Genomic DNA, 56,805 nt, shown 5'->3' on the forward strand with positions numbered 1-56,805 from the left:
GCTTCGTTATGTCTTAACTGTACCAGCTTGTCCGATTTGCTGTCAAACCGGCGAACCTGGCTACAATCTCGACCACCCCGCTTCCGGGGCAACCCCTCTAACTTACCAGCCCTCCGACCGATCCACAAACCGATCTTCAGAACCGCTGCGTTGTAGGGGTTTCCGGCTTCCTGCGGCTTAACCACCAGGTGGTTGCGCCGCGTCGCGCCGGTTCCACAAGATTAGCAGCGCCCCAGACCACTCGGGACGTGAAACGTAGACTCGGCCAGGTGAGCAGCCACATCCCGCCTCTGGCGAAGAAGGTATCGAGCGAGCGTACCCATCACGGCGACACCGTGATCGATGAATACGCGTGGCTCACCGACAAGGAAGACCCCGACACGATCGCCTATCTCCAGCAGGAGAACGAATACCTCAAGCAGGAGACCGCACACCTGGGAGAGCTCCAGGAGCAGGTCTTCCAGGAGATCAAGGGGCGCACCCAGGAGACCGACCTTTCGGTCCCCAGCCGCAAGGGCGCCTGGTGGTACTTCTCCAGGACCCACGAGGGCAAGCAGTACGGCATCTCCTGCCGGGTGCCGGCGGACGGCGACACCCCGCCGGTGATCACCACGGACGGCACGCTGCCCGGCGAGCAGGTCCTGCTCGACGGCAACGAGCTGGCCGGTGACAGCGAGTTCTTCTCGATCGGCACCAGCGCCGTCACGCCCGACGGCAAGCTCCTGGCCTACTCCACCGACTACAAGGGCGACGAGCGGTTCACCCTGACGTTCAAGGACCTGGAGACCGGTGAGAAGCTCGCCGACGAGATCACCGGCGTCTTCTACGGCGGCGCGTGGTCGGCCGACGGCACCACGTTCTTCTACACCAGGGTCGACGACGCCTGGCGCCCCTTCCAGGTCTACCGCCACACCCTCGGCACCGAGGCCGAGGAGGACGTGCTCGTCTACGAGGAGTCCGACGAGCGCTTCTGGGTCGGCATCGGACTGACCCGCAGCGAGAAGTACTTGGTCATGGGCGCGGGCAGCAAGATCACCAGTGAGGTCCGGATCCTCGACGCCGAGGACCCGACCGGCGAGTTCAGGGTCGTGCGTCCTCGCGTCACGGGCGTCGAGTACGGCATCGAGCACGCGGGCGACCGCTTCTTCGTCCTCCACAACGAGAACGCGGAGAACTTCGAGCTCGCCACCGCCCCGCTGGACGAGCCCGGCTCGTGGACGCCGCTCATCGCCCACCGCGAGGACACCCGCCTGCTGGAGATCGACGCGTTCGCCACCCACGCGGTCGTCCACTTCCGGCGTGACGGCCTGACCGGCATCAGGATCCTGCCCTATCCGCTGAACGACGCCGGGCGCGAGCCGTTCGAGATCGCGTTCCCCGAGCCGCTGTACGACGTGGCGCCCGCGGGCAACCCCGAGTTCAGCACCGAACGGCTGCGCCTGGGCTATACGAGCATGGTCACCCCGCCCAGCGTCTATGACTACGACCTGGAAAAGCGCGAGCTCATCCTCCTCAAGCAGCGCCCGGTGCTCGGCGGCTACGACCCGTCCGACTACGAGCAGTTCAGGGAGTGGGCCACCGCCGAGGACGGCACGAAGGTGCCGATCTCGATCGTGAAGCGGAAGGATGCCGCCAAGCCCGCCCCCACCGTCCTGTACGGCTACGGCAGCTACGAGACCTCGATCGACCCGAGCTTCTCCGTCGCCAGGCTCAGCCTGCTCGACCGCGGTTTCGCCTTCGCGGTCGCGCACGTGAGGGGCGGCGGCGAGATGGGGCGCAGGTGGTACGAGGAGGGCAAGCTCACCAGGAAGAAGAACACCTTCACCGACTTCGTCGCCGCGGCCAGGGACCTCAGGGCGTCAGGCTGGAGCGAGCGGATCATCGCGAGGGGCGGTTCGGCGGGCGGCCTGCTGATGGGCGCGGTGGCCAACCTCGCTCCTGAGGAGTTCGCGGGCATTGTGGCCGAGGTGCCGTTCGTCGACGCGCTCAACACCATCCTCGATCCGTCGCTGCCGCTGACCGTGATCGAGTGGGACGAGTGGGGCGACCCGCTGCACAACGCCGACGTCTACGCCTACATGAAGGGCTACTCCCCCTACGAGAATGTCGAGGCGAAGGCCTACCCGCCGATCCTCGCGATCACCAGCCTGAACGACACCAGGGTGCTCTACCACGAGCCCGCCAAGTGGGTCGCGCGGCTGCGGGCGAGCGCGCAGGGCGGGCCGTTCCTGCTGAAGACGGAGATGGGCGCGGGCCACGGCGGGCGCAGCGGGCGCTACGACGCCTGGCGGGAAGAGGCGTTCGCGCTGTCGTGGATCATCGAGAGGGGAACGAAGTGAGCTACGCGGCGGCGGGCGACCGCTACGAGAAGCTGCCCTACGTCCGCAGCGGCAGGAGCGGGCTCAAGCTGCCCCAGGTCTCGCTCGGTCTGTGGCACAACTTCGGTGACGACCGGCCGATCGAGAACTCGCGGGCCATCCTGCGGACGGCCTTCGACCGCGGGGTCACGCACTTCGACCTGGCCAACAACTACGGCGTGCCGTACGGCTCGGCGGAGCGCAACTTCGGCACCATCTTCGCCCAGGACTTCAGGCCCTACCGCGACGAGCTGATCATCTCGACGAAGGCGGGCTTCGACATGTGGCCGGGGCCGTACGGGGAGTGGGGGTCGAGGAAGTACGTCCTGGCCAGCCTCGACCAGTCGCTCCAGCGGATGGGCCTGGAGTACGTCGACATCTTCTACAGCCACCGTCCCGACCCCGAGACGCCGCTGGAGGAGACGATGGGCGCGCTGGACCGGGCGGTGCGCTCGGGCAAGGCGCTGTACGCGGGCATCTCCAACTACTCTGCCGAGCAGACGACGCAGGCGGCGCGCATCATGCGCGAGCTCGGCACGCCGCTGCTGATCCACCAGCCGTCGTATTCGATGATCAACAGGTGGATCGAGGACGGGCTGCTGGACACGCTGGAGGAGGAGGGCATCGGCTGCATCGTCTACTCCCCGCTGGCGCAGGGCCTGCTGACCGACCGCTACCTGGACGGCGTGCCGACCGACTCGCGGGCGGCGACGAGCAAGTACCTGTCAGCCGAAAGGATCGACCTCGACCTGGCCCGCGACCTCAACGAGATCGCCAGGGGGCGCGGGCAGTCGCTGGCGCAGATGGCGCTGTCGTGGGTGCTGAGGGATCCGAGGGTGACCAGCGTGCTGATCGGCGCGAGCAGCGTGGCGCAGCTGGAGGCCAACCTGGCCTGTGTGGACGGGCCCGTCTTCACCGAGGACGAGCTCGACCAGATCGAGAAAATCACAGTGCCTGGTGCCGCTGGAGGTAGGTGAAGGAGGCCCAGCCGGGCAGCACCGGTAGCCAGAAGGTGAGCAGCCGGTAGAGGATCACCGAGGAGGTGGCGAACTCCGCGGGCACTCCGGCCACCGTCAGGCCGACGGCCAGTGATGCTTCGACCGCGCCCAGACCGCCAGGGGTGGGCGCGGCCGAGCCGATCGCGTTGGCGGTCAGGAAGACCACGGCGATCGTGGTGAAGCTGGTCTCGCCGCCGAAGGCGCGCACGCAGCCGTAGAGGCAGACGACGAACGCCAGCGACAGGCAAAGGATGCCGCCGAACCCTTCGAGGATCTTGCGGGGCGACTGCATGACGTCGAGCAGGCGCGGCACGACGTTGGCGAACAGGGAGCGCAGCCGCTTGGTGATGAGCCTGCGCAGCGGCGGGACGCCCAGCGCGATGACGATGAGGACGGCGACCGCCAGCAGGACGGCCAGCAGCCCGCGCGAGGGCGCGAAGGACGTGGTCGCGCTCGACCCGGTGATGTAGGCGAACAGCAGCAGCAGCCCGATGTGGCTGGCCAGCCCGATCACCTGGGAGGCGCCGATGCTGGCCACGGCCAGGGCGGGCGGCACCCCGCGCTTTTGCAGGTAGCGGGTGTTGATCGCGACGCCGCCCACCGCCGGTGGGGTGACCAGCTTGACGAAGGACGAGGCGAACTGCACGAGCACGGTACGGCCGAGCGGCAGCGGCTCGGGCACGAATCCCCTGATCATGAGCGCCGCGGCGACGAAGCTGAGCCCTGAGGCGAACAGCGCGAGGATGGCCCACTCCCACCGGGCCGTGGTGACGACCTGGAGCAGGTTGACCTGACTGAGCTGCGAGAGCAGGAAGTAGGCGGCGAGGGTGCTGGCGATGATGGTGACGAGGGTGCGGGGCTTGAACCGCTCCAGCCGTACCTCGGCGACCTCGGCCTGCGGGGTCAGCGCCTCGATCTGCTCGCGGATGGCCGGCAGCAGGTCTTTCTGCTTGTTCAGCGCGGCCCTGGTCTGCCTGGTCAGCGCGATGCGCTGGAGCAAGGGCAGCGCGGCGCCGAGGGCGTCGGCGCCGAGCACCGCCGCGGCCGCCCTGACCGAGCGTTCGGCGCCGACGCGCAGCGCCAGGTAGGTCAGCAGTTGCGCGATGTCGATGCGCAGCAGCAGGTCACCGGCCGCGACCTCGCCGCTGCGCGGGTCGGTGAGGACGACGCGGCCCTCGCGGTCGAGGTGGATGCTGTCGCCAGTCAGCCGCCGGTGGGCCAGGCGCTGCATCCGCAGCAGCAGCACCTGCTCCCAGATCTGGGCCAGCAGGTGGTCGTCGAGCTCGCTGTCCTTGAGGTCGTCGAGGGCGCGGGTCGCGAGGTGCTCGTAGGCCAGGAGTGCGGCCTCGGTGCCGATCTCGCTGGTGCCGAGCAGGCGCGGGGTGTTGGCGCCGGCCGCCTGGGTCGCGTAGGCCATGAGCGCCTCGCGTTCGAGCTCGGCGCGCAGCGAGCGGATGGCCCGCCGCCTGGTCTCGGAGTGGAGCCTGATCCGCCGCCACAGCCGGTACGGCAGGCCCGCCACCTGGCGGTCGCGGTCGAGGACGGTGACGTCGAGGCTGGTGCCGTCGGACAGGCCGACGGCGTAGCGGCGGCTGCCCTGGTGGTCGTCGTCGATGCGTCTGGCGGAGACGGGCGTGAACGACAGCTTGCGCAGGGCGGCGATGACGGCGTTGCCCGGCGGGCGGGTGTTGGGGCTGCCGACGCCGTACAGCGTGCCGTAGCCGACGGCCATGCCGAACAGGACGGTCACGATCGCGCTCGGCAGCGTGATCTGCTTGCCGGTGAACAGCGCGAAGATCGACAGTGCGATCACCGTCCACATGAGCGCGCGCCAGGTGGGCCGCCTGGAGATGCGGACCGCCGTGGCGTAGGCGATCACGGAGCTGAGCAGCGCGTTGAGTGGTTCGAGGTCGCGGCCGCCGGTCAGCAGCGTGGCCAGGTCGTCGGGGCCGCCCGTGACCAGCCATTGGCCGATCAGGTAGGAGCCTGCCATGCCGATGATGGCGGCGACGAGGCCCTCGGCGACGCGCAGGCCGTCGCGGTGGAAGACCCGTTCGACGGCGAACGCGGCGGGGACGACCAGGACGGCGGCGCCGCTCAGGAAGGTGGCGATGCCGGCCAGGAGGGCGGGCGCGCGGCCGGTGCCCTCCGTGACGTCCTGTTCGAGGCCGATGAGCGTCTGCTGGGCGACGAGCATGAGCAGGATGACCGCGGCGAGCGCCAGCAGTGTGGCCAGGAAGCGCAGCGCGTCGGATGGGCGGCGCAGTCGCTGGGGCAGCAGTGGTTCGACGACGAACACGGTCGGTTCGTCGCGTGCTTCAGACACGACTGGATGCTCCTCCACGGAGTCCGCCGATTTCTCGCTTTCCCTGATGTTTGCCACCGACAGCGATTCTGCACCTTTCCCGTGCGAGCGTGCGATCTCTAGCTACCAGTGTCCACAATCGCCACCGTGGTCACTGCCCCGGGTAACGTCTCTACCAGCAACGACGCGCCCCGTTATACCTGATGGACAAAGCTTGCCACGCTGTGCGACATGATCACCCATTTCCTCGTCGCCGTCGCTGTCGCCGCCCAGGGAACGCCTCTCGCTGACGATGTGAAGATCGACAACGTTCTGGGCCATCTGCAGGCTTTCCAGGCGATCGCCGACGCCCACGGCGGAACCAGGGCGGCCGGAACTCCCGGCTACGACGCCTCGGCCGATTATGTCGCCGCGCGGCTGCGTGAGGCGGGATACCAGGTCGAGCGTCAGGAGTTCCATTTCGATCAGTACAGGGAGCTGTCCCCCGGCCGGATCGTGGTGGACGGCAAGGACGTCGGCAAGATCGGAACAATGATCTACTCCGGCAGCGGCGACGTGCTCGGCCACCCGCGAAAGGCGGGCGCGGGCTGCATGAACACCGACTTCGCCGGTTTCGGGGCAGGTGAGATCGCGGTGGTCGACAGGGGCGGCTGCACGTTCGCCGCCAAGGCCGCCAACGCCACGGCGGCCGGCGCCGCCGCGCTGGTCGTGGTGAACCAGGGCGACGCGTTCGCCGGTTCGGCGAGCGTCCCCCAGCGCATCCCCGTGGTCGGCGTCGACGCCAAGACGGGGGCGGCGGTGGCGGGCGGCCGGCAGATGCGGGTCACGACCAGCACGCAGAGCGCCCGCCACACCACGAGCAACGTGATCGCGCAGACCGCGTGGGGCGCGCCCGACGAGGTGGTGATGGTCGGTGCCCACCTCGACTCGGTGGCGGAGGGTCCGGGCATCAACGACAACGGCTCGGGCAGCGCGGCCCTGCTGGAGATCGCGCTGCGGCTGTCGGCCTACCAGCCCACCAAGGCGGTGCGTTTCGTCTGGTGGGGCGGCGAGGAGCTCGGGCTGCTCGGGTCGAGGTACTACGTGGGCTCGCTCACGCCTGAGGAGCGGGCGAAGATCAGGATGTACCTGAACTTCGACATGATCGCCTCGCCCAACTACACGTACGGGATCTACGACGGCGACGACTCCGACAAGGTGGGCGCGGGTCCAGGGCCGCAGGGGTCGGCCGAGATCGAGCGGGAGTTCGTGCGGTTCTTCGCCGAGCGCGGCCTGCCGTACACGGGGACGGACTTCACCGGGCGGTCGGACTACGGGCCGTTCATCGAGGCGGGGATCCCGTCGGGCGGGCTGTTCACGGGCGCGGAGGTCAACAAGTCGAAGCGCGAGGCCGAGATCTTCGGAGGTACGGCGGGCGCCCCGCTGGACCCCTGCTACCACCAGGCCTGCGACACGCTGGAAAACGTCGACGCGACGGCGCTGGACGTTTCCGCCGACGCGATCGCGACGGTGATAACCACATTCGCCGGGGGTAGATAACGAAATGCCTTCGGACCTTTCCGACAAAGGGCTGCCAATATACCTTTCCGAGCATGCGCTTAGCCGTATCGGACAGTCATTTTCGTTCTACGAGGAGAGCACGCGTGCGTTCCCGCCTGGGCAAGGGCCTGCTGGCCGCCGTTCTCATCGCGCCCCTGACGTTCACCGGCACCGCTCACGCGGACTCACCCAGCCATGAGGTGCGCAAGCTGGTGCGAGCGGTCAAGGGCGAGAATGTCAAGCGTCATCTGAAAGTGCTCGACCTCATCGGAAAGGCCAACGGCAATACCCGTGTGGGCGGCACGCGCGGATACAACCTGTCGCGTGACTACGTGGCCTCGGTGCTGCGGCTCGCCGGCTACAAGGTGACGGTGCAGCCGTTCGAGTTCGAGTTCGAGGGCTACAAGACGCCGCCCGTGCTGCAGCGGACCTCGCCCGCGCCCAAGACCTATGCCCACGTGACGGAGTTCAACGAGGTGGGCGCCAGCGCCACGGGCGCGGTGACGGCACAGGTGCAGCCGGTCGACGTGATGCTGCCGCCGCCCGCAACGCCCGGCTCCACCTCGGGCTGCGAGGCGGCCGACTTCGCCGGCTTCACCAAGGGCAACATCGCGCTCATCCAGCGCGGCACCTGCGCGTTCGCCGACAAGGTGGCCAACGCCGTCGCGGCGGGCGCCTCCGCGGTGATCCTCTTCAACGAGGGGCAGCCGGGCCGTACGACGGCGCGGGTCAACCCGGGCATCGGGGAGAACGTCCCCGTGCCGGTCCTCTTCGCCGGCTTCGGCGTCGGCAACGAGCTGGCCTCCACGCCGGGCACGACGGTGAAGCTGTCGTTCGACAAGCTGGTCGAGAAGCGGACCACCTACAACGTGCTGGCCGAGTCGCGCTGGGGCGACGACAACACCGTCGTGATGGCGGGCGCGCACCTCGACTCGGTCCAGCCGGGTCCCGGCATCAACGACAACGGCTCGGGCGCCGGCGGCGTGCTGGAGGTGGCGCTGCGGATGGCCAGGCACAAGCCGGCCAACAAGGTGCGCTTCGGCTTCTGGGGCGGCGAGGAGTTCGGGCTGCTCGGCTCCAACCACTACGTGGCGAACCTGACCGAGGCGGAGAAGGCGAAGATCGCCCTCTACCTCAACTTCGACATGATCGCCTCGCCGAACTTCACCTACGAGGTCTACGACGGCGACGGCGACGTCTTCGGCGTCCCTGGCCCCGAGGGCTCGGCGCAGATCGAGAAGGACTTCCAGACCTTCTACACCTCGCGCGGCCTGCAGTACAAGGCGAGCGAGTTCGACGGCAGGTCGGACTACAAGGCCTTCATCGACGCGGGCATCCCCGGCGGTGGCCTGTTCACCGGCGCGGAGAAGATCAAGACCGAGGAAGAGGCCAAGATCTGGGGCGGCACCGCGGGGATCGAGTACGACCCCTGCTACCACGCCCCCTGCGACGACATCGACAACATCGACGACACCGCGCTCGACGTCAACTCCGACGCGATCGCCACGCTGATGGGCACCTACGCCTTCAGCAAGGACGCCGTCAACGGCATCCGCACGCCCGGCCAGCGCAAGGGCGTCGGCACCGCGCGTGTCAGCAGCGCCGGCCACAGCCACGACAAGGTCGAGCTGAGCTAGATCCCATCGGCGGCCCGCGGACAGTTCCGCGGGCCGCCGATCGCGTGCTCTCGGGGGACCATCCGCTATCGAGGAGTCTCATGAGTCATCGCCGAAAGAAGGGCCTGCTCAGCGCCGCGCTGGCCACGGCCGTCCTCATCGCGCCTCTGGCAGTCTCGGGTACGGCGCACGCCGACCCGAACGACCACGCGGTCCGCAAGCTCGTCAGGGCCGTCAACGGCAAGAACGTCAAGAACCACCTCAGGGTCCTCGACCTGATCGCCAAGGCCAACGGCAACACCCGCGTGGACGGCACGCGCGGCTTCGAGTTGTCGCGCGACTACGTGGCCACGCTGCTGCGCCTGGCCGGGTACCAGGTCTCGACGCAGAAGTTCACCTTCGAGAACCTCGAGTTCAAGACCAAGCCGGTCTTCGAGCGCAAGACGCCCAACCCCAAGGTCTACGCGCTCGGCCTGGACTGGATCCCGTCCGGTCACACCGCGGAGGGCAGCTTCTCCGCCAAGCTCCAGCCGGTCGACGTGATGATCCCGCCGGGGCCGACGCCGAACTCCTCCTCCTCGGGCTGTGAGGCGGCCGACTTCGCCGGGTTCACCGCGGGCAACTTCGCGCTGATCCAGCGCGGCACCTGCAGCTTCGCGGTGAAGGTGGCCAACGCCAAGGCCGCGGGCGCCACCGGCGTCGTGCTGTTCAACGAGGGGCAGGAAGGCCGTACGGAGGCCGACGTCAACCCCGACCTGGGCGGCCCGCAGGACATCCCGGTGCTGTTCACCAGCTTCTGGGAGGGCAGGGACCTGGCGGCCACGCCGGGCGCGGAGGTCGGGTTCACCTTCTCGTGGGAGACGGAGACCAAGACCTACGAGTCGTACAACGTGCTGGCCGAGTCGAGGCACGGCCGCGCGGACAACGTCGTGATGGTCGGCGGTCACCTCGACTCGGTCGAGGATGGCCCCGGCATCAACGACAACGGCTCGGGGGTCGGCGCGATCCTCGAGGTGGCGCTGCGGATGGCCAGGTCGAAGCCGGAGAACAAGGTCCGCTTCGCCTTCTGGGGCGGTGAGGAGTTCGGCCTGCTCGGGGCCGAGCACTACGTGGCGAACCTGACCGAGCAGGAGAAGGCGAACATCGGCCTCTACCTGAACTTCGACATGATCGCCTCGCCGAACTTCGTCTACCACGTCTACGACGGCGACAACTCCGACGGCGTGGGCTCCGGCCCCGGCCCCGAGGGCTCGGCGCAGATCGAGAAGTACTTCGAGCAGTTCTACGCCGCGCGCGGGCTGGCCTACAAGGGCACCGACTTCGACGGCCGCTCCGACTACGGGCCGTTCATCGCGGTCGGGATCCCGGCGGGCGGCCTGTTCACCGGGGCGGAGAAGCGCAAGACGCCCGACGAGGTGACCAAGTGGGGCGGTACGGCGGGCGAGCGCTACGACCGCTGCTACCACCAGGCCTGCGACAACATCAAGAACATCAACGACACGGCGCTCGACGTCAACGCCGACGCCATCGCCACGCTCGTGGGCACCTACGCCTTCGACCCCTCGGCGGTCAACGGGCCGCACTCCCCCGGCGTCGCCGCCAGGGCCGAGTCCGCCCGCGACAAGGCCATTCACGGCCTCGACGCGCCCAAGGCGCTGAGCTGACCCTCGTGGGCGCAGCTTCCCGTCTGGGAGGCTGCGCCTACACTCGACCCCATGTCGGGTGAACTGCGAGTTGTGGGGGCATGTCCGCTTGACTGCCCCGACACGTGCTCATGGGTAGTGACCGTCAGGGACGGCGAGGCCGTGAAGATGCGCGGCAACCCCGACCAGCCGTACACGCGGGGCGCCCTGTGCGTGAAGGTCAACCGCTACCTGGAGCACACCAGGGCCGACGACAGGATCCTGTATCCGCTGCGCCGTACGGGACCGAAGGGTTCGGGGCAGTTCGAGCGGATCACCTGGGACGAGGCGCTCGACGAGATCGCCACCCGGTTGCGCGCGATCGTGGACGAGCACGGCGGCGAGGCGATCTGGCCCTATCTCGGCACGGGCTCGCTGGGCTACGTGCAGGGCTCGGAAGGGGTGGCGGGCCGCAGGTTCTGGAACGTGCTCGGCGCTTCCAAGCACGTCCTCAACATCTGCTCGGTGGCCGGCAGCCTGGGCCTGTCGCGCACCCAGGGCACCGCGGGCGGCATGGACCCTGAGAACTTCGCCCAGTCCAAGCTGATCATCCTGTGGGGCACGAACACGCTGACCAGCGGCCATCACCTGTGGAAGTTCATCCAGGACGGCCGCGCCGCCGGGGCGTACGTCGTCGCGATCGACCCGATCCGCACCAGGACGGCCGACCAGGCCGACGAGCACCTGGCGATCAGGCCGGGCACGGACGCGGCGCTCGCGCTCGGCCTGCTGAACGTGGTGCTGTCGGAGAACGCCCAGGACGAGGAGTACCTCGCGCAGCACACCGAGGGTTGGAAAGACTTCAGGGCCGAGATCATGGAGTGGCCGGTCGAGCGGGCCGCCGAGGTCACGGGGATTCCGGCCGAGGCCGTCCACAGCCTGGGGATGAGGCTGGCGCACACCCGCCCGACCGCGATCCGTGCCACGATGGGCATCCAGCGGCACGAGGGCGGCGGCACCGCGATGCGGACGATCGCCGCCATTCCCGGCGTCACCGGCGACTGGCGGCATCCCGGCGGCGGCGTGGCCTACTCCACCAGCGGCCACGTCCACCTGAACATCGACCGCCGCAACGACCTGCTGGCCAAGCCGGTCAAGACCCGATTCATGACCCGCCTGGCCTCCGAGCTCGACGACGTCAAGTGCCTGTGGGTCTACATGGCCAACCCGGTGGGCTCGACCTCCGACAGCAACAGGATCAGGCGCCAGCTGCTGAGGGAAGACCTGTTCACGGTCGTCATGGAGCAGTTCCCGACCGACACCGTCGACTACGCCGACATCGTGCTGCCGGCCACCATGCAGACCGAGCACATGGACCTGCACGCCGGCTACGGCCACCTGTACCTGATGTGGAACGAGCCCGCCGTCGCGCCGGCCGGTGAGGCGCTGTCGACCACGGAGACCTTCCGCCGCCTGGCCGCCCACATGGGCCTGACCGAGCCCTCGCTGTACGACTCCGACCTGGACCTGGCCGCCGAGCTGCTGTCCAGCGGCCATCCGTCGCTCGACGGCGTCACCCTCGACCGGCTGCGCAAGGAGGGCTGGGTGCGGATGAGCTACCCGTCGCCGTTCACGCCGTTCGCCGACGGCTTCCCCACCCCGTCGGGGAAGCTGCGCTTCCCCGGGCGCGGCAAGGCCTTCGTGCCTTCCCTTTCCTCCCGAACGGCAGGCGACAAGCTCACGCTGATCACCCCCGCCTCGCATACTTTCCTCAACACCACGTTCGGCAACAATCCCGAGCTGCTGCGCCGGGCCAAGGACCCCGTCGTCCTGGTCAACCCCGCCGACGCGCGGGCCAGGGGCCTGTCCACGGGCCAGCGCGTCAGGGTGGTCAACCACAACGGCTACTTCCTGGCCGACGTGGAGGTCAGCGACCGCGTGGCCAAGGGCGTCGTGGCCAGCCCCAAGGGCCGGTGGCCCAAGCACACTATCGGCGGCTCGAACCCCAACGCCGTGGTGGACGAGCGCGACGCCGACATGGGCAAGGGCGCCGTCTACCACGACAACCTAGTCGAGCTGGAGCTTGAACCCCTCGTGTGACTGGGCGTAGCCGAGAGAGCGGTAGAAGCGGTGCGCGTCCTCGCGCCGCTTGTCGGAGGTGAGCTGGACCACCGCGCATCCGCGGGCCCTGCCCATGGCGTGCGCCCACTCCATCATCTTGCGGCCCCACCCCTGCCCACGCAGGTGAGCGGCGATCCGCACCGCCTCGACCTGCAGGCGGGTGGCGCCGTGCCGGGAGATGCCGGTGATGTAGGTGAGCTGCATGGTGCCCACCACCTCGCCCTTCAGCTCGGCCACGATCAGCTCGTTGTTGGGGTCGGCGTCGATGGCCTCGAAGGCGGCCTGGTGGGCCTCGCCGTACTCTCCGGTCCTGGCCGCGGCGATCGCGTCGTCGAGGAGGAGTTCGACGATGGCGGGCACGTCTTCGCTGCGGGCCGTACGGAAGACCAGGGAGAGCACGTAGTGCGACTCCATCAGGGCCGGGTTGGACGGCAGCGCCATCACCTTGCCGCTGGGCACGAAGCCCTTGCGCGCGTAGAGCGCGCGGGCGGCGGCGTTGGCGTCGACCGCCCACAGGCCGATCTCCTGGGCCTGGCGGGCGCGGGCCCACGCGACGACCTCGTCGACCAGCCGTCCCGCCAGCCCCGTGCCCCTGGCCTCGGGGGCGACCCACATCGACAGCAGATGCACGTGACCGGGGCGCTCCTCCAGACCGCAGACCAGCCCGGCGTCCTGCCCTTCGCCTACCGCCACGAACCAGACGGAATCAGGGTTGGACAGGCGCTCGGCCCACTTCTCCTTCGGGTGGGCGGCGTCCTTGGCGTAGCTGGAGCCGAAGGCGTCGGGAGCCTCGGCCAGCGCGCGCAACCTGATGGCGCGCAGCCGGTCGGTTTCGTGGGTGCCAAGGGGCTCGATGGTGAATTCGCGCATGCCCGAAATCATGGCAGCAGGCCTCGGGGGAGTCTCAGGGTGATTCCCCGATGTGAACAAGGGGTGCAGAACGGCACTCTGGATACATGAACGAGCTCTCTCGACGCGAAGAACTGTCGTTGTCGGGCGCCGCGCTCCGTGGCGCCCCTTGGAAGGCCGCCGCCGTGGGCGGCGGGGTGGTGGCCGCCGCCAGCTTCGGCATGGGCGTGATCCTGCCGGGCAGCGCCGACCTGCCATGGGCACTCGGTCTCGGCATCAGCCTGTTCGCGCTGATCGCCGCCATCGGCGCGGTCGCCAAGCCGGAGGAGGGCGACCGGGTCACCAGGCAGGCCCGCAACTGGTCGCTGCGGCACCCGTGGAAGTTCGCGCTCCTGCCGGCGGGCATCACCATGGTGCTGAACTACCCCATCCAGCTCGTGATCGACGGCGAAGGGATCTTCGGCGCCGCGTGGGACTCCCTGTGGGGCGGCGCGCTGGTCTACCTCATCGCGGGCATCCTGACGCTCACGATGAAGGGCAGGGCCCGCTAACCGTCCTTCTCGGCCTGCGAGCGGCAGACGCAGAACTCGTTGCCCTCGGGGTCGAGCATGGTCACCCACCCGGTGCCGTCAGGGTTGCGGTGGTCCTGGTAGATCTTCGCGCCGAGGTCGAGCAGGCGCTCGACCTCCTCGTCGCGGGTACGGCCGTCGGTGCCGTTGACGTCGAGGTGCACCCTGTTCTTGACGGTCTTGCCCTCGGGGACCTTGATGAACAGCAGGAACGGGTCCTGGTGGGTGCGGATGGCGACCTCGGTGTCGCCGGGCTCGGCGTCCCACAGCGGCAGCCCGGTGGCCCTGCTCCACCAGGTGGCCAGCTCGTACGGCTCGGCCGCGTCGATGGTGACGGCGTGGATCTCAATCATGCGCCCAGGCTAGTGGCCCGCTCCCGCGAGGTTCAGCCCGACGACGCCGATGAGGATGAAGGCGATCGAGCCCAGCTTGACCGCCGAGACGTCGTCGCCCAGCAGCAGCATGCCGAGCGTGGCCGTACCGATGGCGCCGATGCCCGTCCACACCGCGTAGGCGGTGCCGACCTCCAGGCTCTTGAGCGCGAACGCGAGCGCGCCGAAGCTGAGGACGGCGAAGACGAGGAAGCTCGCCCCCCACCAGAGCTGGGAGAAGCCGTCGCTCATCTTGAGCGAGTAGGCCATCGCGACCTCGAGCAGGCCGGCGGCGACGAGAATGACCCAAGCCATGTGCACTCCTTTGTCGTAGGGGTGCGTCGTCTTGGCGTTCCGGGTACGGCGCGTCTCGTCCGGGAGCGGGTCGCTCACTCCTCACAACGGCTCAGGTGCCGGTCTGATTCCACCAGAGTGTGACCCAGCGGTCGCGGGGCACCGGCCACAGGCCCATCTCCATGGCAGTCGCGGCCACCTCGGGCGCCCGCGCCGGGTCGAGGCAGGCCCGGTGGCAGACACTCGCGGCCAGCTCCTCGATCGTGGCGAAGCGCTCGATGGGCGCCTCCCGCTCCTCGACCCGCACCTCGAAGCCGAGCGCGGCGGCCAGCGCCACCGCGTCCTCGGCGATGGGCCTGACCGGGCGCCTGGTGCCGTGGTAGTGCTCCCACAGCGGGTTCATCCAGCTCATGGGGTGGCGGTTGGTCAGCTCGAGCACCACCCTGCGGGTGGCGTGGGAGTCGAGCGCGCGCAGGAAGGCGGCCAGGTCCGGCACGTTGTAGACCACGTGCGCGGCCACCACGACGTCGGCCTTGCCCGCCTGCGCCTCGACCGCCGGCCAGCCGCCCTCGATCGTCGTCGCGCGGACGCCCGCCTTGTCCGCGCGCACGGTGAGCTCGGCGAGCATCGCGGCCGAGGTGTCGACCGCGATGAGCTCCCCGATCCGGTCGGCCAGCGGGAGGGAGGCGGCGCCCGGCCCCGATCCCACGTCGAGCAGGGTGCCGCCCTCGGGCAGCGCCTCGGCCACCCGCGCCAGGGTCGGCCCTTCCGGCTCGGCCAGGGCGCGGTCGGTCCTGGCCGCGAAGCGGGCCGGGGAGTGCCCCCACGGGTCGACGGGCGCCTTCGCCAGGACCTCAGGTGGGATGGCCCAGGTCTCCAGGCTTCGCCGCCACCGCTCGTTCAACGCCTCGGCATTCATGTGTTCGAGGGTAAGTGCATAGCGGAGGTTACCCATGGGTAGCATTCGGAGTAAGGTTACTCGCCAGTACTAAACGCCCCTCGGTTCAAGGAGAGAGCAACCATGGGCCACTACAAGAGCAACGTTCGTGACCTGGAGTTCAACCTCTTCGAGGTCTTCGGGCGCCGCGACATCCTCGGTAACGGCCCGTTCTCGGAAGTGGACGAGGACGTCGCCCGCAGCATCCTTGACGAGGTCAACCGGCTCGCCACGGGCGTGCTGGCCGACTCCTTCGAGGAAGGTGACCGTACGCCGCCGGTCTTCGACCCGGCCACGTCGACGGTGACCGTATCCGACGGGGTGAAGAAGTCGTTCAAGGCCCTCATGGACGGCGGCTGGGCGCACCTCGACCTGCCCGCCGACCTCGGCGGGCCCGGCGTCCCCCGCACGCTGGCCTGGTCGGCGGCCGAGATGGTGCTCGGCGCCAACCCCGCCCTCTACATGTACGCCGCGGGCCCCAACTTCGCCTACACGCTGTGGAAGCTCGGCACCCCCGACCAGAAGCGCTTCGCCGAGCTGGCGATCGAGAACAACTGGGGCGCCACCATGGTGCTGACCGAGCCCGACGCCGGATCCGACGTCGGCGCCGGCCGCGCCCGCGCGATCCAGCAGCCCGACGGCACCTGGCACATCGAGGGCGTCAAGCGCTTCATCACCAGCGCCGAGCACGACATGGCCGACAACATCTTCCACCTGGTGCTGGCCAGGCCCGAGGGCGCCGGGGCAGGCACCAAGGGCCTGTCGATGTTCCTGGTGCCGAAGTACCACGTGAACCTGGACAACGGCGCGATCGGCGAGCGCAACGGCGCCTACGTCACCAACGTCGAGAAGAAGATGGGCCTGAAGGTCTCCACGACCTGCGAGCTGACCTTCGGCGACAAGCACCCGGCGATCGGCACCCTGGTCGGCGACGTGCACGAGGGCATCAAGCAGATGTTCATGGTGATCGAGCACGCCAGGATGATGGTCGGCACCAAGGCCATCGCCACCCTGTCGACCGGCTACCTGAACGCGCTGGAGTACGCCAAGTCGCGCGTCCAGGGCGCCGACCTGACCCAGATGGCCGACAAGTCGGCGCCCCGGGTGAGCATCACCCACCACCCCGACGTGCGCCGCGAGCTGATGCTGCAGAAGTCGTACGCCGAGGGCATGCGGGCGCTGGTCCTCTACACCGCCACCTTCCAGGACGCGCTGCTGATCAACCCCGGCGACGAGCACGCCGAGGCGATGAACGACCTGCTGCTGCCCGTGGTCAAGGGCGTCGGCTCCGAGCGCTCCTACGAGCTCCTCTCGCGCTCGCTGCAGACGCTGGGCGGCTCCGGCTACCTGCAGGACTACCCGATCGAGCAGTACATCCGCGACGCGAAGATCGACTCCCTGTACGAGGGCACGACCGCGATCCAGGGCCTCGACCTGTTCTTCCGCAAGATTCTGCGCAACCAGGGCGCGGCGGTCGGCTCGCTGCTGGCCGAGATCAACGCCTTCGCCGCCTCCGAGGCGGGCAACGGCAGGCTCAAGCAGGAGCGCAAGCTGCTCGCCCAGGCCGCCGCCGAGGTCAAGGCCATGGGCGACACGATGGCGGGCTGGGCGCTCGGCTCGCTGGAGTCGCCGCGCGAGATCTACAAGATCGGGCTCAACAGCACGCGCTTCCTGCTGGCGCTGGGCGACCTGATCATCGGCTGGCTGCTGCTGCGCCAGGCGGAGATCGCGCTGACCCGGCTCGCCAACGGCGAGGACCCCTTCTACCAGGGCAAGGTGGCCGGCGCGTCGTTCTTCGCGACGACCGTGCTGCCGCGCATCGCGGCCGAGCTTGCGGTGCTGGAGAGCACCGGCCTCGACCTGATGGACCTGCCGGAGGAGGCGTTCTAGATCACCTGCTCCCGCGGCAGGACTGAAGGCCGTCCATCCCCCTTCGGGATGGGCGGCCTTCTGGGTATCGTCACGGCATGTCCCCACGTGTCGAAGAGGTGTCCGACGGCGTCTACGCCTACATCCAGCCCGACGGGAGCTGGTGGATCAACAACACCGGGTTCATGACCGGGCGAAGAGGCGTCATCTCCGTGGACGCCTGCTCCACCGAGGGCCGCACCCGCGCCTACCGCGAGGCGATCGCCAAGGTCTGCGACCGGCCGATCACCACGCTCGTCAACACCCACCACCACGGCGACCACACCTTCGGCAACCACCTGTTCCCCGAGGCGACGATCGTGGCGCACGAGCGCACCCGCGAGCAGATCATCGCCGACGGGGTGCCCACCTACCTGGGCGCGTGGTCGCCGGACGTGGAGTGGGGCGCGCTCGAACCGGTGCCGCCGTTCCTCACCTACACCGCGGGCGTCACCCTCTACTCCGACAACCTTCGATGCGAGGTCAGGCATGTCGGGTTCACCGCGCACACCACCAACGACTCCTACGTGTGGATCCCCTCGCGCAAGGTCCTGTTCTCCGGCGACCTGGTGTTCAACGGCGGCACGCCGTTCGTGCTGATGGGCTCGGTGACCGGCGCGCTGGCGGCGCTCGACCACCTGGAGACGCTGGGCGCCGAGACGATCGTTCCTGGGCACGGCGACGTGTGCGGGCCCTCGGCGATCGCCGACGTGCGCGGGTACCTGCGGTTCGTGCAGGGCATCGCGGCGGAGGGGATGGCGGCCGGCCTGTCGCCGCTGGAGCTGGCCAGGCAGACCGATCTCGGCGCGTACGGCGGGCTCACCGACCCCGAGCGCATCGTCGGCAACCTGCACCGGGCCTACGCCGACGCCACGGGCGGCGAGGTGGATCTGGCGGCCGCCATCCTCGACATGATCACCTTCAACGGAGGGCGTCCGCTGACGTGCCACGCCTGAGGGTGTGATCTTCATCAGGAGGGTATGACCGTCTCCGTACGCGGTCTTTACCCTCCGGAGGTCGTCATGGGTGTCGGGGTCAGCATCTTCTTCCTCACGCTCGGCGCCATCCTCCGCTTCGCCATCGAACCCGACGTCTTCGGCAGCGCCGTCCACATGGACAGGATCGGCGTGATCTTCATGATCGTCGGCGGCGTGGGCGTGATCCTGAGCATCGTCCTGGGCCCGCGGCGCGGGCACACCTCCGACAACAGGCTGATGCACAGGGAGAACAACCCGCCCGAGGTCTGAAAATCTTCGGAAGGACTCCACGGCTGCGGGCAATCAAGGGTGTGATCACTGCCCTCGACGTCTTCGAGGCCGTCTTCGACGCCCACTTCGAGGAGATCCGGCGCTACATCGGCCGGCGGCTCGATCTCGACGTGGCCGAGGACCTGGCCGCGGAGACCTTCCTCATCGCCTTCAGGCAGCGCGACCGCTTCGACGCCGCCATGGGCGGGGTCAGGCCGTGGCTGTACGGCATCGCGACCAACCTCATCGGCCGCCACCGCCGCGCCGAGGTGTGCAGGTACCGCGCCATGGCCAGGACAGGACCGCCACCCGACGACGAGGGGCACGACCAACGGATCGTGGACAGGCTCAGCGCGAGCGTGACCGTCGACCGGTTGGCGGGGGCGCTGGCACGGCTGTCACCCGGAGAACGCGACGTGGTGCTGCTCATCGCGTACGGCGGGCTGGGTGGAGCGCCGACGTCGTCAGGAAGGTGGGGTGGAGCGACGTGCGGCCGGTGCCGCCTCCCGGGTGCGTCCGTTGTACGGCGCGGCTCTAGATACCCTCCACGACGTGCTTGCGGTAGGTCGCCCGGTCCAGGTCGCGGATCTCCGCCGTCGCCTGGACGGTCAGTCCCGTGGGCGGCGTCAGGTGCCGGACCGCCAGCTCCAGCGCGGCGTCGGCGAGCCGCCCCTTGACGTCCTGGTCGCGGCCTGACAGCACCGCTATCTCCACGTGGAGCATCGCCTGCGCGTCCGCGCCGTCACCGATGACGCCTTCGTCGATCCGGCGGCATCGAGTTTTGAAGCTGTCGAGCTCGCTGTCGATGATCGGCGCCGCCGTGGCGTGGAGGGCGAGGGCGAAGGCGCGGCGGTCGAAGCCTTCGGAGAGGGCGGCCGAGTACTCGACGGTGATCTGCGGCATGTGCCTAGAACTCGTACTGGATCGCCGCGCGGCCCGCCTTGATCGGGACGATGTGCTCGTTGATCACGGCGTGGTGCTGCGGGTGGTCGCGGTAGACCTCGTAGTCGGCGACCGAGTCGAACTCGGCGACGATGGCGAAGTCGGAGTTGCCCGCCGCCGCCAGGCCGAGGTCGCTGCCGAGGTCGTAGCGGCGCAGCTCGGGGATGGCTGCGGGCAGGGCGGCCAGGCCCTTCTCGACGGCGGCCTTCTGCTCGTCGGTGGCGTCGTCGGTCCAGGTCAGCAGCACGATGTGACGGATCATGCCATCAGCCTACTAATGGGAAACCTGCTCGCCATACTGCCACTCCACTGTCGTGCCTGGTCAGGGTCGTAGTGGCAGTCCACTTAGCAGGTTTCCCATTAGTAGCGGGGCGGGCACCGGATTCCGGCGCCCGCCCTTGTGCAACCTGGCTCAGCTCCAGGCCAGCATGCGCAGCGGGTCCTCCAGCATCGCGCCGACGTCGCGCAGGAACAGCGAGCCGAGCTCCCCGTCGACGATCCGGTGGTCGAACGACAGGGCGAGCGTGGTCACCTTCCTGACGGCCAGCTGCCCTTCCACCACCCACGGCGCGTCCTTGACCTGCCCGAAGGCCAGGATGGCCGACTCGCCGGGGTTGAGGATCGGGGTGCCGGTGTCGACGCCGAACACGCCCACGTTGGTGATCGTGATCGTGCCGCCCGCCATCTCGGCCGGTTGGGTGCGGCCCGCCCTGGCGGTCTCGGCGAGCTCGCCCAGCGCCCTGGCCAGCCCCGGCAGGTCGAGCGTGTGGGCGGACTTGACGTTCGGCACGACCAGACCGCGCGGGGTGGCGGCGGCGATGCCGAGGTTCACGTAGTGCTTGACCACGATCTCCTGGGCGGCCTCGTCCCACGACGAGTTGATCATCGGGTAGCGGCGGGTGGCCACCAGGACGGCCTTGGCCACCAGGAGCAGCGGCGAGACCCTGACCTCGGCGAAGTCGGGCAGCTGCTTGAGCCGCTGGACGGCCGCCATCGTCTCGGTGACGTCCACCTGCAGGAACTCGGTGACGTGCGGAGCGGTGAACGCGCTGGCCACCATCGCCTGCGCGGTCATCTTCCGCACGCCCTTGACCGGGATGCGCTCCTCCTCCGCCTGTGGTGCGCGGGGGGCCGCGACCTGGGGCGCGGGCTCCTGGGCGGCGGCGTGGACGTCGTCGCGGGTGATGGACCCCTGCGGGCCGGTGCCCCGCAGGGCCGCCAGGTCCACGCCCAGGTCCTTGGCCAGCTTGCGGACCGGCGGCTTGGCCAGCACGCTCACCCTGCCTTGAACCGGCTGCGCCGGGGCGGGCTGTTCCGGCTGCGCCGGGGCGGGCTGGACCGGGGCGGGCTGGACCGCGGGCTGGATCGGCTGCGCGGGGGCCGTTTCGGTGGGTGGGGACTTGCGGGCACGGCGCTTGGCCGCGCCGGTCTTGACGCCGTAGCCGACCAGGACGGGCGTGCGCTCCTCCTTCGGCGCGGGGCTGCCGTGCGCGCCCGGCTCGACGGCTCCCTCGGCGGGCGGGCGCGGCACCATGTCGTCGGCCAGCGCGGCGATCCGCTCGGCCGTCTCCTCGTGCGGGCCGACCGGCTCGGCCGTACCGGTGGAAGGGGCCGTACCGGTGGAAGGGGCGGCAGGGGCGGGCTCGCCGGTGTCGACCGCGATGATCGGCACGCCGACGTCCACCGTCTCGCCCTCGTCGGCCATCAGGTCGGCCACGACGCCCGCATACGGCGACGGCAGCTCGACGATCGACTTGGCCGTCTCGATCTCGACGACGATCTGGTTGACCTTGACGGTGTCGCCCGGCTTGACGTGCCAGCGGACGATCTCGGCCTCGGTCAGGCCCTCTCCCACGTCGGGGAGCTTGAATTCACGACGCATTCGAGGCCCCCTCTCAGTAGGTGAAGGTACGGTCGACGGCATCGAGGACCCTGTCCAGGTCGGGCAGGTAGTGCTCCTCCAGCTTCGACGGCGGGTACGGGGTCGAGAAGCCGCCGACCCGCAGCACCGGCGACTCCAGGTGGTAGAAGCACGACTCGGTGATCCGCGCCGCGAGCTCGGCGCCGAAGCCGTTGTAGACGGGCGCCTCGTGGACGACCACGACCCGGCCGGTCTTGCGCGCCGAGTCCAGAACCGTGGGGAAGTCGAGCGGGTTGAGGGAGCGCAGGTCGACGACCTCGATCGAGCGGCCCTCCTCCCCTGCGGCCGCGGCGGCCTCCAGGCACGTCTTGACCATGGGGCCGTAGGCGAGCAGCGTGACGTCGCTGCCCTGCCGTACCACGGAGGCGCGGTCGAAGGGCGTCCACCAGTCGGCGGAGGCGGTGTCGACGTCGGCCTTCTCCCAGTAGCGGCGCTTGGGCTCGAAGAAGATCACCGGGTCGTCGCTGCGGATGGCCTGCTGGATCATCGCGTAGGCGTCGGCGGGGTTGCTGCAGGCGACGACGCGCAGGCCGCCGGTGTGGGTGAAGTACGCCTCGGGCGACTCGCTGTGGTGCTCGACCGCGCCGATGCCGCCGCCGCACGGGATGCGGACCACGACGGGCAGCTTGATCGCGCCGAGCGAGCGCAGCGGCATCTTGGCGAGCTGCGTGATGATCTGGTCGGCGGCGGGGAACACGAAGCCGTCGAACTGGATCTCGCACACCGGGCGGTAGCCGCGCAGGGCCAGGCCGATCGCGGTGCCGATGATGCCCGACTCGGCCAGCGGCGTGTCGATGACGCGGTCCTCGCCGAAGTCCTTCTGCAGGCCGTCGGTGACGCGGAAGACGCCGCCGAGCTTGCCGACGTCCTCGCCCATGATGAGGACCTTCGGGTCGTCCTCCATCGCCCGGCGCAGGCCCTCGTTGATCGCCTTGGAGAGGGTCAGCGTGGTCATGACTCGAAGCCCTCCAGGTAGGCGGCGTACTGGGCGCGCTCCTCGTCGACCAGCGCGTGGGGTGAGCGGTAGACGTGCTCGAAGATGTCGAGAGGCTGGGGGTCGGGCATCTCCAGGCAGCGTCTGCGCAGGTCGGCGCCCAGGTCTTCGGCCTCGGCCTCGATGGCGTCGATGAAGTCCTGGTCGGCCAGCTCGTTCTTGAACAGGTACGCCTTGAGCCGTTCGATGGGGTCCTTCAGCTTCCACGCCTCCAGCTCGCTCGCCACCCGGTAGCGGGTCGGGTCGTCGGTGGTGGTGTGGGCGCCCATCCGGTAGGTGAACGCCTCGATGAGCGTCGGCCCCTGGCCGGTCCTGGCGGCCTCCAGCGCCTTCTTGGTGACGGCCAGGCAGGCGAAGACGTCGTTGCCGTCGACGCGGATGCCGGGGAAGCCGAACCCGGAGGCCCTGCGGTAGAGCGGGATGCGCGTCTGCTTCTCCAGCGGCTCGGAGATGGCCCACTGGTTGTTCTGGCAGAAGAAGACGATGGGGGCGTTGAACACGCTGGCCCAGATGAACGACTCGTTGACGTCGCCCTGGGAGGTGGCGCCGTCGCCGAAGTAGGCGATGGTGGCGGCGTTGGCGCCGTCGCGCTGGATGCCCATGGCGTAGCCGACCGCGTGGAGGGTCTGGCTGCCGATGACGATCGTGTAGAGGTGGAAGTTGTGCTCGGCGGGGTCCCAGCCGCCGTGGTTCACGCCTCTGAACAGGCCCAGCAGCTTCACCGGGTCGACGTCGCGGCACCAGGCCACGCCGTGCTCGCGGTAGGTGGGGAAGGCCATGTCGGCGTCGGTGAGCGCGCGGCCCGAGCCGATCTGCGCGGCCTCCTGGCCGAGCAGCGAGGCCCAGATGCCCAGCTCGCCGTGGCGCTGCAGGGCGACGGCCTCCAGGTCGACGCGGCGGACGAGCACCAGGTCGCGGTAGAGGGATCTCACCTCGTCGGGCGTCAGGTCGATGTCGTAGTCGGGGTGCTCGACCCTCTCCCCTTCGGGGGTGAGCAACTGGACGAGCTCTGGAGGTGCTTCTGCACCACGAGAGGCGTCGACGGTCACGTGCCACTCCTGTGCGGTCGGGGCCGGTTCGCTGGGATTACCAGACTTTTCCCGGCCTTTCCGGCGTACGGGCCATCTGGTGGTGGTTCGTACGCGTTTGGGGACATCGTGGCAGAGGTCACAGCCCTACGCGCAAGCCCCATGCCCTCCCCGTTCCCGTTGGATCGTCGGCGAACCGCTCCTTGGGGAATCATGTGGAGGGGTCGGGGCCTGGTCATGACGGGCAGGGCACTAGGCTGAACGCCGCAACCCGAACTTCACCTTCAGGAGGAGCGCCGTGGCGCGCGTCATCGTCGACGTCATGCTCAAGCCGGAAATCCTCGACCCGCAGGGCCAGGCCATCGCCCGCGCGCTGCCGCGCCTGGGCTTCTCCGGCGTCTCCGAGGTGCGTCAGGGCAAGCGGTTCGAGCTGGAGCTGGACGGCGAGGCCGACGAGGCCGCCCTTGCGGGCGTCCGAAAGATGGCCGAGACTCTCCTGGCCAACACGGTGATCGAGGAGTACACCGTGCGGGTCGAGGGGTAAAACAGCACATTTGACACAGGGAAATCCTCATAACGGCTTAAAGCCGGGTTTCGCCATGCCACAATCCCACGGGCTTACCAACACTAAATAACAACAACGTGATTTTGCGGTTAGCCCTGATTTCACGGGGAAACCTCCTCCAGGTGAGATTCTGGCACCGGGAGGGGTCCGGTGGATATTGAGTTCTCGTTGGCGCTGCCGCGGGATGCGATCGGCATACCGATGGTCAGGCGAGTGCTGGGCGACGCGATGCGATCGCTCAGCGTGAGCGAGAGCTGCATCTCCGACATGCTGCTCGCGGTGTCGGAGGCCTGCTCGAACGCGGTACGGCACGGCGGCCCCGCCAACAGATACGAAGTGAGCGCGTCGATCGGCTACGGCCGCTGCGACGTGAAGGTGGCCGACACGGGTGGTGGCCTGGCCTCGATGCCGCTGCACTACCCACCGCCCGAGACGGAGAACGGCCGCGGCCTGCTCATCATGCGCGCGGTCGTCGACGAGATCTCCTTCGGCGTCGTACCCGGCCGTGGCACCACCGTCCACCTGCGCAAGCACCTGGCGTGGGACGACGAGGAAGGCGCCCGCCCCCGCGAGCTCGCCGCCGTCTGATCCCCCCTCCTCCCGCTCCCTGGAGGCCGCGAGAAGGCACCGGGCGGCAGCCGATACCCTGGAGGCACCGCCGCAGACCGCCGTCCACACAATGAGACGGTGGCGTGGCGTGCGCATTCCTCCGGAGGGGACGAAAGTCATGAGCGCTGCCCGTGTGGGCGTTGTCACGTTTCCAGGAACTCTCGACGACCAGGACGCAGCCCGTGCCGTACGGCTGGCGGGCGCGGAGGCGGTGCCGCTCTGGCACGGCGACCACGATCTGAAGGGGGTCGACGCGGTCTTCCTGCCCGGCGGCTTCTCCTACGGCGACTACCTGCGATGCGGCGCGATCTCCCGATTCGCCCCGCTGATGGACGAGCTCATCCCCGCCGCCCGCGGCGGGCTGCCGGTGCTCGGCACCTGCAACGGGTTCCAGATCCTGTGCGAGGCGCACCTGCTGCCGGGCGCGCTGACCCGCAACGCCTCCCTGCACTACATCTGCCGCGACCAGCGCATCAGGGTCGAGTCCGCCGCGACGGCGTGGACCGCCGACTTCGCGGCCGGACAGGAGATCGTGCTGCCGATCAAGCACGGTGAGGGGCGCTACGTCGCCTCAGCCGAGACGCTCCAGGAGTTGGAGGCCAACGGCCAGGTGGTCTTCCGCTACGTCGGCGGCAACCCCAACGGCTCGCTCGACGACATCGCGGGCATCTCCAACGAGGCGGGCAACATCGTCGGCCTCATGCCGCACCCCGAGCACGCGGTCGAGGACCTGGTCGGCGCCCCGAGCACCGACGGCCTCGGCTTCTTCACCTCCATTCTCAAGAAGCTGGTGAATGTATGAGTCTCGACAGCGTGAAGCGGGCCGCGGAGACGCCCGACGAGGCGATGCCGTTCGCCGAGCTGGGGATGAAGCAGGACGAGTACGACAGGGTCCGAGAGATCCTCGGCCGCCGCCCCACCTCGTCCGAGCTGGCCATCTACTCGGTCATGTGGTCCGAGCACTGCTCGTACAAGTCGTCCAAGGTGCACCTGCGGCAGTTCGCCACCAAGGCGCCCGAGTCCGAGGCGCTGCTGGTCGGCATGGGCGAGAACGCGGGCGTCGTCGACATCGGCGACGGCTGGGCCGCCACCTTCAAGATCGAGTCGCACAACCACCCGTCGTACGTCGAGCCGCACCAGGGCGCGGCGACCGGCGTCGGCGGCATCGTGCGCGACATCATGTCGATGGGCGCGCGCCCGATCGCGGTCATGGACGCACTGCGCTTCGGCGGCGCAGACCAAGCCGACACCCGGCGCGTGCTGCCCGGCGTCGTCGAGGGCATCTCGTCGTACGGCAACTGCCTCGGCCTGCCCAACATCGGCGGCGAAGTCGTCTTCGACCCCTGCTACATCGGCAACCCGCTGGTCAACGCGCTGTGCGTCGGCCTGCTGCGCAAGGACCAGATCAAGCTGGCCACCGCGCCGGGACCCGGCAACAAGGTCGTGCTCTTCGGCGCCTCGACAGGACCCGACGGCATCGGCGGGGCGAGCGTCCTGGCCAGCGCGACGTTCGAGGACGAGTCGCACGCCAAGCGGCCCGCCGTACAGGTGGGCGATCCTTTCATGGAGAAGCTGCTCATCGAGTGCTGCCTGGAGCTCTACGCGGCCGACGTGGTCGTGGGCATCCAGGACCTCGGCGCGGCGGGCGTCTCCTGCGCCACCACCGAGCTGGCCGCCAAGGGCACCGGCGGCATGCACGTCGACCTCAACCTGGTCCCGCTCCGCGACTCCTCGCTCAGGCCCGAGGAGATCCTGATGAGCGAGTCGCAGGAGCGGATGATGGCCGTGGTGGCCCCGTCCGACATCCCGGCGTTCATGGCGATCTGCGAGAAGTGGGACGTGCCCGCCGTCGTGATCGGTGAGGTCACCGACACCGGCAGGCTCGTGATGACCTGGGACGGTTCGGTCATCGTCGACATCCCGCCGGGCACCGCCGCCGACGAGGGCCCCGTCTACGAGCGGCCCTTCCACGAGCCCGCGGGCCAGGCGGCGCTGAACGAGGTCGTCGAGCTGCCCCGGCCCGACGACCTGCGGGCCACGCTGCTGCAGCTGCTCGGCTCGCCGAACCTGTCCTCCAGGGAGTGGGTGACCTCCCAGTACGACAGGTACGTCCGCTCCAACACGGTGCTCGCCCAGCCCGCCGACGCCGGAATGCTGCGCATCTCCGAGGTCATGGAGGGGGCGGCGCCGACGACCCGCGGCATCGCGCTCGCGACCGACGGCAACGGGCGCTACGCCAAACTCGACCCCTACGCGGGGGCCCAGTTGGCGCTGGCCGAGGCGTACCGGAACGTCGCGGTGACGGGCGCCAAGCCGCTGGCCGTCACCAACTGCCTCAACTTCGGCTCGCCCGAGGACCCCGAGGTCATGTGGCAGTTCGCCGAGGCCACCCGCGGGCTCGCCGACGCCTGCAAGACGCTCGGCGTGCCGGTGACCGGCGGCAACGTGTCCTTCTACAACCAGACGGGCGCGGCGGCCATCCACCCGACGCCCGTCGTGGGCGTGCTCGGCGTCATCGACGACGTGGCCAAGCGCGTGCGCTCGGGCTTCACCGAGCCGGGGCTGCGCGTCGCGCTGCTCGGCGAGACCGGCGACGAGTTCGGCGGCTCGGAGTGGGCGCACGTCGCCCACGCCCACCTCGGCGGACTGCCGCCGGAGGTCGACCTGCTGGCCGAGCAGGGCCTGGCCTCCGTCATGGTCGCGGCGGCAGCCAAGGGGCTGGTCGCGGGGTCGCACGACCTGTCCGACGGCGGCCTGGCGATCGCGCTGGCCGAGGCGTGCCTGGCCAGCGGGGTCGGCGCGAAGGTGGCGCTGCCCGGCGACGACCCGTTCGTCGACCTGTTCAGCGAGTCGTCGGCCAGGGCGCTGGTCGCGGTGAAGGCCGAGCACTTCGACGAGTTCGCGGCCCTGTGCGCGTCGTTCGAGGTGCCGTGCCACGGGCTCGGCGAGACCGGCGGTGAGTCGCTGGTGGTGGAGGGCGTCTTCGAGGTGCCCGTCGCCAAGCTGCGCGAGGTCCACACGGCCACGCTGCCGTCGCTGTTCGGCTGAGGTTCCAGCGTTTCTCGGGGGCGGTACGGCATGCCGTACCGCCCCCGAGGCGTTCTACTTGGCGGCGCAGATCACCCAGACGGTGCCGCCGCCCTTCCCGCCATCGCCGCCGTAGGTCTGCGGGCTGGGCTTGTCCGTGGGCGCGGGCGTGGACTTGTTGTCCGTGGGCTCGCCGGAGGCGGCGAAGCCGTTGTGGCCGCCGCTCAGCTCGACCTGCCAGCCCGTCGGGGCGCCACCGGTGCTCACGGGAGCGCTGGTCCTGACGGTGCCGTTGACGTCAGAGAAGCCGCCACCGGTCGCGACCGCGCCGGCGGGGCAGGAGGCCGTGCCCTGCCGGTCCTTGAAGGTAACGTTCACGACGACGACGGACGTGAGGCCGCCCGAGTCACCCTTCGGCCCCTGGGGACCGGTCTGACCCTTCTGACCAGGGTCGCCCTTCGCCCCTTGCAGGCCCCTTTCGCCCCTGTAGCCCCTCGGGCCTTGAACGCCCGGCTTGCCGTCCTCGCCCTTCGGACCCGCGGGGCCCTGGATACCCTGCTTGCCGTCCTCGCCCTTCGGGCCCTGGATGCCCTGCTTGCCGTCGGTGCCCTTCGGACCCGCCGGGCCCTGGACGCCCGGCTTGCCGTCGGCGCCCTTGGGGCCCGCCGGACCCTGGGGGCCCTGCTCGCGGGTGCCCGCCAGGCCGTTGGTCGACGAGCCGCCGATCAGGATCCTCTCCTCCGTCTTCCTGCAGGGGGTCGACGGGTTGACGATGCGGGCGTAGCGGGTCTTCTTGTGCACGCAGGCGTGCACCTCGTTGGCGGCCGACGACGCGGTGGCGACGCCGCCGACGGTGAACAGCGAAGCGGCGAGCGCTCCCACGGAGGCGATGGTGAGCGCACGCCCACCGCGAACCTTGATTGCCACGGCTTTCCTTCCAGCGGAACAGATGATGCGCATGGTGCGCATGAGATTCACGCTTGAACCGTTCCAAAGGATGACTTCGCTACATAACGTGTATGTCACGAAACGGAGGGTGACAGGCTGGATTGACCGAAGGTCAGCCAGAGGCGGGAACCGGACCGGTAAATCGACGCGGTGACTTTCCCCGGGGCGTGGGGATAATCGTCCGTGAGCACCTACCTCCCGCCCGCCACCCAGCCCATCAGAGTGGTGGTGTGGGCGATTCACCTCATCCTGCCGCTGCTGGGGCTGTGGCTGTTGCTCGCCGACCCTGGCGGGATCAACGTGATGTGGCAGCACAATCCCAGCCACTTCTGGATGATCCTCGCCGTGGCGGGCGTCAACGTGGGGCTCGGGCTGATGATCAGCGAGGCGGCGCGCAGGCGGGAGGACGCGCGGCTGTTCCTGGTGTCGATGGTGTTCCTGAGCAGCGCCGGATTCTTCTTCCTGCACGGCCTGGCGACGCCGCGGATCATCCTCACCACCCCCTCCCTCGGCTTCGACATCGGCCAGCAGGTCGGGCTGACGATGGCCGCGGTCTTCGCGTTCGCGTCGGCGTCCCCGCTCGGCGCCCGGCAGGCAAGGTCGGTGCTCGCGGCGCAGGGCCTGATCAGGGCCGCCCTGCTGGGGATCATGGTGGTGTGGGGCGTCGCGTCGCTCGTCCCCGGGCTGACCCCGCTCAGCAAGCCGCCCGTCACACTGCCCATCCCGTGGTTCGGCTGGTTCTCGGTGCCCGGTCTGGTGCTGTTCGTCGTGGCCAGCGGCATGATGTTCCTGCTGCACCGCAGGCGGCGCTCGGCGATCCTGGTCAGCCTGCTCACCGCCTACGCGCTGCTGGCCGAGGCCATGGTCGCGGGCATGTCGCAGCTCAACTGGCACCTGTCGTGGTGGGAGTGGCACATCCTGCTGACGCTGGCCTTCGTCTTCGTCGCCTACAGCGCCTACCTGCAGTTCAGGCGCGAGGGGTCGAGCGCGGGGCTGTTCGACTCGGTGGCGCTGTCGGCGACGGTCGTCAGGATCCAGGCGCAGTACGAGCAGGCGCTGGAGGAGCTGGTCGACCACATCCGCAAGGGCACCAAGCTGCCTGCCGTACGGCTGGCGGGGCGGTTCCAGCTCACCGAGGGGCAGGCGGCGGTCCTCGACCGCGCCAGCGAGGCGCTGGCCAGCGAGCGGGAGCTGTCCGAGCGCCTCGCGGCGCTCGTCGACGTCGGGACCAGGACGAGGGTACGGCTGGCCGAATCCGACCTGCTGACCGGCGCCCTGGAGCGGGTCCGGCAGGCGTACGGCGACGTGCGCATCGGCCTGGTCGCCGACGGCAAGGTGAGCATCGGCTCCCGCGAGTACGTCTTCAGCGGGACCACACCCATCAGGCGTGACGGCCTGATCACCTACCCGCTCACGGTGAAGGGCCATCTGGCGGGCGCGCTGGAGGTGCCGCTCGGCCGTACCGCACAGGACGAGGCCCTGGCCTCGACCCTGGCCAGCCAGCTGTCGATCTCGCTGGAGAACGCCCGTCTCTACGCCGAGCTCGACACTCTCTTCCGGCAGTACATGTCGCCCGACGTCGCCAACCGCCTGCTGGCCGACCCAGGACAGGCCGCGCTCGGCGGCGAGCTGCGCGAGCTGACGGCGCTGTTCGCCGACCTCAAGGGGTTCACGACGTTCTCCGAGCGGGTCACCCCTGGCGAGATCGTCGAGATGCTGAACCGCTACCACACGGCCGCGGTGCCCTGCATCCTCGACAACGGCGGCACGATCGTGCAGTTCGTCGGCGACGCGCTGCTGGCGCTGTTCAACGCGCCCGCCGCCCAGGACGACCACGCGTTCGCCGCCTGCCGGGCCGCGCTGGCCATGCAGGAGGCGGCGCTGGAGGTCGCCGCCGACGGCTGGCCCACCTTCAGGGTCGGCATCAACACCGGCATGGCGCTCGTCGGCAACATCGGCAGCCCGGAGCTGCGCGGCTTCAACGCCATGGGCGACGCGGTGAACGTGGCGGCCAGGCTGGAGAGCATGGCCGAGCCCGGCACGGTGGTGATCGGCGCGACGACGCTCGCCCAGCTCGGCGACGGCGTGGCGGCCACGCCGCTCGGGGCGCTGCGGTTGAAGGGCAAGGAGCAGGAGGTGGAGGCGTACGTGCTGACCGGGCTGCCCCGCATAATCAGCTCATGACCGCAGAGGCCGGAGAGTTCCTGTCCATGCTGACCCCTGACGAGATCCAGGCGTTGAAGGCCGCGGGACGGCCCAGACGATGGGAGCGCGGCGAGGTGGTGATGACCGAGGGCGACACCGCCGACTGGGTGCTGCTGCTGCTCGAAGGACGGGTCAAGGTGTCCTCGCACACCGGCGGCGGGACGGAGGTGGTGCTGGCGGTGCGCGGTCCCGGCGGGCTGCTGGGCGAGATGTCGGCCATCGACGGCTCCCCCAGATCGGCGACGGTCACGGCGCTGGAGCCCGTCGGCGGGGTGGTGGTCCACGACTTCGCCGGGTTCCTGCGGGCGCACGGGCGGGTGGCGGTGCTGCTGATGCAGCTGGTCACGGGACGGCTGCGCGACGCCGACAGGAAGCGGGTCGAGTACGGCGCGTTCGACACGACAGGGCGGGTGGCCACGCGGCTGGTGGAGCTGGCCGAGCGGTACGGCGAGCCGACGACCGCGGGGCTGCGGGTGGCGCTCCCGCTGTCGCAGGACGAGCTGGCGGGATGGACGGGCGCGTCCCGGGAGGCGGTAAGCAAGGCGCTGCGGACGTTGCGGGATCGAGGGCTGATCGAGACGGGGCGGCGGCGGGTGATGATCCACGACCTGGAGGGGCTGCGCAGGCGCGCCCGCTGAGGGGTCTCCACAAAACGGACGTACGTCGTACGTCATAGTGGGGGGCATGGTCGCCGTCTCCCCCGACTACGCCCTCCAACTCCGCTACGCCTGGCGCGTCTGCTCGGTGACCAGCCTCGGCCTGGTGCTGATCGGGATCGCCGGGAGCACGCTCAACGTCGCCCTGCCCGCCGTCGTCCGCCACTTCCACGCCACCCCCTTCGAGTCGAGCTGGATCCTGCTCTCCTTCCTGCTCGTCAACACCGCCAGCCTGGTCTTCTTCGGCAGGGTCGCCGACCTGCTCGGCCGGCGGGAGGTCTACCTGGCGGGCTTCGCCCTGTTCACCGTCGCCTCACTCCTGGCGGGCGTCGCACCGAACGTGTGGTTCCTGGTCGCGATGCGCGTCCTGCAGGCGATCGGCTCGGCGATGATCCTGGCCAACGGGACCGTCATCATCACCGCCGCCTTCCCGCCCGACCGGCTCAGCCAGGGCATGGGCGTCTACATCGGCACCCTGTCGATCGCGCAGCTGGCCGGCCCCACCGTCGGCGGTCTGATCGCGGAGGCGGCGGGCTGGCAGTGGATCTTCTGGGTGAACGTCCCCGCGGGCGTGATCGCCCTGGTGTGGGGCGCGTTCACGCTGCGCAGGATGCCCAGGGGGCCGCGCGAGCCCGTGGACGCCCTCGGCAACCTGCTCATCTTCGCCGCCCTCACCGCGTTCCTGCTGGCCCTGTCCGAGATCGGCAACGGCGGTCCCGTGGTGATCGCGGGCATGGCGGTGGCCGCCGTCCTGACGCCGCTCGTCCTCCTGGTCGAACGGCGGGCCTCGCATCCGGTGCTCGACCTGCGCCTGTTCGGCGGGCGCATGCTGGTGTGGGCCAACCTGGCCTCGTTCTGCAACGCGCTGGCCAGGGCGGCGCTGATCCTCGTGGTCGCGCTGCACTTCCAGGCGGCCCTCGGCGTCGACGCGTTCACGGCGGGGCTGAGCGTGCTGCCGGTGCCCGTGGGGATGGCGCTGGCCTCGCCGATCGCGGGGGCGCTGGGGCGGCGGGTCTCACCGTACGCGCTGTCGATCGGGGGGTCGCTGTTCAGCGCGGCGGGGTTGGCCGTACTGATGGTGTCGGCCCGTCCCGGCACGCCGTACTGGATCATCGGGGTGGGGCTCTTCCTGGCCGGATGCGGCAGCGGCACGTTCCTGACCGGCAACACCACGCAGGTGATGAGCGCCCTGCCGCCCGGAAGCCTGGGGGTGGTCAACGGCTTCAGGCTGATGGTCATGAACGTGGGGATCGTGATCAGCGTGGGCCTGTCGCTGAGCATGCTGACCAGCGCGGTCTCCCCCTCACTGCGCGCGCAGGTGTACGCGGGGACGCTGTCGCGGCTGTCACCGGTGGCGGTGGAGCAGCTGATGGCGGGCTTCCGGCTGACGTACGGCGCGCTGTTCGGGGTGGCGCTGGCCGGCGCCCTGTTCGCCGCACTGGCCCGCGGCCGCCGCGCCGTACCATGAACGCGATCATCGATCGTCCGGCACCCGGGAAGAGGGGCGCATGACCCACCACAGCAGGTTGCACCTGGCCGTGATCGACGTGCCCGCGCGCGGCCACGACGAGGAGCTGGCGTTCTGGCGCGGCGCTACGGGACACGAGCTGCCCGGCATCCCCCAGCATCCCGAGTACCACGGCGGCATGCTGCCCGGCCAGGAGTTCGGGCTGCTGGTGCAGCGGCTGGGCGACGGAGAACCCCGGGTGCACCTCGACTTCCACACCGACGACCTGGAGGCCGAGGTCTCGCGGCTGGAAGGGCTGGGCGCGACCCGCGTACGGCAGGCCCCGAACTGGTGGGTGATGCATGACCCGGCGGGCCTGCCGTTCTGCGTGATCAAGGATCCTGGCATCAACGCCGACAACGCCCGCCGATGGGACTGAGCGCCCTCAGAGGGCGTGGTGCAGGCGGGATTCGACGTCGCGGTAGCGGGCGACCGGGATGAGGTGCACGCCGTCGAAGGCGCCCGAGTCGCGGACGCGCAGGACCTGCTCGCAGGCCGCGTCCACGCCCGCCATCCGGTCCTCGCCCAGCCGCTCCACCAGCTCGGACGGGATCTCGATGTCGGGGATCGCCGCGGCGAGCCGCTGGGCGTGGGGCTGACTGGCCAGCACCATCACGCCCGCGTAGACGGGCACGTCGACCGGGTTGGCCTCGCGCCACCTGAGCAGCGCGTCGAGGGAGAAGCTGGCCTGGACGAACAGGAAGTCGGCCGCGCGCTTCCACGCGGGAAGCGGCCGCAGCCCCGCCGCGGCGCCCACGCGCAGGGACGGCGAGAACTCCCTCGCCTCCTCGATCATCGAGCGGACCGTGAGGTCGCCGGCCCTGTTGCCGCTCTGGGGCTTGTCGCCGAAGACGAACAGGAACTGGTCGACACCGTAGGCGGCCGCGGTGAGCAGGTCGCGGCGCAGGCCGAGCAGGTTGCGGTCGCGGGAGTTGAGGCAGGCGATGCTGCGCCCGCCCATCGCCTGGACCTCGTGCGCGACGGCCACGCTCGAGACCGTCGCCCGGCCGAGGTGGTTGTCGGGGATGAGGAAGGCGTGGGCGAGCTTGCTCAGCGTGCCGATCTGGTGCCGGACGTGCGTGAGGTCGGGCTTGGTGGGCGGCTCGATCTCACAGACCAGCTGGAACGTCATGCCAGGCAGCCTATCGGCGGTTTCGCTCTCTCGCTCAGGCCGCGATGGCCGGGGTGTCGAACTGGGTGCTGTGCAGCTCCGCGTACCTGCCACCTTCGGCCAGGAGGGTGGCGTGCGTGCCCTGCTCCACCACGCGGCCATCCTCGACGACCAGGATGAGGTCGGCCGCGCGGATGGTGGACAGCCGGTGCGCGATGACGATCGCGGTCCTGCCGTCCAGCGCCTCGCCGAGCGCCTCCTGCACCGCCGCCTCGGAGGTCGAGTCGAGGTGAGCGGTCGCCTCGTCGAGGATCACCACCCTGGGACGGGCCAGCAGCAGGCGGGCGATGGTCAGCCGCTGCCGCTCACCGCCCGACAGCCGGTAGCCGCGCTCGCCGACCACGGTGTCCAGCCCGTCCGGCAGCGACTCGATGAGTACGGCAAGCCGCGCCCTGCGCAGCGCGTCCCAGATCTCGTCCTCGGTGGCCTCGGGCCGGGCCAGCAGCAGGTTCGCCCTGATCGTGTCGTGGAAGAGGTGCCCGTCCTGGGTGACCATGCCGAGCGTGTCCCTGATCGAGTCGGCTGTCAGGTCGCGGACGTCGACCCCGCCCAGCCGTACCGACCCCTCGTCCACGTCGTAGAGCCTGGGCAGCAGTTGGGCGATCGTGGACTTGCCCGCCCCCGACGAGCCGACGAGGGCGACCATCTGGCCCGGCTCGGCGCGGAAGGAGATCTCGCGCAGCACCTCGATACCGCCGCGGGTGTCGAGCGCGGCGACCTCCTCCAGCGAAGCCAGCGACACCTTGTCGGCCGAGGGGTAGGCGAAGCGCACCCCCTCGAACTCCACCGACACCGGGCCCTCGGGCACCCCGCGGGCGTCGGGCTTCTCCTTGATGAGCGGCTCCAGGTCGAGCACCTCGAAGACGCGCTCGAAGCTGACCAGCGCGCTCATCACGTCCACCCTGGCGCTGGCCAGCGCGGTCAGCGGGGAGTAGAGCCTGGTCAGCAGCAGGGCGAGCGCGACGACCGAGCCGGGCTCCAGCTGGCCCGCGAGGGCGTAGAAGCCGCCCAGGCCGTACACCAGGGCCAGGGCCAGCGCCGAGACCAGGGTCAGGGCCGTGACGAACAGCGCCTGGGTCATCGCGGTGCGGACGCCGATGTCGCGCACCCTGCGGGCCCGGCCCGCGAACTCGGCCGACTCGCCGGCGGGGCGGCCGAACAGTTTGACCAGCGTCGCGCCGGGCGCGGAGAACCGCTCGGTCATCTGGGTGCCCATGGCGGCGTTGTGGTCGGCCGCCTCGCGGCGCAGCCTCGCGATCCGGCCGCCCATCCGTCTGGCGGGCAGCACGAACACGGGCAGGAGCAGCAGCGCGAGCAGGGTGATCTGCCAGGAGATGCCGATCATCACGATGAGGGTCAGCACCAGGGTGACGACGTTGCCCGCCACGCTGGAGACGATGTCGGTGAAGGCGCGCTGGGCGCCGATCACGTCGTTGTTGAGGCGGGAGACGAGGGCGCCGGTGCGGGTGCGGGTGAAGAAGGCGACCGGCATGCGCTGGACGTGGTCGAACACGGCGGTGCGCAGGTCGAGGATGAGGCCCTCGCCGATGCTGGAGGAAAAGTAGCGGGCGAGCAGCCCGAGACCCGCCTCGGCGAGCGCCAGACCCGCGATGAGGACGGCGAGCCACACGACGACGTCGAAGGGTTCGGCCTTGACGATGGCGTCGACGACCCGGCCCGCGAGGACGGGGGCGGCCACGGCGAGGGCGGCCATGACGATGCTGAGGGCGAGGAACTGGATGAGCCGCGTCCTGTGCGGACGGGCGAAGCCGCCGATCCTGCGGAGGGTGGCCGTCGAGAAGGGGCGCCGCTCTTGGCGGGCGTTCATCGCGCCGTAGAGCTGGTTCCAGGCGGTGACTTCCATGTCCATGGGGTCGACCGTAGGAGCTCAAGTTAACTTGAGGTCAAGCGTGCCGTCTGGAACGAAGGGTGCGCGCGCCCGAGAAGCGTCTCTTCGACAGGTAACGAAGCCGATCCCGTTGTCCAGATGGGAAACCTTCAGGCACCACCATCGGGGTCGATGGGTTGCTCTATGCAACTGAGGTACAGCCTGATCATCCCCGGCCCGAAGCTTCCTACCGAGGCACGGCGCTTGGCCCACGAACGATGCCAGCGCGATCACCGAAGAGCGACCCCGCGGGGAGCGCGAGGGTTCTCCCTCGCCTGGGGTCTGGGGCAAAGCCCCAGTGTCGCAGCCCGAGCCGAAGGCGAGGCCCACGCCGTTAACCCGAGAAGCCCTCAGCCCGGGAGGCACGGGCTGAGGGGGACGCCGGGCTAGGAGCCGATCTTCCGGCCGCGTGAGTGCCAGGTCACCGCCACCGACGGGCGGGGCTGCGAGGTGCCGCCGTCGGGCCAGTGGCTGGCCGGGGCCTCGGGCGAGGCGCCGTCGAGCTCACCGGGGTGCTGTACCGCGACGAACACGCTGAGCTGGTCCTCGGTCACCATCGGACCGCACGTCTCGGCGCCGACGGGCACGGTCAGGAACTGGCGGACGTACCCGCGCTCCGGCCCCCGCACCGGCATGACGAACAGCCCGTCGTTCGTCTTCAGCGCGTTGCCGTCGGTGGAGATCCACAGGTTGCCGTCCCGGTCGAACGCCAGGTTGTCCGGGCAGGAGATCGGCGAGACCTTCGTCTTGTCGAACCCGGCGAAGTAGGTCGCCGCCTCGTTCGGGTCGCCGCAGACCAGTGGGATCGACCAGGCGAACGTCGTCGACCCGGCGTCGTCGCGGCGCTCCACGATCTCCAGCACGTGACCGTGCTTGTTGGAGGGACGCGGGTTGGCCTCGTCCACCTGCGCGGCGGTCCTGTTGGAGTTGTTGGTGAGTGCCACGTAGACGGCCTTGTTGACCGGGTTGCGCTCGATGTCCTCGGGCCTGTCCATCTTGGTGGCCCCGACCTTGTCGGCGGCGAGGCGGGTGAAGACCAGCACCTCGGCCGCGCTCATCCCGTCCACGAAGCTCTTCGTGCCGCTCACCAGCGGGATCCACTGGCCCGAGCCGTCGAACGCGCCGTCGCTGGGCAGCTTGCCCGAGCCGTCGATCTCGCCGGCGGGGCTGTCGCCGGTGAACGTGGCGACGTAGAGGGTGCCCTCGTCCAGGAGTGTGCGGTTGTGCCGGTCGTGTCCGGGGATGTAGCGCTGCTTGGAGACGAACTTGTAGATGTACTCGAAGCGCGAGTCGTCACCCATGTAGACCGCGAGACGGCCGTCCCTGGTCAGGGTGGTGTTGGCGGCCTCGTGCTTGAAGCGGCCGAGCGCGGTCCGCTTGATCGGGGTGGAGTCGGGGTCGAACGGGTCGATCTCGACGATCCATCCGAAGCGGTTGGCCTCGTGCGGGTGCTTGGCCAGGTCGAAGCGCTCCTCCACCCGGTCGAACCTGCGGCTGCTTGAGGCGGCGTTCGTCGGGAGGGTGTAGCGGACGACCTTCGGGTCGCTCTTGTCGCCGTTGACGAAGTACTGGTCGAAGTTCTCTTCGGCGGTCAGGACGGTGCCCCACGGGGTGGTGCCGCCCGCGCAGTTGTTCAGCATGCCGATCGGCTTGGTGCCGTCGGCGTCCGCGGCCGTCTTCAGCAGGTCGTCGCCCGCGGCGGGGCCGCTGAAGCGCATCGGCGTCTGCGCGGTGATGCGCTTGTTGTAGCGGCGGCGTCCGCGCGTGACCAGCTTCCACTGACCGCTGTCGCGCACCCGCTCGATCTCCACGACGGAGCCGCCGTGCGCGGCCAGCGAGATCCTGATCTGCTCCTCGGTGGCCTCGGCGCCGCCGGAGTAGCCGCGGAACATGAGGTTCTCGTCGGAGTACTCGTGGTTGACCCACAGCAGGGCGCGGTCGCGGCCCATGGGGAACATGGTCACGAAGTCGCAGTTGTAGCCGAACTGCTTGTTCTGCGCCTCGGCCGTCTGGTTCTCGAAGTCGAACTCGGGCGCGTCGGGCAGCACCGGGTCGCCCCAGCGCACCACGACCGCCGAGTCGTAGCCCTCGGGGATGGTCAGCGCGTCGGCGGTGTTGGGCGCCACCGGGCTGAAGGTCAGGCGTCCACGCCCGTGGCCGCCATGCTTTCCGAGAGCCTCCCCCGGGTCGGCGAAAGCCGGTACGGCTCCCGCGCCCACGACCAGCGCGCCGAGGGCCCCCACGCCGCCCGCGCGCAGAATGCCACGACGTGACAGGGCCTGAGCGGCGATGTCACCGAAATAGGAGTTGTCACTGGTGTTCGCCACTTCGTGCGCGCAAGCGTTGCCGCAGCGGAACTGGCACGTGAGGGCGCTTCGACCGCTCTTGTGCGGGGTGGAGAGCAACGGCAGGAGCCTGCCCGGGTTCGACACTGGTCCTCCAGGTTCAATGCGGTCGTTCCGCCGGGACGCTACGGCGACCGCTGAAACCCGAGGTGAACGACGACCGCCGCGCCGATGAACCCTTACCGGGGGACAATGGAGGAATGCCGCCACGCAAAGTAGACCAGGGCAAGCTCAGGTCCGCGCTCGACGAACAACTGGTCGCGCTCGACGAGCCGCCGTTCGACGGTCCGGCGTCGGCGCTGGTGGACGCGTGTGTCGCGGCCGTTCTCGCCGCCTACGACAAGGGGCTGAAGCCGGAACGGGAGGCCGGGCGCTTCGCCGTACGGCTGCTGCTCGACCGGCTGGTGGAGAAGGCGCCAGGACGGACGGTCGAGGTGCGGGTCCCGCCGTACGCGGCGGTGCAGTGCGTGGAGGGGCCGCGGCACACGCGCGGCACCCCGCCGAACGTCATCGAGACCGATCCGCGCACCTGGCTGCTGCTGGCGGTCGGGCGCCTCACGTGGTCGGACGCGATGGCCGCGGGCGCCGTTCTCGCGAGCGGCGCCCGAGCGGATCTGTCCGACCATCTACCGGTCTAGTTGATCCTGAGCCACGGGATCTTGCTCTCCACGCACTCCTCCGCCAGCCGCTGCGGCAGTCCGGAGCACTCGGCGAAGTAGTTGGAGATCCAGATGACCGCGCCTACGGCCAGGGCCAGCGTGAGCACGCTGAGGCCGATGCCGGTCCATGCCTTGGCCTTGCTGCCGCCCTTGGAGAGGGCGACGATGCCGAGCACGAGGCCGACCAGGGCGGTGAGCACGCCGGTGAAGCACACGAGCAGCAGGAACAGGCTCGCGATGCCCAGCACCAGCGAGGCCGTGGCCAGGCCATTGCCCGGCTTGGCCGGCCGCCAGTCGGCGCCCTGGTACGGGGCCGGGCCGCCGGGCGGGGGCGTGTAGACGACGCCGCCCGCTGGAGCGGTGTACGACGGGGGCGCCTCGTAGGCGCCGGATCCCTCAGGGGTGCCGCTGGGGGCTCCGGCACCCTGCGGGCTGCCAGGACCTCCAGCGCCTGGGGAGCCAGGGCCTCCGGGGCCTCCAGGTCTTCCGGGGCCTTGCGGGCCGGTGGTTCCGGGGCCTTGGGGGCCGCCGGGAGCTCCGGGGCCATACGGGCCGCCGCCGGGCGCGTCGCTGGCGAACGCACCGGTGCTGTAGGGGCCACCGCCTGGTGCCTCAGGGCCGCCCTGGCCGCCTTGGCTGGGCGGCGGGCCGCCGTACGGGCTGGCGCCCTGCTGGGGTCCGCCGTAGGAGGCACCGCGCTGGCCGCCGTAGGACGCGCCACCCTGCGGGCCTGTCCCGAAGAAGCCGCCCTTTTCGCCGAGGGAGGCGCTGTAGGGCGTGGTCCCGGTGCCGGGGGCCCGGCCGTACGGGCTGGAGGGTGAGACGCCTGGGGTCGACGGGTCGGGCTGGCCCGGACCGCCCGCGCCGGCCGCGGCGGCACCGAACGCACCGAGGCCGCCTAGTGTCGGGGCGTCCGGGGGGTACTCCTTCGGTCCGCCCACGTACGGCGAGGCTCCGGGGACGATGCCCGGGTTCGTGTCGTCGGACTCCGGGTACGGCCGCTGGCCATACGGCGGAGTCTCCGAGCCCGACGGGGTAGCGGGGCCCGATGGGGTGGACCAACCCGACGGGGTTTCCGAGCCCGACGGAGTGGAGCCCGGCGGGGTGGGCCAAGCACCCGAGCCCGACGGGGCAGACGAGCCCGATGGGTCTGAGAAGGACGCTGACGGAGTCGGCGGGTCGTATCTGGAGGGGCTCGACGGGGCCGCGACCTCGCGGGTCTGGTCGTCCTCGGCCCAGCCGGGGTAGGACGGCGTCGAGCCGGGCACCTGGTAGCCGGGCTCGGGTTCCGGCCTGCCCCACTCGGTGAACACCTGCGTGCGGTCGGCGTCGGCGTCACCCCCGGCGGCGAACGGCCCACCCTGGCTCGGCGGCGGGACCTCGGGCGCGGACGGCAGGTCTGGGTGGCCTGGCTCGGGTGTGGCAGGCTGCTCAGGCTCGCCCGGCTGCGTGGGAGCGGCGGGCGGCTCGGGCACGATCGGCGGCTCCGGTGTGAGCGGCGGTTCGGGGGCGATGGGCGGCTCGGGAGTGAACGGCGGTTCAGGCGTGACCGGCCCTGGGTCGATGGGCGGCTCAGGCGTGATCGGCCGCTCAGGCTCGGCGGGCTCCCCCGGCGGTTCCTGCTGTCCCGGAGAAGCGGGCTGCTCGGACTCGTACCGGCTCCACGACTCGTACTGACCGGAGGGCTCGTAGTGGCCCGGCGGTATGGGGGACGCGGGCTCGGTCAGGTCCGGCCATTCGGACTCGTCGCTCGGCCCTTCGCTCGACCACGCGGACTGCTCGGAAGGCGTGGGCGTGCCGTACGGCTCGCTTGCACCGCGCGCCCCCCACGCGGATTCCGCGGACGACGCCGTGGAGGGCCACTCCGACTCGGCTGACGACCATTCAGAGGACGCCTCCGCCGACGACCATATGGAAGTCCCGCCCTGCTCCTGCGGGCTCTCCGAGGAAGGCGGGGGCGTCGGCCAGACGGGCATGTCCCCGGAGGCCCGCGAAGGCCCCGAGTCATCGGAGTCTCCCAAGGAAGAAGGTGGTTCGGGCGCGATCGGCTCGCCGTGCGTCACCGTGGACGCCTCGTCAGGCCATGGCGCCGCCCCCGGCTCGGAGGGGCTCTGCTCAGCGCTGGGCTCGGTCGGATCGCCCGTGGGCTCGCCGCCCCGCGGGTCCTGGCCCGGCCGAGGGTGGTTGGGGTCTCCAGGTGTGGTCACGGTCTACGTCTCCCCCGACGTGTCGGCATGCCGGAAACTCCACACTCCCCCGCGACACCCCACCGAAACGGTGCGACACGGCAAAAGAGTGTCGATCCTTGGGTCACAGTGCGCCAAGCACCCAGGTGGAGATGAGTCCGACCTGCTCCAGCCGGTGAAGCCACAGCCCCAGAAGTACCGCCAACAGGAAGATCATCCGCGAAGTGCCCAGCACGGGACGAACAGGTCAGCTGATGTGATCAAGGCCCCGGGTGTGCGAGCAGAGTTGAAGCCGACCTAAACTGAACTACGTGCTGAAGGGCGACGGCCGACTGGGCCACGACCTGGACCCCGATGACCGTGCACCGAAGGACGCCTGTGGCGTCTTCGGAGTGTGGGCTCCAGGCGAAGAAGTCTCCAAACTCACCTACTACGGGCTGTACGCGTTGCAGCACCGCGGGCAAGAATCCGCGGGCATCGCGGTCAGTGAAGGCAGCCGCATCCTCGTCTACAAGGACATGGGCCTGGTCGCCCAGGTCTTCGACGAGTCGGTGCTCGGCACGCTCCGCGGGCACCTCGCGGTCGGCCACTGCCGCTACTCCACGACCGGTTCGAGCGTGTGGGAGAACGCGCAACCCACCCTGAGCTCGACCGAGGTGGGTGGCCTGGCGCTCGCCCACAACGGCAACCTGATCAACACCCCCGAGCTGGCCGAGCGCCTGGCCCCCGGGGTGACCAGGGCGACCACCGACACCGAGGTCCTGACCAACCTGCTCGCCCAGGACCGCACCCGCTCCATCGAGGACGCCGCCGCCGAGTTGCTTCCGCAGGTCAAGGGCGCCTACTCGCTGGTCTTCATGGACGAGAAGACCCTCTACGCCGCCCGTGACCCGCAGGGCATCCGCCCGCTGGTGCTCGGCCGCCTGGAGCGCGGCTGGGTGGTGGCCTCGGAGACCGCCGCCCTCGACATCGTGGGCGCGACGTTCGTGCGCGAGGTCGAGCCGGGCGAGCTGCTGACGATCGACGAGGGCGGGGTGCGCTCGCGCAGGTTCGCCCTCGCCGAGCCGAAGGGCTGCCTGTTCGAGTACGTCTACCTCGCCCGTCCCGACACCACGATCGCGGGCCGTGGCGTACAGACGACGAGGGTCGAGGTGGGCCGCATCCTGGCCCGCGAGCACCCCGTCGAGGCCGACCTGGTCATCCCGACCCCCGAGTCCGGCACCCCCGCCGCCGTCGGCTACGCCGAGGAGAGCGGCATCCCGTACGGCCAGGGCCTGGTGAAGAACTCCTACGTCGGCCGGACCTTCATCCAGCCCTCGCAGACCATCCGCCAGCTCGGCATCCGCCTGAAGCTCAACCCGCTCAAGGAAGTCGTCGCGGGCAAGCGCCTGGTCGTCGTGGACGACTCGATCGTGCGCGGCAACACGCAGCGGCAGATCGTCAGGATGCTGCGCGAGGCCGGGGCGCGTGAGGTGCACGTGCGCATCTCCTCGCCGCCGGTCGCCTGGCCCTGCTTCTACGGCATCGACTTCGCCACGCGCGCCGAGCTCATCGCGGGCTCGCTCAGCGTCGAGGAGATCCGCCAGTCGCTCGGGGCCGACTCCCTCGGCTACATCTCGCTGGAGGGCCTGACCAAGGCGACCACGATTCCCGCCGAGCGGCTGTGCAGGGCGTGCTTCGACGGCTCCTACCCCATCCCGATCGACCAGGACAACGTCGGCAAGTACGTACTGGAGAGTTCGCCCAAGTGAGCACCTACGAGGCCGCAGGCGTCGACATCGAGGCGGGCGAGCGCGCCGTCGAGCTGATGAAGGACAAGGTCGCGCGCTCGCGCAGGCCGGAGGTGGTCGACGACGCCAGCGGGTTCGCCGGGCTGTTCGACGCCTCCGCGCTGCTGCGTTACCGGCGGCCGCTGCTGGCGACCTCCACCGACGGCGTCGGCACCAAGGTCATGCTCGCCCAGCAGTACGGCAAGCACGACACGATCGGCGTCGACCTGGTCGGCATGGTCCTCGACGACCTGGTGGTGTGCGGCGCCGAGCCGCTGTTCATGACCGACTACATCGCCTGCGGCAAGGTGGTGCCCGAGCGGATCGCCGAGATCGTCGGCGGCGTGGCCGAGGGCTGCCGCCTGGCGGGCGCGGCGCTGGTCGGCGGCGAGACCGCCGAGCACCCCGGCGCGATGAGCGCCGACGAGTACGACCTGGCGGGCGCCGGCACCGGTGTCGTCGAGGCCGACGCGATGCTCGGCCCCGGCCGGGTCCGCGAGGGCGACGTGGTGCTCGGCCTGGCCTCCTCGGGCGTCCACTCCAACGGCTATTCGCTGGTACGGCACGTCATCAAGCAGGCCGGCCTCTCCCTCGACGCCGAGGTGCCCGAGTTCGGCCGCCCGCTGGGCGAGGAGCTGCTGGAGCCGACGAGGATCTACTCCCTCGACTGCCTGGAGCTGGCCCGCACGCTGGACGTGCACGCCTACGCGCACATCACCGGCGGCGGCATCGAGGGCAACCTGTCGAGGTCGCTGCCGTCGCACCTCGACGCGGTGCTCGACCGGTCGTCGTGGACGGTGCCAGCGGTGTTCACGGTGCTGGCCGGGCACGGCGGCATCGAGCAGCAGGCGATGGACCGCACGTTCAACCTGGGTGTCGGCATGGCGGCGATCGTTCCCGCCGAGGTGGCCGACCCGGCGATCGAGCTGCTCGCGGCGCGGGGGCTCGAGTCGTGGGTGCTCGGCGAGGTCGTGGCCGGCACCGGCCAGGCGCACTACCGCTGACTCCACGGGCGCTGACTCCACGGGCGGGCGCTCACCGGCGCCCGCCACCTCAGCCCACAACCACTCCGCCGCGCGGACCCGGCCGACACCTTGATCCGGCCCATCCGCCGCGCGGACCCGGCCGTCACCTCGGCCCACGACCATGCGCCACGCGAGCCCGGCCGTCACCCCGGCCCACGATCATTCGACGTCCAGGTCAGCCGCTGTCGGAGAGGCCGGATGCGAGGCGACCCTTCAGCGACACGTCGGAGGCGTATCCCGGGGTCAGGCGGTCCGGGAAGAATCGGGCCGGGCGTCGAGCGCCGCGGCCCACGCGGGAGCGGCCGGGCGGGTTCCGGACGACCGCGGACGCCGGGAAACGCGTGGAAACACGACCGCGGACGTCAGGAAACGTGCGGAAACGCGGAAGTGCCCCACGGGTGCATCACCCGTGGGGCTCACCCCGACAACAGATCAGCTATCGACGCCCGGACGGCCGGTCGTCGTCATCGTCGCCATAGTCATCGGCGTAATCGGCATAGCGATCCGCCAGCTCATCGTTGAGGTCGTCGGCGTCGTCATTGTGGTTGGAGTCAGAGACTCCGAGCTCGTCGCGAAGACGCTCAAGATCCGTGCCACCGCTGTTGTACTTCAGCTGGCGAGCAACCTTGACCTGCTTGGCCTTTGCTCGGCCGCGCCCCATTGGCTCGACCCCCTCGTGTGGGGTCGTCCCCGACCCCTCGTCGCTAACGCACCACATACTGACGCCATGACTTTGGGCGTCAGTCTCTCGTTCGCCTATTACCGTACCTGTTTTGCGCTCAGCTCGGTACGTCGTATGGACGCGGGGCGTCAGCCGCCCAACCAGATGGCCCTAATCCGCCCGACTTCCGACATTCTGCGCTCGGCCAGCCTATCCGCTGCCACCGCCGGCGGCACGCCCTCCTCGGCAGCGATGGCGAAAATCTTGAGCGTGGTGTCGAAGATCTGGCTCGCCTTGGCCCTCGCGCGCTCCATGTTGAAGCCCTCGATCTCGTCGGCGACCTGGATGACGCCGCCGGAGTTGACCACGTAGTCGGGGGCGTAGAGGATCCCGCGGTCGGCGAGCTGCTTCTCCACCCCTGCGTGGGCGAGCTGGTTGTTCGCGCCACCGCAGACGACCTTCGCGCGGAGGCCGGCGACCGTGGCGTCGTCGAGCGCCCCGCCGAGCGCGCAGGGGGCGTAGACGTCGATGTCGGCCGCGGTCAGCTCGGCCGCGGAGGCCACGACCTCGACAGCGGGATGGCGCTGCCGTACCCGCTCGACCGCCGCGGCGTTGACGTCGCAGACGACGACTTCGGCGCCGTCGTCGATGAGGTGCTCGACCAGGCGGTGGCCCACCTTGCCGACGCCCTCGACGCCGACCCGCTTGCCGCGCAGCGAAGCCGTACCCCACTGGTAGGAGGCGGAGGCGCGCATGCCCTGGAAGACGCCGAAGGCGGTGAGGATGGAGGAGTCGCCCGCGCCGCCGTGGGCGACCGTGCGCCCGGTGACGAAGCGGCTCTCGCGGGCGACGAGGTCCATGTCCTCGCTGAAGGTGCCCACGTCGCAGGCGGTGTAGTAGCGGCCGTTGAGCGACTGGACGAAGCGGCCGTAGGCGCGCAGCAGCGCCTCGGACTTCATCGTGGCGGGGTCGCCGATGATGACGGCCTTGCCGCCGCCGAGGTCGAGCCCGGCCAGCGCGTTCTTGTAGGCCATGCCCTTGGAGAGGTTGAGCACGTCGGCCAGCGCGGCCTGCTCGCTCTCGTACGGGTAGAACCTGGTGCCCCCGAGTGCGGGGCCTAGCGCGGTGTTGTAGATGGCGATGATGGCGCGCAGCCCGCTCTGCTCGTCAGCGCAGAAGACGACCTGCTCATGCGTGTCCTTGTGGGACTGCCCGAAGACGTCGGTCACGGTAGTGACTCCCTGTCCGGTCCGCCGCCCCTTCGCGGCGGAGATCGCCTCTCAGCCTAGAGCCCGGTACGGCATGCCGTCGCCCCACCCGGCGGCATGAGCGGGCAGGTCGCGGCCGTCTGTGGGACCACAACGGTGCAAGCGGGTTGTCTTCGTGACACGATGCCACCGTGCTGCCCTATGCCGCTTACCTTCGTGTCTACGAGCCGCTGACCGCGTTCCCCGAGTCGGATCGCGCCACCTGGGACGCGTACGCGGAGTCACGTGACCGTCCGCGCAGGGCCACCGCGCTCGACGCCGAGCACGGCGAGTCCATCCGGCGGCTGCTCGCCAAGCCTCCCCATCCCGCTCCGCCCCAGGAGAGTCCCAACGCCTATCTGCGGCGTGTCGAGGATCGCCTCTATGTCTGTCCCTGGCAGAGCCGGTTGCGCTCGTGGCTGGCGTTCTCAGACTTTCGTGGGAGCACTCCTGTGAAACTGATGGGCAGCTTCGTGCCGCTGACGGTCGCCGAGCAGACGGCCGACGACTTCGACAGGTACAAGCGGCAGGGCGGCTCGGCCGCGCTGCGCACCCACATCAGGACGACGACGTGGAACGTGCCTCCTGCGTGGTTCGTGCCGTTCGACGGCAACGAGCGGTGGCTGGTGCTGGGCAAGCCCGCCAACGGCCAGGACACCACGACGACCACGGGGCGCAACCTCATCTACGTCACCTCCATGGCGCAGGCCAGGCGGCGCGCGGCCAGGGCGCTGCAGGTCATCCGCAGGCACGTGGGCGAGGTGGCCACCGGTATAGAGGTGGAGGACATCGCCAGGTGGCTGGAGGAGTTCCACCCCCACTCGCTGGTGGAGCTCGACTACGGCGGCCTGGTCCACCTCATGGACGACGAGGCGCTGCAGGCCGACCAGTCCGTGGCCGAGCTCTCCGCCGCCCTCACCGGCTTGGACACAGGTCAAGAAGAACTTGCCTATGCCATGTATCAGCGTGTGATCTTGCGGTGGAAGTCAATGCAACTTCTGGAATCTGCCAACTGAACCCCAAAACAACGGTCTGACCTGCATGAGTAGGTCAAGTGTGGCGGCTGCTGGCTTCTGCGAACTGAGTAGTTTGCCGTTTTCACTGCGATACCACGAAACGTGTCGCTAGAATCACCGAGCGTGACATCGCCACGCGGGCGGGCAAGTGGGTCAAAGAAGGGCTCGCCAATCGCTCTGCGTGGCGGTATGGTCACTTCGGGTGATGCCGCATATGGTCCAGAAAAGCCGCACGCACTGGGCCATAAGGGGACATCCGTGACACGCGCAGAAGCAGTCGCAGGATCGCTGAGCCGGTCCACACGGAGGAGAGGCCGCACAAATGTCAGCTCGTACACCCGAGGCCGAGCCACTGCTCACGCCCGCCGAGGTCGCGACCATGTTCAGGGTCGACCCCAAGACCGTCACGCGGTGGGCCAAGGCGGGTAAGTTGACGTCGATTCGCACCCTGGGGGGACACCGGCGTTACCGGGAGACCGAGGTTCGTGCCCTGCTGGCGGGCATTCCGCAGCAGCGCTCGGAGTAGGTCAGGGGTCGTCACGATCCTTAGGGGGGTTCACGGTGGGCCAGGTTCAACGGCCCGGTCCACCCGCGTGACGACGTCAAGTCGCCCCGCGTGTCGGGGGACGCACACGGGAGTTGGCGCCGCCCGCCCGGCGCCATCCTTCCTCCCCCAACCCCTTCAGGCTCCCCCAGCCCCTCAGGCGGGAAGCGTGCGCGAGGTCCACCGTTCGGTACGGTCCCCCACGGCCTGTCGGCCACGGTGGACGAGACCCCGCCATGAGTCACGCCACGTCGGCGAGCAGCAGCTCCACGCTTGGGTCGTAGGTCGCCGCCACACCGAGCAGCGCCACCATGTGGTCGACGAGCATCTTCTCGAGCGTCGGACGCTCGATGTCGCGGTGCTCCAGCCAGTCGAGGCCCGCGGTCTCGACCGAGGCGATCCATGACCGCAGGGTCGTGCGCAGCACCGGGCTCGGCTCCTCGACCCGCATCTGCTTCTGGATCATCAGGAACAGCCGCCGCCGTACCCCGTCGACGATCTCGCCGACCTCGCCCGCGCGGTTGGCGGGCCCGCCGCGCAGCAGCGCGGCGAAACCGGCCGCGTGCTCCTCGACGAAGTCGAAGTAGCGCCGCAGCCCCAGCGCGAGCTCCTCCAGCGGACGGCCGCCGTCCTGGGGGCGCAGTCGCGATTCGAGCTGCTCGGCCGCGCTCGTGAGCGCGGCGACGTAGAGCTCCTGCTTGCCACCGAAGTAGTGGTAGACGAGGGCGCGCGACGCGCCCGCCGCCGAGGCGACGTCGTCGATCGAGACGTCTTCGGCGTCACGCTTGCTGAACAACTCCAGGGCGGCCGCCATGAGCTCTTCGCGACGTCGATCCACGCTCAGCCTGCGGCGCGCAGGACGGGTGCCGCTGCCTGCGGATTTCCCGGTTGTCACACCAGCACACTATCGGAGCCGGTGCCTAATAACGCTCTGGCCCGTACCCTGCCGCGTCCTCGATCGTTTGGTGAGACAGGTGCCCATCCAACGCATCGCGGGGGAGACACATGTCAGGACCGCCAGTCAACACGACCGTCGCCGAGGTAGTAGACACCCTGCCTCGCCCGAGACCCACCATCCGCAACGTCGCCGAGCGCGCGGGCGTCTCCAAATCGCTGGTCTCGCTCGTGCTTCGCGGATCCCCGCACGTCAGCGAGCATCGCCGGCAAGCAGTGCTCCAGGCCGCGCGCGAGCTCGGCTACCGGCCCAACGCCGTGGCGCGCAGCCTCGTCGAGGGCCGCACCCACCTGGTCGGCGCGCTCGTGGCCGACCTGCACAACCCCTTCTACGCCGAGTTCCTGGACGGCCTGCAGGAGAGCCTGCACGGCGACGGTCTCAGGATGCTGATCGGCAACAGCCAGTGGGACCCGGCCTTCGAGGACGAGGCCGTCGAAGCGTTCCTGGAGCTGAGAGTCGACGGGCTGGTGCTTCTCGGCATCGCGCCGACCAGCGAAACCCTCATCGAGGCGACCTCCTACACCCCCACCGTCGTCGTTGGGGAACGTGACATCGAGCTCGACAACGTCGACATCGTGGTCGACGACGACCAGCTCGGCGCCCGGCTGGCCATCGACCACCTGGTCGACCTAGGCCACAAGCGCATCGCGCACATCGAGGGCTCGCGCTCCTCACGCTGCGAGGGCTATCTGGTCGCCATGCGGCGGCACGCGCTCGCGCCGTACATCATGGTCGAGCACTGCGACAGCACCGAGGAGGGCGGCAGGCGCACCGCACGCGCGCTGCTGACCCGCGATCCCCGGCCCACCGCCATCTTCGCCGCCAACGACGTCGTCGCGCTCGGTGTGCTGTCGGCGGCCAGCGAGTTAGGGCTGCGCGTGCCGGAAGACCTCTCGGTGGTCGGCTACGACAACACCCACCTGTCGGCCGTCCACCAGATCTCCCTCACCTCCGTCGACCAGCCCAGGCGAACCATGGGCCGATCGGCGGCGGCGCTGTTGAGCGACCGGATCCAGGACCCCGGCAAGGTCGCCAGGCTGCGCCAGGTCACCCCCGAGCTGATCGTACGGCGGAGCACAGGGCCCGCCTAAACGTTGGTCAAACGCCGGGGCGCCCTCCCGCCCCGGCTGTTAACTCTGACGGGTCACTGCTGTATCTGACCCGGGGGACAGTCATGCGTGATCCAGAACTGGTGTCATGCGCCCAGCGCGCGGCGGCCGAGCTCGAGCGCGCCTGGGCGCACTGGCGCGCCGGGCGGGGACGGGGAACGGACGTCGGGGCCGAGTCGGTGGCCAGTTACGTGGCCCACTCCCTCGACCATCCGTGGGGCCGCCCGCGCGTCGTGCTGGGGCTCGACGCCGAGGACGCGAGGGAGCTGGCGGCGCTGCTGCAGCGCCAGGAAGTCGGCGAACACGTCTGGTAAGTCCTCGGCGTCACGTATTTTGGAGCTCATGCGTGTTCTAGCTGCCTCCACTCTCGTCCTCTGCGGCCTTGCCGCCGCCGCGTGCGGCGGCACCGCCAACAGCGAGAGGGTCGCCGCGCCCGTGGCCGCCCAGCCGTCCGCCGCCGAGACGTCCGCCGCGGGCGCCAAGACGCTCGCCGCCGCCGAGGTGCGCAAGAAGCCGCTCTCGGGCAAGACGATCGTGATCGACCCCGGCCACAACGGGGGCAACTACAAGCACCCGAAGGCCATCAACCGCCAGGTCAACGTCCTGACCCAGTGGAAGGCCTGCGACACCACCGGCACCTCGACCAACGACGGCTACAGCGAGGCCGCCTTCACCTGGGATGTCTCCCAGCGCCTGGCCAAGATCCTCAAGTCGCAGGGCGCCGACGTGAAGCTGACCCGCAAGAACAACACCAGCGTCGGGCCGTGCATCACCGAGCGGGCCGCCATCGGCAACAAGGCCGGGGCCGACGCGGCCATCTCGGTGCACGCCGACGGCTCGGCCGCGGCCAACCACGGCTTCCACGTCATCATGCCCAAGAAGATCAACGGCCCGGTCGACCCCGTCGTGAACGACTCGCGCAGGCTCGGCCTCGCGGTGCGCGACGGCTTCAAGAAGGAGACCGGCCTGCCGTACTCGACCTACATCGGGTCGAAGGCGCTCAGCTTCCGTAACGACCTGGGCGGGCTCAACCTGTCGACGGTGCCGAAGATCTTCGTCGAGGCCGGCAACATGCGCAACGCGGGCGAGGCCGCCAAGTTCCAGGACCCGGCTTTCCGGCAGCGAATCGCGCAGGGGCTGGCGGACGGTGTGCAAAACTATTTGAAGTGACATCATTTGCGACATGAACCCGCTGCTGGTGCCACGCCCTCATGTTCTGTCCACGCTGTCCGGTTCCTATGAGCTCGCCGTAGGGGCCACCGTCTCGGGACCCGCCGACCTGGCCGACGCCGTACGGCGGGCGCTGCCGATCCTCGACCTGCGCCCCGGCGACACGGGCGCGATCGACGTCAGGCAGGACCCGACGCTCGGCGAGGAGGCCTACCGCCTGGTCGTCGGCTCGCGCGGCGTCGAGATCACCGCGGGCGGCAGGGCGGGCGCGTTCTACGCCGCGCAGTCGCTGCACCAGTTGCTTCCCGACGCGAGCTACCGCAGCGCCGTACCGGCCGAGTCGTGGGTCGTGCCGGGGGTGCGGGTCGAGGACTCCCCCGCCCATACCTGGCGCGGGCTGCACCTGGACGTGGCGCGGCACTTCCTGCCCAAGCGCGAAGTGCTGCGCGCGATCGACCTGATGGCCGTCCACAAGCTGAACCGGCTCCACCTGCACCTGGTCGACGACCAGGGCTGGCGGGTGGAGAGCAGGGCCTACCCGCGCCTGCACGAGGTCGCCTCCCACCGGGCGCGCACCGCCACCAACTACTGGCGTGACGAGCCCACCTACGACGGGATCCCGCACGGCGGCTACTACACCCTCGACGACCTGGCCGAGATCGCGCAGTACGCCAGGGCACGCGAGATCGTCGTCGTCCCGGAGATCGACGTGCCGGGACACGCGAGCGCCATCCTGGCCGCCTACCCCGCGCTGGGGGCGACCGGCGAGACGTTCGAGGTGCTCGACCGGTGGGGCATCTCCCCCGCGATCCTGTCGCCGCTGCCGCCGACCGTCGACTTCCTGACCACGATCTTCGACGAGCTGCTGGAGGCGCTGGGCGAGACGCCGTACGTGCACATCGGCGGCGACGAGTGCGTGCTCGACGACTGGGAGTCCTCCGCCGAGATCAGCGCCTACCGGGAGTCGCTCGGGCTGGCCGACGTGGGCGAACTGCACGCCTGGTTCCTGCGGCGGCTGGCCGACGTGCTGGCCGAGCGCGGCGTGCGGGCCGTCGTGTGGGACGAGGCGTTCGTCAGCGGCGCGCTGCGACAGGACACGCTGGTCATGCCGTGGCGCGGCATGGGCGTCGGCCGCCGGGCCGCCGCCGCCGGGCACGCGGTGATCGCCACGCCGGTCTTCCCGCTGTACTTCGACTACGCCGAGGCGGCCTCGGCCGACGAGCCGATGGCGCTCGGCGACACGATCACGCTGACGGACGTGGCCTCGTTCGAGCCCGCGCCCGCCTCCTGGGAGCCGGGCGAGCGGGAGCAGGTGGTCGGCCTGCAGGCGCAGCTCTGGAGCGAGCGCATCCCCGACGCCCGGACGCTCGACTACCGGGCCTGGCCGCGGGCGTGTGCGCTGGCGGAGGTGGCCTGGAGCGGCGAGGCCGGGTCGGACTTCATGACGCGGCTGGAGCGGCACCTGGGCAGACTGGACGCGCTCGGGGTGGAGTACCGGCCGCTGGACGGGCCGCACCCCTGGCAGAAGGGACGCCCGCACCGGCCCTCCACCGTGCCGGTGTCGGCGTCGATGGAGCACCTGGACGAGATGACCCAGTCGGCGACGTCGACCCGGCCCAGCATCTAAGGGCTCGGTCCCTCACAGGGGCGCCCCGCTCCGGGGCTCCTTTTCCCGGGGGGCTTCCCAGCCCCCCTCACACCCCCGGTGACCACGCAACCGAGCCGGGCGAGAAGCGTTCAGCACAGGGCGGGAAGTCGCGTCATGAGCGGCTCATGCCGTTGTCAATCTCGGAAGTTCGGCGGATCGGGTTGCTCAGCAGGCAGGAAGATCGTCTGCTGGTCCTTGCGGGCGGTGCGGGCCGCCGGAATGCGGGCGGCGGTGACAGCGGGCAACATGTTCGCCGCCTCCTCCCAGGGCCAGAACTGGGCAGCGTCGAGTTCGTCAACCTGCAGCCGGATACGGGAGGGATCGGCGAGGGTGCCGCCGTCGAAGATGAAGTTCATGATCGGGCGCAGCCGATCACCCGCGGGAGGAACCCAGTCCACCACGAGCAGCGCGCCGAGCCGGACATCGAGCCCCAGTTCCTCACGGGCCTCCCGGACGGCGCAGATATGCGGCGGCTCGCCATCTTCGACCATGCCACCAGGCAGGGCCCAGTAGCTGCGGTAGTTGGGTTTGACCAGCAGAACGCGATCGGCGTCGTCGGTGAGCAGCACGCAGGCCGACACATGCACGGTCGGCAGGCTGGCGTACCACTCAGACGGCGGCAGATAAGGCGTGCTCACCCCCTTCACGCTACCCCGGCACAGCATGCCCACCCGAGGCTTGGTCGATCTGCGCGGCCGAAAAACAGTCGAGAAAGGCGCTCACCTCGGCGACAGGCCGATGCGGCGAGAGCACGCCGATCAGCAGGCTGATGCGGGCGCCGACGCGCCGTGAGCGGATACGCCGGGCCAGGTGCAGCGCCTCCAGCGCCAGAAGGGCCGCCTGGTCGATGTGCCCCGCCCGGGCATGCGCGGTCGCGCTCAACGCGGTGTGCAGGGCGCGAGTGCGCACGTTGGCAGGGCCGAGATCAAGGACCTGCTCGTGGTAGCGCAGCGCCTGATCGGGCCGGTCCAAGTCCAGCAGCGAACGCATCGCGGTACCGGCCAGGTGCGCGGGGCTGAAGTAGCGGGCCCATTCCGGTGCGCGGCCGTCATCATGATCCAGCGCCTGCTGTGCGCGGCCAATCGCCACCTCGAATGCGGACAGGTCGCCGGTCAAGGCGTGGGCGTTGGCCGCGGTGGCGTGCAGCCGGGCGGCCACCGTCGCGGACGGGTGACGCCCTGCGCCCTCGACGGCGGCACGCGCCAGGCGCACGGCTTCGCCAGGCAAGCCGAGGAAGATCGCCTGCGTAGCGAGATTGGCCAGGATATGAGCGCCGTGCAGCCGATCTCCGGCCGCCTTCGACAGGCGCAACGCCTGGATGAAGGCGCGCTCGGCGGCGCCATGGTCGGCGATGTCGAAGGACATGAAGGCCGCCATGCCGGTCAGCTCAGCCGCCGCGGCGAACAGCTCCCGCCCGACCTGGTCCGGATAGCGGCCGCGCAGCAGCGGCGCGACATCCCGGCTGAGGAAGTCACTCAGGAACGCTCTGGCGTGACCGCCGCCGTGCTGGCGGTCGAGATCGAGGAATTGCTCAGCGCACGAGCGCAGCATCAGCACGTCATCGGCCTCGACCGGCCGCCCCGCCGTGCGCGCCACGCTGGCGTCGGGCGGGTCGAAGTGCCAGCGCCACCCGGCCTGCTCGGCCGCCGCGGCGACGAACGGCGCCGACGACTGCGATGGCGAGGCGCTGCTTCCGAGCCGCTTCCACAGCCCGGCCGCCGTCTCGATCGCCACCGGCACTGTTGTGGGATACAGCAGTGAGTGAGCGTCGGCGTCGCCGCTCAAGGCGACAAACCCGAGGTCGCTGGCCGCGACAGTGCGGCCCAGGCGGGCCGTCAGGAGCTCGGCGATGAGTTCGGCAGCCGGTTGCTCTGGGCAGCGGCCGCGCAGCCACCAGTACACCGATGCGCCGTCGTAGCGAAGCACCAGGCCGTACCGGTCGGCCGCAGCCCGGTTGACCTGGCGGGCGAAGGCTGCCAGAGAACGGTGGTAGGCCGCCTCGACGAGCAGAGTCTCCAGCTCATGATTGGTGACCGGCCGTGTCATCTCGATGCCCTTCGGTGGCCCTGGGGTCATTGTCACCGACGACCGCTGAAAACAAACCCGCCGCCGTCGACGCGCAAGAGGTGCGCAGGCCTCACAGGTCGTGCGCAGCGGCACACAAGCCTGCCCATCTGCTCGCCGCCGCGGCGGCGTCGCACGGTGAGGGCGACAGCGCTCACACCGTGCGCCGAGGACAAGGAAAACGCCGATGACGTTGCACACCGACCTGCCCCCGCCCCTGCCTCAGAGGTTGTCTGGCGGCGCTGACGACTTCGCCCGCCGCGGTGGCCAGCTGCGCGTGTCTCTCACTCCCAGATGCCAGCTCGGATGTTGGTTCTGCCACAACGAAGGAGAGGTCCCGCCGCGCATCACCCACCACGACCGGACCATCCAGCCGCGTCGGCGGGCGATGGGCGCCGATGACTTCCTGTCTGCGATCAACGCGATGACCGGCGCCGGGATCCGCCGTGTCTTCTTCACCGGCGGCGAGCCGCTGCTGTCCCCGCTGGCCCGCCCGATCCTGGAGGGCCTGCCCGCTCACCGCATGAGCGAGTACACCACCACCCTGATCACCAACGGGCTGTCGCTCACCAAGGATCTGGACTGGCTGTCCGCCACCGCGCTGGACCGGATCAAGGTGTCGCTGCACTACTTCTCCGACGCCTCCATCGCCGCCATCGCCGAGGGCAAACCCGGAGACATCGCCAAGATCAAAGCCGGGATCGAGGCCGCCATTGACCGCATTCCCATCGTGGAGCTGAACCTGCTGCTGCAAGAGCAGAACGCCCACGAGGTGATGGACATCATCGCCTACGCCCGCGATACGGGCACCGGCTTGCAGATCATCGAACTGGTCGACACCGACCACAACCATGGGCTGGGCGGCGCGAAGATCCCATCGGGCGACATCAGCGCCCACCTGCGCTCCATCGCTACTACGGAGAAGGTGGTCACCTCCGGCACCGGACAAGGCCGCCGGGTCTTCACCGTGCCAGGCCGCGACGGCGCGATGACCATCGAAGTCATCGACGCCGCTCTCGGCCGCCACAGCGTCGGCCAGTGCGGCACCTGCCCGGCACGGTCGCAGTGCATCGAAGGGTTTTGGGCGCTACGCCTGGACTCGGCGGGCGCTCTGAGCCCCTGCCTGCTCCGCCCCGACCTGCGCCTGGACATCACTCAGCACGCAGGCGACCAGGCCACGCTCCTGGCCGCCGTATCCGCGCACCTGGACGCCTTCACCGAAGGGACCCTCTAAATGACCATCCCACCGCAACGCGAACCGATCCACGACCGGCTGCCCGCCGACTACCAGGCAGCCGACACCCCCCGATCCGGCATCTTCGTGGTCCTGGAGGGGATCAGCGGATCGGGCAAGTCCACGCTCGCCGCCCGCCTGGCCGAGCGGCTGGATTGCAAGCCCTTCCATACCGTTCCAGCGCCGGTCTCAGACCTCCAGCCGTACATCAACACCCACGCCCGCGCCCTGCCCCAACTGGCGTTCTACCTCGCCGGCGCGCTGCACGCCGCCGACCTGGCCCGCCAGTCGCTCCAGACCGGGCACGCCGTGGCCGACCGCTACATCAACTCCGTCATCGCCAACCACGCCGCCGTCCACGGCTTGGACAACGCCACCGCCGCCGCGACCATCGCCCCGTTCACCGCATACCTGACCCAGCCGGACCTGACCGTCTACCTGCACACCGACTTCGACGAGCTCACCGCCCGAATGGCCGTCAAGCCCGACCAGAGCGCCGCCGACCGTGACCTGATCGCCGACCGGGCTCTCCTGCGCCGCCTCCAAGACCACTACGACGACATCGCCCGCACCGACCCCACGGCTTACCACCTGCACACCGATGGCCGTACACCGGCCGAGCTCGCCGACCACATCACCGACATGGTTCGCGTAATGGTCAAGGTGGGATCGGCTCCCACCCTGACCTGACGGACCGGTTCGGGGGCCGTGCCAGGCCCCCGAACCGGCACAGCGGTGCTCACCCCTCGGGCGTGCGATAGCGTGGCTCTCCAGGCGCACCATCACCCCCGGGGGAGCATGGCCATGGCCGCACTAGACGAGATCTTTCGGCCGCATGTAGGTGTGCACCTGATCCTCCGCCAACACGGCAAGGTGCTGTTGCTGCTCCGCGCCAACACCGGCTTCGCTGATGGGTCATGGTCGGTCCCCGGCGGATGCCTGAACGCCGACGAGACCCTGCCCGAGGGCGCCGCTCGTG

The 56,805-nt window shown here is 69.9% G+C and carries 50 protein-coding genes, 1 pseudogene and 1 riboswitch (1 of these 52 only partly in view); of the genes and pseudogenes, 31 read left to right on the top strand and 20 right to left on the bottom strand.

Annotated elements, in window-relative coordinates; all coding sequences use genetic code 11:
- Nucleotides 1–269: 269 nt before the first annotated feature.
- A complete protein-coding gene (locus tag ACFXJ8_RS34710; protein WP_379648281.1) occupies nt 270–2,339 on the top strand; it encodes a S9 family peptidase in 2,070 nt (689 codons plus the stop codon).
- Nucleotides 2,336–3,334, top strand: a complete 999-nt coding sequence (mgrA, locus tag ACFXJ8_RS34715; protein ID WP_379648283.1) for an L-glyceraldehyde 3-phosphate reductase — start codon at nt 2,336–2,338, stop codon at nt 3,332–3,334. The genes ACFXJ8_RS34710 and mgrA overlap by 4 nt, the downstream gene beginning before the upstream one ends.
- Here the strand turns inward: mgrA and ACFXJ8_RS34720 are convergent.
- A complete protein-coding gene (locus tag ACFXJ8_RS34720; RefSeq protein ID WP_379648285.1) occupies nt 3,303–5,681 on the bottom strand; it encodes a YbhN family protein in 2,379 nt (792 codons plus the stop codon). The two genes, mgrA and ACFXJ8_RS34720, sit on opposite strands and share 32 nt — an antisense overlap.
- A gap of 210 nt (nt 5,682–5,891) precedes the next feature.
- On the opposite strand from ACFXJ8_RS34720, the gene ACFXJ8_RS34725 reads away from it, so the two are divergent.
- The 4 genes from ACFXJ8_RS34725 (at nt 5,892) to ACFXJ8_RS34740 (ending at nt 12,537) form a co-directional block, all read left to right on the top strand.
- Entirely contained in the window at nt 5,892–7,199 is a 1,308-nt protein-coding gene (locus ACFXJ8_RS34725; RefSeq protein WP_379648287.1) for a M28 family metallopeptidase, read from the top strand.
- Between the two features lie 104 nt (nt 7,200–7,303).
- Nucleotides 7,304–8,836, top strand: a complete 1,533-nt coding sequence (locus ACFXJ8_RS34730; RefSeq protein WP_379648289.1) for a M28 family metallopeptidase — start codon at nt 7,304–7,306, stop codon at nt 8,834–8,836.
- An 80-nt stretch (nt 8,837–8,916) separates the two neighbouring features.
- Nucleotides 8,917–10,479, top strand: coding sequence for a M28 family metallopeptidase (locus ACFXJ8_RS34735; RefSeq protein WP_379648291.1), 1,563 nt, complete (start codon nt 8,917–8,919; stop codon nt 10,477–10,479).
- Between the two features lie 51 nt (nt 10,480–10,530).
- On the top strand, nt 10,531–12,537 hold the full coding sequence (locus ACFXJ8_RS34740) for a molybdopterin-dependent oxidoreductase (protein ID WP_379648293.1): 2,007 nt from the start codon (nt 10,531–10,533) through the stop codon (nt 12,535–12,537).
- Here ACFXJ8_RS34740 and ACFXJ8_RS34745 read toward each other — a convergent pair.
- Nucleotides 12,505–13,428, bottom strand: a complete 924-nt coding sequence (locus tag ACFXJ8_RS34745; RefSeq protein ID WP_379648295.1) for a GNAT family N-acetyltransferase — start codon at nt 13,426–13,428, stop codon at nt 12,505–12,507. The genes ACFXJ8_RS34740 and ACFXJ8_RS34745 overlap by 33 nt on opposite strands.
- Nucleotides 13,429–13,514: 86 nt before the next feature.
- Between ACFXJ8_RS34745 and ACFXJ8_RS34750 the strand changes: the two genes are divergently transcribed.
- Nucleotides 13,515–13,958 (top strand): hypothetical protein, encoded by a 444-nt coding sequence (locus ACFXJ8_RS34750; protein WP_379648296.1) that lies wholly within the window; start codon nt 13,515–13,517, stop codon nt 13,956–13,958.
- Here ACFXJ8_RS34750 and ACFXJ8_RS34755 read toward each other — a convergent pair.
- From ACFXJ8_RS34755 to ACFXJ8_RS34765, 3 genes are all read right to left on the bottom strand, one after another.
- Nucleotides 13,955–14,329 (bottom strand): VOC family protein, encoded by a 375-nt coding sequence (locus tag ACFXJ8_RS34755; protein WP_379648298.1) that lies wholly within the window; start codon nt 14,327–14,329, stop codon nt 13,955–13,957. The two genes, ACFXJ8_RS34750 and ACFXJ8_RS34755, sit on opposite strands and share 4 nt — an antisense overlap.
- A gap of 9 nt (nt 14,330–14,338) precedes the next feature.
- Nucleotides 14,339–14,662: a DMT family transporter gene (locus ACFXJ8_RS34760; protein ID WP_379648299.1), complete on the bottom strand. Its 324-nt coding sequence runs from the start codon at nt 14,660–14,662 to the stop codon at nt 14,339–14,341.
- Between the two features lie 20 nt (nt 14,663–14,682).
- Nucleotides 14,683–14,743, bottom strand: a riboswitch (guanidine-III (ykkC-III) riboswitch).
- A 10-nt stretch (nt 14,744–14,753) separates the two neighbouring features.
- Nucleotides 14,754–15,560, bottom strand: a complete 807-nt coding sequence (locus ACFXJ8_RS34765; RefSeq protein ID WP_379648301.1) for a class I SAM-dependent methyltransferase — start codon at nt 15,558–15,560, stop codon at nt 14,754–14,756.
- 102 nt (nt 15,561–15,662) lie between these two features.
- Here ACFXJ8_RS34765 and ACFXJ8_RS34770 point away from each other — a divergent pair, with 102 nt between their 5' ends.
- The 4 genes and pseudogenes from ACFXJ8_RS34770 to ACFXJ8_RS34785 all read left to right on the top strand — a co-directional run.
- Nucleotides 15,663–17,468, top strand: coding sequence for an acyl-CoA dehydrogenase (locus tag ACFXJ8_RS34770; RefSeq protein WP_379648303.1), 1,806 nt, complete (start codon nt 15,663–15,665; stop codon nt 17,466–17,468).
- A gap of 77 nt (nt 17,469–17,545) precedes the next feature.
- On the top strand, nt 17,546–18,442 hold the full coding sequence (locus tag ACFXJ8_RS34775; protein WP_379648304.1) for an MBL fold metallo-hydrolase: 897 nt from the start codon (nt 17,546–17,548) through the stop codon (nt 18,440–18,442).
- Nucleotides 18,443–18,508: 66 nt separating this feature from the next.
- Entirely contained in the window at nt 18,509–18,733 is a 225-nt protein-coding gene (locus ACFXJ8_RS34780) for a hypothetical protein (RefSeq protein ID WP_379648305.1), read from the top strand.
- A gap of 131 nt (nt 18,734–18,864) precedes the next feature.
- Nucleotides 18,865–18,939 (top strand): annotated as a pseudogene (locus ACFXJ8_RS34785) (RNA polymerase subunit sigma-70); the annotation flags it as partial.
- Nucleotides 18,940–19,267: 328 nt separating this feature from the next.
- Here ACFXJ8_RS34785 and ACFXJ8_RS34790 read toward each other — a convergent pair.
- From ACFXJ8_RS34790 to pdhA, 5 genes are all read right to left on the bottom strand, one after another.
- Nucleotides 19,268–19,636: a 5-carboxymethyl-2-hydroxymuconate Delta-isomerase gene (locus ACFXJ8_RS34790; protein WP_379648307.1), complete on the bottom strand. Its 369-nt coding sequence runs from the start codon at nt 19,634–19,636 to the stop codon at nt 19,268–19,270.
- Nucleotides 19,637–19,640: 4 nt separating this feature from the next.
- Nucleotides 19,641–19,937 carry a Dabb family protein gene (locus ACFXJ8_RS34795; protein ID WP_379648308.1) on the bottom strand — a complete coding sequence of 99 codons (297 nt, stop codon included), beginning with the start codon at nt 19,935–19,937 and terminating at the stop codon, nt 19,641–19,643.
- Between the two features lie 150 nt (nt 19,938–20,087).
- A complete protein-coding gene (locus ACFXJ8_RS34800) occupies nt 20,088–21,557 on the bottom strand; it encodes a 2-oxo acid dehydrogenase subunit E2 (RefSeq protein ID WP_379648310.1) in 1,470 nt (489 codons plus the stop codon).
- Between the two features lie 13 nt (nt 21,558–21,570).
- Nucleotides 21,571–22,551, bottom strand: coding sequence for an alpha-ketoacid dehydrogenase subunit beta (locus tag ACFXJ8_RS34805; protein WP_379648312.1), 981 nt, complete (start codon nt 22,549–22,551; stop codon nt 21,571–21,573).
- The gene (gene pdhA, locus ACFXJ8_RS34810) at nt 22,548–23,639 is read right to left on the bottom strand and encodes a pyruvate dehydrogenase (acetyl-transferring) E1 component subunit alpha (protein ID WP_379648314.1); all 1,092 of its coding nucleotides are present in this window, start codon (nt 23,637–23,639) and stop codon (nt 22,548–22,550) included. The genes ACFXJ8_RS34805 and pdhA overlap by 4 nt, the downstream gene beginning before the upstream one ends.
- A 277-nt stretch (nt 23,640–23,916) precedes the next feature.
- On the opposite strand from pdhA, the gene purS reads away from it, so the two are divergent.
- From purS to purL, 4 genes are all read left to right on the top strand, one after another.
- The gene (gene purS, locus ACFXJ8_RS34815) at nt 23,917–24,162 is read left to right on the top strand and encodes a phosphoribosylformylglycinamidine synthase subunit PurS (protein ID WP_379648316.1); all 246 of its coding nucleotides are present in this window, start codon (nt 23,917–23,919) and stop codon (nt 24,160–24,162) included.
- 171 nt (nt 24,163–24,333) lie between these two features.
- Nucleotides 24,334–24,771, top strand: coding sequence for an ATP-binding protein (locus ACFXJ8_RS34820; protein ID WP_379648318.1), 438 nt, complete (start codon nt 24,334–24,336; stop codon nt 24,769–24,771).
- A 139-nt stretch (nt 24,772–24,910) separates the two neighbouring features.
- A complete protein-coding gene (gene purQ / locus ACFXJ8_RS34825; protein ID WP_379648320.1) occupies nt 24,911–25,594 on the top strand; it encodes a phosphoribosylformylglycinamidine synthase subunit PurQ in 684 nt (227 codons plus the stop codon).
- Nucleotides 25,591–27,840 carry a phosphoribosylformylglycinamidine synthase subunit PurL gene (gene purL, locus ACFXJ8_RS34830; protein WP_379648322.1) on the top strand — a complete coding sequence of 750 codons (2,250 nt, stop codon included), beginning with the start codon at nt 25,591–25,593 and terminating at the stop codon, nt 27,838–27,840. Before purQ ends, purL begins: the two co-directional genes overlap by 4 nt.
- 54 nt (nt 27,841–27,894) lie before the next feature.
- Here the strand turns inward: purL and ACFXJ8_RS34835 are convergent, their stop codons facing one another.
- Entirely contained in the window at nt 27,895–28,746 is an 852-nt protein-coding gene (locus ACFXJ8_RS34835; protein ID WP_379648323.1) for a hypothetical protein, read from the bottom strand.
- Nucleotides 28,747–28,950: 204 nt separating this feature from the next.
- Here ACFXJ8_RS34835 and ACFXJ8_RS34840 point away from each other — a divergent pair, with 204 nt between their 5' ends.
- The 4 genes from ACFXJ8_RS34840 to ACFXJ8_RS34855 are packed head-to-tail and all read left to right on the top strand — an operon-like array spanning nt 28,951 to nt 33,514.
- The gene (locus ACFXJ8_RS34840) at nt 28,951–30,951 is read left to right on the top strand and encodes an adenylate/guanylate cyclase domain-containing protein (protein ID WP_379648325.1); all 2,001 of its coding nucleotides are present in this window, start codon (nt 28,951–28,953) and stop codon (nt 30,949–30,951) included.
- Nucleotides 30,948–31,610, top strand: coding sequence for a Crp/Fnr family transcriptional regulator (locus ACFXJ8_RS34845; protein WP_379648327.1), 663 nt, complete (start codon nt 30,948–30,950; stop codon nt 31,608–31,610). Before ACFXJ8_RS34840 ends, ACFXJ8_RS34845 begins: the two co-directional genes overlap by 4 nt.
- Nucleotides 31,611–31,656: 46 nt before the next feature.
- The gene (locus ACFXJ8_RS34850; protein WP_379648329.1) at nt 31,657–33,096 is read left to right on the top strand and encodes an MFS transporter; all 1,440 of its coding nucleotides are present in this window, start codon (nt 31,657–31,659) and stop codon (nt 33,094–33,096) included.
- 40 nt (nt 33,097–33,136) lie between these two features.
- Complete coding sequence (locus ACFXJ8_RS34855) at nt 33,137–33,514, top strand: VOC family protein (protein WP_379648331.1); 378 nt, start codon at nt 33,137–33,139, stop codon at nt 33,512–33,514.
- A 6-nt stretch (nt 33,515–33,520) separates the two neighbouring features.
- Here ACFXJ8_RS34855 and ACFXJ8_RS34860 read toward each other — a convergent pair whose 3' ends face one another.
- The 3 genes from ACFXJ8_RS34860 to ACFXJ8_RS34870 all read right to left on the bottom strand — a co-directional run bounded on the left by ACFXJ8_RS34860 (nt 33,521) and on the right by ACFXJ8_RS34870 (nt 38,626).
- Nucleotides 33,521–34,267, bottom strand: a complete 747-nt coding sequence (locus ACFXJ8_RS34860) for a methylenetetrahydrofolate reductase (protein ID WP_379648333.1) — start codon at nt 34,265–34,267, stop codon at nt 33,521–33,523.
- 34 nt (nt 34,268–34,301) lie between these two features.
- A complete protein-coding gene (locus ACFXJ8_RS34865; protein ID WP_379648335.1) occupies nt 34,302–36,176 on the bottom strand; it encodes an ABC transporter ATP-binding protein in 1,875 nt (624 codons plus the stop codon).
- 404 nt (nt 36,177–36,580) lie between these two features.
- Complete coding sequence (locus tag ACFXJ8_RS34870; protein WP_379648337.1) at nt 36,581–38,626, bottom strand: PhoX family protein; 2,046 nt, start codon at nt 38,624–38,626, stop codon at nt 36,581–36,583.
- Nucleotides 38,627–38,739: 113 nt separating this feature from the next.
- On the opposite strand from ACFXJ8_RS34870, the gene ACFXJ8_RS34875 reads away from it, so the two are divergent.
- Complete coding sequence (locus tag ACFXJ8_RS34875; RefSeq protein WP_379648339.1) at nt 38,740–39,177, top strand: sterol carrier family protein; 438 nt, start codon at nt 38,740–38,742, stop codon at nt 39,175–39,177.
- Here ACFXJ8_RS34875 and ACFXJ8_RS34880 read toward each other — a convergent pair.
- Nucleotides 39,174–41,405, bottom strand: a complete 2,232-nt coding sequence (locus ACFXJ8_RS34880) for a hypothetical protein (protein WP_379648341.1) — start codon at nt 41,403–41,405, stop codon at nt 39,174–39,176. The genes ACFXJ8_RS34875 and ACFXJ8_RS34880 overlap by 4 nt on opposite strands.
- A gap of 290 nt (nt 41,406–41,695) precedes the next feature.
- On the opposite strand from ACFXJ8_RS34880, the gene purF reads away from it, so the two are divergent.
- Together purF and purM are read left to right on the top strand one after the other, a co-directional pair.
- Nucleotides 41,696–43,135, top strand: a complete 1,440-nt coding sequence (gene purF, locus ACFXJ8_RS34885) for an amidophosphoribosyltransferase (RefSeq protein ID WP_379648343.1) — start codon at nt 41,696–41,698, stop codon at nt 43,133–43,135.
- A complete protein-coding gene (gene purM / locus ACFXJ8_RS34890; protein ID WP_379648345.1) occupies nt 43,132–44,157 on the top strand; it encodes a phosphoribosylformylglycinamidine cyclo-ligase in 1,026 nt (341 codons plus the stop codon). Before purF ends, purM begins: the two co-directional genes overlap by 4 nt.
- A 457-nt stretch (nt 44,158–44,614) precedes the next feature.
- Here purM and ACFXJ8_RS34895 read toward each other — a convergent pair whose 3' ends face one another.
- Nucleotides 44,615–44,839 (bottom strand): DUF3073 domain-containing protein, encoded by a 225-nt coding sequence (locus ACFXJ8_RS34895; RefSeq protein WP_379648347.1) that lies wholly within the window; start codon nt 44,837–44,839, stop codon nt 44,615–44,617.
- 149 nt (nt 44,840–44,988) lie between these two features.
- A complete protein-coding gene (locus ACFXJ8_RS34900) occupies nt 44,989–46,068 on the bottom strand; it encodes a Leu/Phe/Val dehydrogenase (protein ID WP_379648349.1) in 1,080 nt (359 codons plus the stop codon).
- A gap of 170 nt (nt 46,069–46,238) precedes the next feature.
- On the opposite strand from ACFXJ8_RS34900, the gene ACFXJ8_RS34905 reads away from it, so the two are divergent.
- Together ACFXJ8_RS34905 and bldC are read left to right on the top strand one after the other, a co-directional pair.
- Entirely contained in the window at nt 46,239–47,102 is an 864-nt protein-coding gene (locus ACFXJ8_RS34905; protein ID WP_379648351.1) for a hypothetical protein, read from the top strand.
- Between the two features lie 322 nt (nt 47,103–47,424).
- The gene (gene bldC, locus ACFXJ8_RS34910; protein ID WP_013133571.1) at nt 47,425–47,628 is read left to right on the top strand and encodes a developmental transcriptional regulator BldC; all 204 of its coding nucleotides are present in this window, start codon (nt 47,425–47,427) and stop codon (nt 47,626–47,628) included.
- 259 nt (nt 47,629–47,887) lie between these two features.
- Here the strand turns inward: bldC and ACFXJ8_RS34915 are convergent, their stop codons facing one another.
- Nucleotides 47,888–48,541, bottom strand: coding sequence for a TetR/AcrR family transcriptional regulator (locus ACFXJ8_RS34915; protein ID WP_379648353.1), 654 nt, complete (start codon nt 48,539–48,541; stop codon nt 47,888–47,890).
- Nucleotides 48,542–48,651: 110 nt separating this feature from the next.
- Between ACFXJ8_RS34915 and ACFXJ8_RS34920 the strand changes: the two genes are divergently transcribed.
- The 4 genes from ACFXJ8_RS34920 to ACFXJ8_RS34935 all read left to right on the top strand — a co-directional run bounded on the left by ACFXJ8_RS34920 (nt 48,652) and on the right by ACFXJ8_RS34935 (nt 52,507).
- The gene (locus ACFXJ8_RS34920; RefSeq protein WP_379648355.1) at nt 48,652–49,692 is read left to right on the top strand and encodes a LacI family DNA-binding transcriptional regulator; all 1,041 of its coding nucleotides are present in this window, start codon (nt 48,652–48,654) and stop codon (nt 49,690–49,692) included.
- 83 nt (nt 49,693–49,775) lie between these two features.
- Complete coding sequence (locus ACFXJ8_RS34925) at nt 49,776–50,024, top strand: hypothetical protein (RefSeq protein ID WP_379648357.1); 249 nt, start codon at nt 49,776–49,778, stop codon at nt 50,022–50,024.
- A 28-nt stretch (nt 50,025–50,052) separates the two neighbouring features.
- Nucleotides 50,053–50,880 (top strand): N-acetylmuramoyl-L-alanine amidase, encoded by an 828-nt coding sequence (locus ACFXJ8_RS34930; RefSeq protein ID WP_379648359.1) that lies wholly within the window; start codon nt 50,053–50,055, stop codon nt 50,878–50,880.
- Nucleotides 50,881–50,893: 13 nt separating this feature from the next.
- A complete protein-coding gene (locus tag ACFXJ8_RS34935) occupies nt 50,894–52,507 on the top strand; it encodes a beta-N-acetylhexosaminidase (protein WP_379648360.1) in 1,614 nt (537 codons plus the stop codon).
- 155 nt (nt 52,508–52,662) lie between these two features.
- Here ACFXJ8_RS34935 and ACFXJ8_RS34940 read toward each other — a convergent pair whose 3' ends face one another.
- Nucleotides 52,663–53,166 carry an NUDIX domain-containing protein gene (locus ACFXJ8_RS34940; RefSeq protein ID WP_379648362.1) on the bottom strand — a complete coding sequence of 168 codons (504 nt, stop codon included), beginning with the start codon at nt 53,164–53,166 and terminating at the stop codon, nt 52,663–52,665.
- Between the two features lie 10 nt (nt 53,167–53,176).
- A complete protein-coding gene (locus ACFXJ8_RS34945; RefSeq protein WP_379648364.1) occupies nt 53,177–54,574 on the bottom strand; it encodes a hypothetical protein in 1,398 nt (465 codons plus the stop codon).
- Nucleotides 54,575–54,779: 205 nt separating this feature from the next.
- On the opposite strand from ACFXJ8_RS34945, the gene ACFXJ8_RS34950 reads away from it, so the two are divergent.
- From ACFXJ8_RS34950 to ACFXJ8_RS34960, 3 genes are all read left to right on the top strand, one after another.
- Entirely contained in the window at nt 54,780–55,826 is a 1,047-nt protein-coding gene (locus tag ACFXJ8_RS34950) for a radical SAM protein (protein ID WP_379648366.1), read from the top strand.
- On the top strand, nt 55,827–56,516 hold the full coding sequence (locus ACFXJ8_RS34955; RefSeq protein ID WP_379648368.1) for a dTMP kinase: 690 nt from the start codon (nt 55,827–55,829) through the stop codon (nt 56,514–56,516).
- Nucleotides 56,517–56,630: 114 nt separating this feature from the next.
- Nucleotides 56,631–56,805: the start of an NUDIX domain-containing protein gene (locus ACFXJ8_RS34960; RefSeq protein ID WP_379648369.1), read on the top strand. Its footprint extends 287 nt past the window's final position; the window shows 175 of its 462 coding nt (coding positions 1–175); it begins with the start codon at nt 56,631–56,633; its stop codon lies off the right edge, out of view.

It is taken from the genome of Nonomuraea sp. NPDC059194 (assembly GCF_042754765.1).
GTDB lineage: Bacteria > Actinomycetota > Actinomycetes > Streptosporangiales > Streptosporangiaceae > Nonomuraea.

Coding starts and splice junctions, on each gene's coding strand:
- ACFXJ8_RS34725 (WP_379648287.1), top strand. CDS start 5,892: ATGATCACCCATTTCCTCGTCGCCGTCGCTGTCGCCGCCCAGGGAACG.
- ACFXJ8_RS34735 (WP_379648291.1), top strand. CDS start 8,917: ATGAGTCATCGCCGAAAGAAGGGCCTGCTCAGCGCCGCGCTGGCCACG.
- ACFXJ8_RS34740 (WP_379648293.1), top strand. CDS start 10,531: ATGTCGGGTGAACTGCGAGTTGTGGGGGCATGTCCGCTTGACTGCCCC.
- ACFXJ8_RS34745 (WP_379648295.1), bottom strand. CDS start 13,428: ATGCGCGAATTCACCATCGAGCCCCTTGGCACCCACGAAACCGACCGG.
- ACFXJ8_RS34750 (WP_379648296.1), top strand. CDS start 13,515: ATGAACGAGCTCTCTCGACGCGAAGAACTGTCGTTGTCGGGCGCCGCG.
- ACFXJ8_RS34755 (WP_379648298.1), bottom strand. CDS start 14,329: ATGATTGAGATCCACGCCGTCACCATCGACGCGGCCGAGCCGTACGAG.
- ACFXJ8_RS34760 (WP_379648299.1), bottom strand. CDS start 14,662: ATGGCTTGGGTCATTCTCGTCGCCGCCGGCCTGCTCGAGGTCGCGATG.
- ACFXJ8_RS34765 (WP_379648301.1), bottom strand. CDS start 15,560: ATGAATGCCGAGGCGTTGAACGAGCGGTGGCGGCGAAGCCTGGAGACC.
- ACFXJ8_RS34770 (WP_379648303.1), top strand. CDS start 15,663: ATGGGCCACTACAAGAGCAACGTTCGTGACCTGGAGTTCAACCTCTTC.
- ACFXJ8_RS34775 (WP_379648304.1), top strand. CDS start 17,546: ATGTCCCCACGTGTCGAAGAGGTGTCCGACGGCGTCTACGCCTACATC.
- ACFXJ8_RS34780 (WP_379648305.1), top strand. CDS start 18,509: ATGGGTGTCGGGGTCAGCATCTTCTTCCTCACGCTCGGCGCCATCCTC.
- ACFXJ8_RS34790 (WP_379648307.1), bottom strand. CDS start 19,636: ATGCCGCAGATCACCGTCGAGTACTCGGCCGCCCTCTCCGAAGGCTTC.
- ACFXJ8_RS34795 (WP_379648308.1), bottom strand. CDS start 19,937: ATGATCCGTCACATCGTGCTGCTGACCTGGACCGACGACGCCACCGAC.
- ACFXJ8_RS34800 (WP_379648310.1), bottom strand. CDS start 21,557: ATGCGTCGTGAATTCAAGCTCCCCGACGTGGGAGAGGGCCTGACCGAG.
- ACFXJ8_RS34805 (WP_379648312.1), bottom strand. CDS start 22,551: ATGACCACGCTGACCCTCTCCAAGGCGATCAACGAGGGCCTGCGCCGG.
- purQ (WP_379648320.1), top strand. CDS start 24,911: ATGAGCGCTGCCCGTGTGGGCGTTGTCACGTTTCCAGGAACTCTCGAC.
- purL (WP_379648322.1), top strand. CDS start 25,591: ATGAGTCTCGACAGCGTGAAGCGGGCCGCGGAGACGCCCGACGAGGCG.
- ACFXJ8_RS34845 (WP_379648327.1), top strand. CDS start 30,948: ATGACCGCAGAGGCCGGAGAGTTCCTGTCCATGCTGACCCCTGACGAG.
- ACFXJ8_RS34850 (WP_379648329.1), top strand. CDS start 31,657: ATGGTCGCCGTCTCCCCCGACTACGCCCTCCAACTCCGCTACGCCTGG.
- ACFXJ8_RS34855 (WP_379648331.1), top strand. CDS start 33,137: ATGACCCACCACAGCAGGTTGCACCTGGCCGTGATCGACGTGCCCGCG.
- ACFXJ8_RS34860 (WP_379648333.1), bottom strand. CDS start 34,267: ATGACGTTCCAGCTGGTCTGTGAGATCGAGCCGCCCACCAAGCCCGAC.
- ACFXJ8_RS34865 (WP_379648335.1), bottom strand. CDS start 36,176: ATGGACATGGAAGTCACCGCCTGGAACCAGCTCTACGGCGCGATGAAC.
- ACFXJ8_RS34875 (WP_379648339.1), top strand. CDS start 38,740: ATGCCGCCACGCAAAGTAGACCAGGGCAAGCTCAGGTCCGCGCTCGAC.
- ACFXJ8_RS34895 (WP_379648347.1), bottom strand. CDS start 44,839: ATGGGGCGCGGCCGAGCAAAGGCCAAGCAGGTCAAGGTTGCTCGCCAG.
- bldC (WP_013133571.1), top strand. CDS start 47,425: ATGTCAGCTCGTACACCCGAGGCCGAGCCACTGCTCACGCCCGCCGAG.
- ACFXJ8_RS34920 (WP_379648355.1), top strand. CDS start 48,652: ATGTCAGGACCGCCAGTCAACACGACCGTCGCCGAGGTAGTAGACACC.
- ACFXJ8_RS34925 (WP_379648357.1), top strand. CDS start 49,776: ATGCGTGATCCAGAACTGGTGTCATGCGCCCAGCGCGCGGCGGCCGAG.
- ACFXJ8_RS34930 (WP_379648359.1), top strand. CDS start 50,053: ATGCGTGTTCTAGCTGCCTCCACTCTCGTCCTCTGCGGCCTTGCCGCC.
- ACFXJ8_RS34935 (WP_379648360.1), top strand. CDS start 50,894: ATGAACCCGCTGCTGGTGCCACGCCCTCATGTTCTGTCCACGCTGTCC.
- ACFXJ8_RS34945 (WP_379648364.1), bottom strand. CDS start 54,574: ATGACACGGCCGGTCACCAATCATGAGCTGGAGACTCTGCTCGTCGAG.
- ACFXJ8_RS34950 (WP_379648366.1), top strand. CDS start 54,780: ATGACGTTGCACACCGACCTGCCCCCGCCCCTGCCTCAGAGGTTGTCT.
- ACFXJ8_RS34955 (WP_379648368.1), top strand. CDS start 55,827: ATGACCATCCCACCGCAACGCGAACCGATCCACGACCGGCTGCCCGCC.